Annotated in this window: 53 protein-coding genes and 1 pseudogene (1 of these 54 running past the window's edge); 39 read left to right on the top strand and 15 right to left on the bottom strand. The window is 57.3% G+C overall.

Annotated features, from left to right (window positions below; all coding sequences use genetic code 11):
• Positions 1–65: 65 nt before the first annotated feature.
• The 10 genes from hflX to B472_RS00730 all read left to right on the top strand — a co-directional run bounded on the left by hflX (position 66) and on the right by B472_RS00730 (position 9,536).
• Entirely contained in the window at positions 66–1,238 is a 1,173-nt protein-coding gene (gene hflX / locus B472_RS00775) for a GTPase HflX (protein WP_019427914.1), read from the top strand.
• Between the two features lie 56 nt (positions 1,239–1,294).
• On the top strand, positions 1,295–2,671 hold the full coding sequence (hflK, locus tag B472_RS00770) for an FtsH protease activity modulator HflK (protein ID WP_026039721.1): 1,377 nt from the start codon (positions 1,295–1,297) through the stop codon (positions 2,669–2,671).
• Between the two features lie 11 nt (positions 2,672–2,682).
• Complete coding sequence (hflC, locus tag B472_RS00765; protein ID WP_026039720.1) at positions 2,683–3,582, top strand: protease modulator HflC; 900 nt, start codon at positions 2,683–2,685, stop codon at positions 3,580–3,582.
• Between the two features lie 3 nt (positions 3,583–3,585).
• Entirely contained in the window at positions 3,586–3,771 is a 186-nt protein-coding gene (locus B472_RS00760) for a DUF2065 family protein (protein WP_019427911.1), read from the top strand.
• A 134-nt stretch (positions 3,772–3,905) separates the two neighbouring features.
• The gene (locus B472_RS00755; protein ID WP_019427910.1) at positions 3,906–5,066 is read left to right on the top strand and encodes an ATP phosphoribosyltransferase regulatory subunit; all 1,161 of its coding nucleotides are present in this window, start codon (positions 3,906–3,908) and stop codon (positions 5,064–5,066) included.
• A 17-nt stretch (positions 5,067–5,083) separates the two neighbouring features.
• On the top strand, positions 5,084–6,412 hold the full coding sequence (locus tag B472_RS00750) for an adenylosuccinate synthase (RefSeq protein WP_019427909.1): 1,329 nt from the start codon (positions 5,084–5,086) through the stop codon (positions 6,410–6,412).
• 55 nt (positions 6,413–6,467) lie between these two features.
• A complete protein-coding gene (locus B472_RS00745) occupies positions 6,468–6,992 on the top strand; it encodes a phosphoribosyltransferase (protein ID WP_019427908.1) in 525 nt (174 codons plus the stop codon).
• Positions 6,993–7,064: 72 nt separating this feature from the next.
• Positions 7,065–8,339, top strand: coding sequence for a PLP-dependent transferase (locus tag B472_RS00740; RefSeq protein ID WP_019427907.1), 1,275 nt, complete (start codon positions 7,065–7,067; stop codon positions 8,337–8,339).
• Between the two features lie 126 nt (positions 8,340–8,465).
• Positions 8,466–9,323, top strand: coding sequence for a DUF2189 domain-containing protein (locus B472_RS00735; RefSeq protein WP_019427906.1), 858 nt, complete (start codon positions 8,466–8,468; stop codon positions 9,321–9,323).
• Between the two features lie 15 nt (positions 9,324–9,338).
• Positions 9,339–9,536 (top strand): hypothetical protein, encoded by a 198-nt coding sequence (locus B472_RS00730; protein WP_019427905.1) that lies wholly within the window; start codon positions 9,339–9,341, stop codon positions 9,534–9,536.
• A gap of 25 nt (positions 9,537–9,561) precedes the next feature.
• Here B472_RS00730 and mnmH read toward each other — a convergent pair whose 3' ends face one another.
• Both mnmH and B472_RS00720 read right to left on the bottom strand, forming a co-directional pair.
• Complete coding sequence (mnmH, locus tag B472_RS00725) at positions 9,562–10,620, bottom strand: tRNA 2-selenouridine(34) synthase MnmH (protein WP_019427904.1); 1,059 nt, start codon at positions 10,618–10,620, stop codon at positions 9,562–9,564.
• Complete coding sequence (locus tag B472_RS00720) at positions 10,617–11,276, bottom strand: arylesterase (RefSeq protein ID WP_019427903.1); 660 nt, start codon at positions 11,274–11,276, stop codon at positions 10,617–10,619. Before B472_RS00720 ends, mnmH begins: the two co-directional genes overlap by 4 nt.
• Between B472_RS00720 and B472_RS00715 the strand changes: the two genes are divergently transcribed.
• The 3 genes from B472_RS00715 to B472_RS00705 are packed head-to-tail and all read left to right on the top strand — an operon-like array spanning position 11,275 to position 13,140.
• Complete coding sequence (locus B472_RS00715) at positions 11,275–11,967, top strand: ABC transporter ATP-binding protein (protein WP_019427902.1); 693 nt, start codon at positions 11,275–11,277, stop codon at positions 11,965–11,967. The two genes, B472_RS00720 and B472_RS00715, sit on opposite strands and share 2 nt — an antisense overlap.
• Before the next feature lie 51 nt (positions 11,968–12,018).
• Positions 12,019–12,753 (top strand): 23S rRNA (guanosine(2251)-2'-O)-methyltransferase RlmB, encoded by a 735-nt coding sequence (gene rlmB, locus B472_RS00710; protein ID WP_019427901.1) that lies wholly within the window; start codon positions 12,019–12,021, stop codon positions 12,751–12,753.
• A gap of 39 nt (positions 12,754–12,792) precedes the next feature.
• Positions 12,793–13,140 (top strand): hypothetical protein, encoded by a 348-nt coding sequence (locus B472_RS00705; protein ID WP_019427900.1) that lies wholly within the window; start codon positions 12,793–12,795, stop codon positions 13,138–13,140.
• A 16-nt stretch (positions 13,141–13,156) separates the two neighbouring features.
• On the opposite strand, the gene B472_RS00700 is transcribed toward B472_RS00705, so the two are convergent.
• The 3 genes from B472_RS00700 to fabI all read right to left on the bottom strand — a co-directional run bounded on the left by B472_RS00700 (position 13,157) and on the right by fabI (position 15,277).
• Complete coding sequence (locus tag B472_RS00700; RefSeq protein WP_019427899.1) at positions 13,157–13,759, bottom strand: chromate transporter; 603 nt, start codon at positions 13,757–13,759, stop codon at positions 13,157–13,159.
• Entirely contained in the window at positions 13,756–14,349 is a 594-nt protein-coding gene (locus B472_RS00695; RefSeq protein WP_040506042.1) for a chromate transporter, read from the bottom strand. Before B472_RS00695 ends, B472_RS00700 begins: the two co-directional genes overlap by 4 nt.
• Before the next feature lie 109 nt (positions 14,350–14,458).
• Positions 14,459–15,277 carry an enoyl-ACP reductase FabI gene (gene fabI, locus B472_RS00690; RefSeq protein ID WP_019427897.1) on the bottom strand — a complete coding sequence of 273 codons (819 nt, stop codon included), beginning with the start codon at positions 15,275–15,277 and terminating at the stop codon, positions 14,459–14,461.
• 37 nt (positions 15,278–15,314) lie between these two features.
• Here fabI and B472_RS00685 point away from each other — a divergent pair, with 37 nt between their 5' ends.
• The 12 genes from B472_RS00685 to B472_RS00630 all read left to right on the top strand — a co-directional run bounded on the left by B472_RS00685 (position 15,315) and on the right by B472_RS00630 (position 31,340).
• Complete coding sequence (locus B472_RS00685) at positions 15,315–17,216, top strand: extracellular solute-binding protein (protein ID WP_019427896.1); 1,902 nt, start codon at positions 15,315–15,317, stop codon at positions 17,214–17,216.
• 3 nt (positions 17,217–17,219) lie between these two features.
• Positions 17,220–18,257, top strand: coding sequence for a microcin C ABC transporter permease YejB (locus tag B472_RS00680; protein WP_019427895.1), 1,038 nt, complete (start codon positions 17,220–17,222; stop codon positions 18,255–18,257).
• The gene (locus B472_RS00675; RefSeq protein ID WP_019427894.1) at positions 18,254–19,309 is read left to right on the top strand and encodes an ABC transporter permease; all 1,056 of its coding nucleotides are present in this window, start codon (positions 18,254–18,256) and stop codon (positions 19,307–19,309) included. Before B472_RS00680 ends, B472_RS00675 begins: the two co-directional genes overlap by 4 nt.
• Positions 19,306–20,913, top strand: coding sequence for an ABC transporter ATP-binding protein (locus B472_RS00670; protein ID WP_019427893.1), 1,608 nt, complete (start codon positions 19,306–19,308; stop codon positions 20,911–20,913). The genes B472_RS00675 and B472_RS00670 overlap by 4 nt, the downstream gene beginning before the upstream one ends.
• Positions 20,914–21,067: 154 nt before the next feature.
• On the top strand, positions 21,068–21,631 hold the full coding sequence (gene rimP, locus B472_RS00665; protein ID WP_019427892.1) for a ribosome maturation factor RimP: 564 nt from the start codon (positions 21,068–21,070) through the stop codon (positions 21,629–21,631).
• A gap of 72 nt (positions 21,632–21,703) precedes the next feature.
• Positions 21,704–23,188, top strand: a complete 1,485-nt coding sequence (nusA, locus tag B472_RS00660) for a transcription termination factor NusA (RefSeq protein WP_019427891.1) — start codon at positions 21,704–21,706, stop codon at positions 23,186–23,188.
• A 26-nt stretch (positions 23,189–23,214) separates the two neighbouring features.
• Positions 23,215–26,178 carry a translation initiation factor IF-2 gene (infB, locus tag B472_RS00655; RefSeq protein WP_019427890.1) on the top strand — a complete coding sequence of 988 codons (2,964 nt, stop codon included), beginning with the start codon at positions 23,215–23,217 and terminating at the stop codon, positions 26,176–26,178.
• Positions 26,179–26,553 (top strand): 30S ribosome-binding factor RbfA, encoded by a 375-nt coding sequence (rbfA, locus tag B472_RS00650; RefSeq protein ID WP_019427889.1) that lies wholly within the window; start codon positions 26,179–26,181, stop codon positions 26,551–26,553.
• Between the two features lie 2 nt (positions 26,554–26,555).
• A complete protein-coding gene (gene truB / locus B472_RS00645; protein ID WP_019427888.1) occupies positions 26,556–27,536 on the top strand; it encodes a tRNA pseudouridine(55) synthase TruB in 981 nt (326 codons plus the stop codon).
• A 13-nt stretch (positions 27,537–27,549) separates the two neighbouring features.
• A complete protein-coding gene (typA, locus tag B472_RS00640) occupies positions 27,550–29,367 on the top strand; it encodes a translational GTPase TypA (protein ID WP_019427887.1) in 1,818 nt (605 codons plus the stop codon).
• Between the two features lie 31 nt (positions 29,368–29,398).
• Positions 29,399–30,265 (top strand): DMT family transporter, encoded by an 867-nt coding sequence (locus B472_RS00635; RefSeq protein WP_238147352.1) that lies wholly within the window; start codon positions 29,399–29,401, stop codon positions 30,263–30,265.
• On the top strand, positions 30,258–31,340 hold the full coding sequence (locus B472_RS00630; RefSeq protein ID WP_019427885.1) for an enoyl-CoA hydratase/isomerase family protein: 1,083 nt from the start codon (positions 30,258–30,260) through the stop codon (positions 31,338–31,340). Before B472_RS00635 ends, B472_RS00630 begins: the two co-directional genes overlap by 8 nt.
• Before the next feature lie 25 nt (positions 31,341–31,365).
• On the opposite strand, the gene smpB is transcribed toward B472_RS00630, so the two are convergent.
• Complete coding sequence (smpB, locus tag B472_RS00625; protein WP_019427884.1) at positions 31,366–31,860, bottom strand: SsrA-binding protein SmpB; 495 nt, start codon at positions 31,858–31,860, stop codon at positions 31,366–31,368.
• Positions 31,861–31,954: 94 nt separating this feature from the next.
• Here smpB and B472_RS00620 point away from each other — a divergent pair, with 94 nt between their 5' ends.
• From B472_RS00620 to guaA, 8 genes are all read left to right on the top strand, one after another.
• Positions 31,955–32,395 carry a type II toxin-antitoxin system RatA family toxin gene (locus B472_RS00620; protein WP_019427883.1) on the top strand — a complete coding sequence of 147 codons (441 nt, stop codon included), beginning with the start codon at positions 31,955–31,957 and terminating at the stop codon, positions 32,393–32,395.
• The gene (locus B472_RS00615) at positions 32,388–32,756 is read left to right on the top strand and encodes an RnfH family protein (protein ID WP_019427882.1); all 369 of its coding nucleotides are present in this window, start codon (positions 32,388–32,390) and stop codon (positions 32,754–32,756) included. The genes B472_RS00620 and B472_RS00615 overlap by 8 nt, the downstream gene beginning before the upstream one ends.
• Before the next feature lie 8 nt (positions 32,757–32,764).
• The gene (locus tag B472_RS00610) at positions 32,765–33,673 is read left to right on the top strand and encodes a class I SAM-dependent methyltransferase (protein WP_019427881.1); all 909 of its coding nucleotides are present in this window, start codon (positions 32,765–32,767) and stop codon (positions 33,671–33,673) included.
• 147 nt (positions 33,674–33,820) lie between these two features.
• A complete protein-coding gene (guaB, locus tag B472_RS00605; protein WP_019427880.1) occupies positions 33,821–35,290 on the top strand; it encodes an IMP dehydrogenase in 1,470 nt (489 codons plus the stop codon).
• A 63-nt stretch (positions 35,291–35,353) separates the two neighbouring features.
• Positions 35,354–36,757 carry a hypothetical protein gene (locus B472_RS00600; protein ID WP_019427879.1) on the top strand — a complete coding sequence of 468 codons (1,404 nt, stop codon included), beginning with the start codon at positions 35,354–35,356 and terminating at the stop codon, positions 36,755–36,757.
• A 272-nt stretch (positions 36,758–37,029) separates the two neighbouring features.
• A complete protein-coding gene (locus B472_RS00595) occupies positions 37,030–37,320 on the top strand; it encodes a nucleotidyltransferase family protein (RefSeq protein ID WP_019427878.1) in 291 nt (96 codons plus the stop codon).
• A complete protein-coding gene (locus B472_RS00590) occupies positions 37,317–37,664 on the top strand; it encodes a DUF86 domain-containing protein (protein ID WP_019427877.1) in 348 nt (115 codons plus the stop codon). The genes B472_RS00595 and B472_RS00590 overlap by 4 nt, the downstream gene beginning before the upstream one ends.
• A 13-nt stretch (positions 37,665–37,677) precedes the next feature.
• A complete protein-coding gene (guaA, locus tag B472_RS00585) occupies positions 37,678–39,291 on the top strand; it encodes a glutamine-hydrolyzing GMP synthase (RefSeq protein ID WP_019427876.1) in 1,614 nt (537 codons plus the stop codon).
• A gap of 37 nt (positions 39,292–39,328) precedes the next feature.
• Here the strand turns inward: guaA and B472_RS00580 are convergent, their stop codons facing one another.
• A complete protein-coding gene (locus B472_RS00580; protein ID WP_019427875.1) occupies positions 39,329–41,062 on the bottom strand; it encodes a tannase/feruloyl esterase family alpha/beta hydrolase in 1,734 nt (577 codons plus the stop codon).
• A 174-nt stretch (positions 41,063–41,236) separates the two neighbouring features.
• Here B472_RS00580 and B472_RS00575 point away from each other — a divergent pair, with 174 nt between their 5' ends.
• The 4 genes and pseudogenes from B472_RS00575 (at position 41,237) to B472_RS00560 (ending at position 47,286) form a co-directional block, all read left to right on the top strand.
• A complete protein-coding gene (locus tag B472_RS00575; RefSeq protein ID WP_116798540.1) occupies positions 41,237–42,382 on the top strand; it encodes a PQQ-dependent sugar dehydrogenase in 1,146 nt (381 codons plus the stop codon).
• Positions 42,383–42,473: 91 nt separating this feature from the next.
• Positions 42,474–43,835, top strand: coding sequence for a tRNA adenosine(34) deaminase TadA (gene tadA / locus B472_RS00570; RefSeq protein ID WP_026039715.1), 1,362 nt, complete (start codon positions 42,474–42,476; stop codon positions 43,833–43,835).
• A 13-nt stretch (positions 43,836–43,848) separates the two neighbouring features.
• On the top strand, positions 43,849–44,760 hold the full coding sequence (locus B472_RS00565; protein ID WP_019427872.1) for an LD-carboxypeptidase: 912 nt from the start codon (positions 43,849–43,851) through the stop codon (positions 44,758–44,760).
• A 39-nt stretch (positions 44,761–44,799) separates the two neighbouring features.
• Positions 44,800–47,286 (top strand): annotated as a pseudogene (locus B472_RS00560) (penicillin acylase family protein).
• Positions 47,287–47,408: 122 nt separating this feature from the next.
• Here the strand turns inward: B472_RS00560 and B472_RS00555 are convergent.
• The 5 genes from B472_RS00555 to mltG are packed head-to-tail and all read right to left on the bottom strand — an operon-like array spanning position 47,409 to position 51,666.
• Positions 47,409–48,122, bottom strand: coding sequence for an ankyrin repeat domain-containing protein (locus tag B472_RS00555; protein WP_019427869.1), 714 nt, complete (start codon positions 48,120–48,122; stop codon positions 47,409–47,411).
• 9 nt (positions 48,123–48,131) lie between these two features.
• The gene (locus tag B472_RS00550) at positions 48,132–48,935 is read right to left on the bottom strand and encodes a TatD family hydrolase (RefSeq protein ID WP_019427868.1); all 804 of its coding nucleotides are present in this window, start codon (positions 48,933–48,935) and stop codon (positions 48,132–48,134) included.
• A gap of 3 nt (positions 48,936–48,938) precedes the next feature.
• A complete protein-coding gene (locus tag B472_RS00545) occupies positions 48,939–49,955 on the bottom strand; it encodes a DNA polymerase (RefSeq protein ID WP_026039714.1) in 1,017 nt (338 codons plus the stop codon).
• The gene (gene tmk, locus B472_RS00540; RefSeq protein ID WP_019427866.1) at positions 49,952–50,593 is read right to left on the bottom strand and encodes a dTMP kinase; all 642 of its coding nucleotides are present in this window, start codon (positions 50,591–50,593) and stop codon (positions 49,952–49,954) included. Before tmk ends, B472_RS00545 begins: the two co-directional genes overlap by 4 nt.
• A 59-nt stretch (positions 50,594–50,652) precedes the next feature.
• Positions 50,653–51,666 carry an endolytic transglycosylase MltG gene (gene mltG, locus B472_RS00535; RefSeq protein WP_019427865.1) on the bottom strand — a complete coding sequence of 338 codons (1,014 nt, stop codon included), beginning with the start codon at positions 51,664–51,666 and terminating at the stop codon, positions 50,653–50,655.
• A 61-nt stretch (positions 51,667–51,727) separates the two neighbouring features.
• On the opposite strand from mltG, the gene B472_RS00530 reads away from it, so the two are divergent.
• Positions 51,728–52,681, top strand: coding sequence for a folate-binding protein YgfZ (locus B472_RS00530; protein WP_019427864.1), 954 nt, complete (start codon positions 51,728–51,730; stop codon positions 52,679–52,681).
• A gap of 106 nt (positions 52,682–52,787) precedes the next feature.
• Here B472_RS00530 and B472_RS00525 read toward each other — a convergent pair whose 3' ends face one another.
• Both B472_RS00525 and B472_RS00520 read right to left on the bottom strand, forming a co-directional pair.
• The gene (locus tag B472_RS00525) at positions 52,788–53,645 is read right to left on the bottom strand and encodes a YbgC/FadM family acyl-CoA thioesterase (RefSeq protein WP_019427863.1); all 858 of its coding nucleotides are present in this window, start codon (positions 53,643–53,645) and stop codon (positions 52,788–52,790) included.
• A 4-nt stretch (positions 53,646–53,649) separates the two neighbouring features.
• The gene (locus B472_RS00520; protein ID WP_019427862.1) at positions 53,650–54,612 is read right to left on the bottom strand and encodes an alpha/beta hydrolase; all 963 of its coding nucleotides are present in this window, start codon (positions 54,610–54,612) and stop codon (positions 53,650–53,652) included.
• A gap of 183 nt (positions 54,613–54,795) precedes the next feature.
• On the opposite strand from B472_RS00520, the gene B472_RS00515 reads away from it, so the two are divergent.
• Positions 54,796–55,932: an iron-containing alcohol dehydrogenase gene (locus tag B472_RS00515; RefSeq protein WP_019427861.1), complete on the top strand. Its 1,137-nt coding sequence runs from the start codon at positions 54,796–54,798 to the stop codon at positions 55,930–55,932.
• Positions 55,933–55,959: 27 nt separating this feature from the next.
• Here the strand turns inward: B472_RS00515 and B472_RS00510 are convergent, their stop codons facing one another.
• On the bottom strand, positions 55,960–56,823 hold the 3' portion of the coding sequence (locus B472_RS00510; RefSeq protein WP_026039711.1) for a rhodanese-related sulfurtransferase. Its footprint extends 90 nt past the window's final position; only the last 864 of its 954 coding nucleotides appear in the window; the start codon falls outside the window, past its right edge; its stop codon occupies positions 55,960–55,962.

Here is a 56,823-nt window from a genome sequence, read left to right as displayed (position 1 = left end):
CATGCCCCTTGTGGTTTGGTGGTTCCTCTGGCCACCAAAGGCTGCTGAATTTGTCTGAAATGTCCATGAAAAAAACAGCACCGACGCTTTTGATCGGTGTTGATTTTGGCTTGCCTCACTTTGATGCCGATTTGGTTGAATTGGGTTTGCTCGCTAAAACAGCCGGGCTGCACCCCGTTGCACGTTTGACTTGCAAACGAAAAGCCCCAGATGCGGCCCTTTTTGTCGGCACTGGCAAAGCGGATGAAATCAAAGCCTTGGCTTTGCTGCATGGGGCGGTCGAGGTCCTTTTTGACCAAGCCCTCAGTCCTGCGCAGCAACGCAACCTAGAACGACACATCGGTTTGCCGGTCAATGACCGTACTTTGTTGATTCTGGAAATTTTCGGGCAGCGGGCCCGCAGCCATGAAGGCAAGTTGCAAGTTGAATTGGCCCGTCAGCAGTACCTGAGTACACGTTTGGTCCGGCGTTGGTCTCACTTGGAACGCCAAAGCGGCGGCATTGGCATGCGCGGAGGTCCTGGTGAGACTCAGATCGAACTGGACAAGCGGATGATTCAAGACTCGATCAAACGCATCAAGGAGCGCTTGATCAAGGTCAAACGCCAACGCCATACGCAGCGCCGGCAACGTGATCGGCGGGATACCTTCAATATTTCCTTGGTGGGCTATACCAACGCCGGTAAATCCACGCTGTTCAATGCTTTGGTCAAAGCCAGGGCTTATGCCGCCGACCAACTCTTTGCAACGCTGGACACCACCACTCGGCAGCTTTATTTGGGTGAAGCAGGGCGCTCGGTTTCCTTGTCAGACACGGTGGGCTTCATCCGTGATTTACCGCATGGCTTGGTGGAGGCTTTTCAAGCGACTTTGCAAGAAGCGACCGATGCCGACCTCTTGATTCATGTGGTGGATGCCTCAAACTCAGATTTTCCCGAGCAAATGGCCGAAGTTCAAAAAGTTCTGTTGGAGATTGGCTCAGATCAAGTGCCTCAATTGTTGGTATTCAATAAAATTGACGCATTGGACGGCTCCAACTACCCCCTACATATGCAAGACCAGTACGAGTTGGACGGTAATCCTGTTCCTCGTGTGTTTTTAAGTGCGCAAAGTGGTTTGGGCTTGTCCGTCTTAAGGACAGTGCTGTCAGACATCGTCAAAACTGCTCTGCCCGTCGTGCTCGTACCAGAAACTGATCCCCGTGACATTGACCGGGAATATGAAGGTGACATGCCTTGAGAGGCCTTCATTTTCGGCACAATACCGTTTCGTCAAATTGACAAAGACTGACCACCATGAATTTTCACCTTCCCCCCCTTCGATGGTCCTTGCTGCCTGCAAAGATTCGAGGCATGTTCAATCTGAACGATCCGCGTTGGGGCCGTGACGACGACAAGTCATCCAACGATTCGGGCGCCAAACCCAACAACGATGTGCCACCTCCGGGCCCCAAGCCTGACGCATGGCAGCAGCCACCCGGGCGCAATCCTCAGCAGCAAGGCGGCCCACCTGATTTGGATGAGTTGTGGCGCGATTTCAATCGCAAGCTGGGCCAGATTTTTGGCGGTAAAGGCGGCCCGCAGCGTCCTCCAGGCCCAAGCGGTTCGGGCGGAGGTTCAGGCGGACCTGAAATTCCGGCCTTCATCAAAAATTTGGGCATTGGGGTGATTTTGGGTGGGGCCTTGTTGGTTTGGTTGGCCACGGGCTTTTTCATTGTGCAAGAAGGTCAGCAGGCTGTGATCACACAGTTTGGCAAGTACCACTCCACCGTCAGCGCGGGTTTCAATTGGCGCATGCCTTACCCGGTTCAGCGTCACGAGTTGGTTTTCGTGACCCAAATCCGGTCGGTTGACATTGGTCGTGACAACATCATCAAGGCCACTGGCCTGCGAGAGTCGGCCATGCTCACCGAAGACGAGAACATTGTCGAAATCAAGTTTGCCGTTCAATACCGCTTGAACGATGCGCGCGCCTACCTCTTCGAAAGCCGTGACCCAACCCAAGCGGTTATCCAGTCCGCAGAAACCGCTGTGCGTGAGGTGGTTGGCAAGATGAGAATGGACTCGGCTTTGGCTGAGGAACGTGACCAGATCGCCCCCCGCGTGCGGGAAAAGATGCAGACCATTCTGGACCTGTACAAGGTCGGCATTGAAGTGGTGGGCATCAATCTGCAACAAGGTGGTGTTCGTCCACCCGAGCAAGTTCAGTCTGCATTTGACGATGTCTTGAAAGCCGGCCAAGAGCGGGAACGCGCCAAAAATGAAGCGCAGGCGTATGCCAATGATGTTGTGCCTCGCGCCGTGGGCGCGGCCTCTCGCTTGAAAGAAGAGGCTGACGCTTACCGCGAACGCATCGTGGCCCAAGCAGAGGGTGATGCGCAGCGTTTTAAAACCATCTTGCCTGAGTACCAAAAATCGCCACAAGTCATGCGCGATCGCATGTACACAGACACCATGCAGCAGATCTACAGCAACGTGACCAAAGTTTTGGTGGACAGCAAGCAGGGCTCCAACCTGTTGTATCTGCCGCTTGACAAAATCATGCAGCAGGTGTCTCAGGTGACGCCCCCGGTCATGGACATTGCGCCTGCGTCTGGCGTCAATTCCAACGCTGTTTCAGCCGAAACTCGCTCCAGGGATACACAACGTTCGCGCGACCGCGATCCACGATAAGGACTAAGAAAATGAATCGCATCGGATTGTGGATTTCCAGCGCTCTTGTTTTGTTTGCGCTCTTGAGTTCAACGCTTTTCGTGGTGGATCAACGCCAATTTGGCGTTGTTTACGCCTTGGGTCAGATCAAAGAAGTGATCACTGAGCCGGGTTTGCACTTCAAATTGCCTCCGCCTCTGCAAAATGTGAACTACATTGACAAGCGTTTGCTCACCCTGGACAGCCCTGACAATGAACCCATGCTCACCGCTGAAAAGCAACGCGTGGTCATCGACTGGTATGTCCGTTGGCGCATCACCGACCCCCAAGCCTACATTCGAAACGTGGGTTTGGATGAAAAGTCGGGTACCAGCCAACTCAACCGTGTGGTTCGTAACGCTTTCCAAGAACAAATCAACAAACGCACGGTCAAAGATTTGCTGTCTCTCAAGCGTGAAGAGCTGATGGACGACGTCAAGGAAGATGTTTTGGCGGTTGTCCGAGGTGCCAAGCCTTGGGGCGTTGATGTGGTGGACGTTCGAATCACGCGTGCAGACTACGTCGACACTATCACTGAATCGGTTTATCGTCGGATGGAAGCAGAGCGAAAGCGTGTCGCCAATGAGTTGCGCTCTACGGGTGCTGCTGAGGGTGAAAAAATTCGTGCGGATGCAGACCGGCAGCGTGAAGTCACGGTGGCCAATGCTTACCGTGATGCTCAAAAGATCAAAGGTGAGGGAGATGCCATGGCTGCTCGTTTGTACGCCGAATCTTTTGGGCGCGACCCGCAATTTGCGCAGTTTTACCGAAGCTTGGAAGCTTACAAATCCAGCTTCAACAGCAAAGGCGATGTCATGGTTCTGGACCCCGGCAGTTCAGAGTTCTTCAAAGGCATGCGGGGCACACCTTCCAGCGCACCTTCGCGAAAGTAAAACTTGTTGGGCTCACTCCTTTTGGCTTTGGGCTTGATGCTCATTCTGGAAGGTCTGATGCCCATGGTTCTACCGCGCCTTTGGAAAAGCCTTTTTGAGCAAATGCTCAAGATGGAGGATGGGCAGATCCGTTTCTTTGGCATGCTGATGGTGTTGGCGGGCATCTCTGTTATTTGGTTTCTGGCTTGAGTTCCTGAAGCGCATGCTTCGGCGCTCAATTTTGTTCTTTGTGTCAATTCAGAGCCATTTGACCGACGCTTGTCCGAAAAACACGCCTTCAACCCGGTAAAATCTCGGTTTTAACCGTCTCCCCCCATCCCCTCATGTCTGCTTGGGTCCTCCCGGATCACGTTGCCGATGTCTTGCCCTCTGAGGCTCGCCACATCGAAGAACTCCGCCGCGAACTGCTGGATACCGCCCGTGGCTATGGCTACGAGTTGGTCATTCCCCCGCTGCTGGAGCATTTGGAATCCCTGCTGACAGGCACGGGTGAAGCTTTGGATTTGCAAACCTTCAAATTGGTCGATCAACTTTCCGGTCGAACGCTGGGTTTGCGCGCGGACACCACACCTCAGGTGGCGCGAATTGACGCTCATTTGCTGGGCCGTTCATCCCTCACACGCCTTTGCTATTGCGGACCTGTTTTGCACACTCGCCCGGCACGGCCGCACGCGACCCGTGAGCCTTTACAAATGGGTGCAGAGATCTACGGTCATGCGGGCCCCGAGGCTGATCTGGAAATCCTTCAGTTGGCATTGGACTGCTTGTCTGCAGGCCTTGCGGGAAGTTTGCAAGTCGATTTGGCCGATGCCCGCATCGTCAATCGTTTGTTGCAAGATGAGATGTTGAGCGAAGACCTCCGTCACGACATCCATGCCGCCTTGGCGCGCAAGGATGCTTCAGCTTTAAAGGCCTTGTGCAAAAGCATGTCCAGGCCGTCTCGCGAGGGCTTGCTTGCGCTGGTCGACTTGTACGGTGATTTGAACGTGCTCGATCTTGCGTCTGAACGCTTGCCGGCCTACCCTGAAATCACCCAGGCTTTGGTTCAATTGCGTTGGTTGGCGGCGCAAATTTCAGACGTTGCCGTCAGCTTTGATCTCGGTGATTCGCGTGGTTACGCTTACTACAGCGGCATGCGTTTTGCCATTTATGCCCAAGGCGCATCCGATGCTCTGGCCCGAGGCGGTCGTTATGACGGCGTAGGGGCCGTTTTCGGCCACCGCATTGACCGTGATCGTCCGGCAGTGGGTTTCAGTTTGGATCTGAAAGAATTGGTCGCCGCTGTCAAGCCACTGCCTTTGCGTGCAGCCATTCGGGCCCCGTGGGGTCCAACCGCTTCTTTGCGCGCCGCGATCGCCTCATTGCGCAGCCGCGGCGAAACAGTGGTTTGTGTTTTGCCTGGGCACGAAAGCGAAATCGACGAATTCCATTGCGACCGCGAACTGGTTGAAGCGGCAGGGCAATGGGTGGTACAGGCTCTTTGAGAAAGAACATTTCAAGCATGAACATGAAGCAAGGCCGTAATGTGGTCGTCGTGGGCACCCAATGGGGCGACGAGGGCAAAGGCAAACTGGTCGACTGGTTGACCGAAAGCGCCCAGGGCGTGGTGCGTTTCCAGGGTGGACATAACGCGGGACATACCTTGGTCATCAATGGCGTGAAAACCGCTTTGCACCTGATCCCCAGCGGCATCATGCGCGCAGGCGTCAAGTGCTACATCGGCAACGGCGTGGTCTTGTCGGTGCCCAAGTTGCTCGAAGAAATTGCGGGCCTTGAAAAGGCTGGTGTTGAGGTTCGTTCGCGCTTGCGTGTGAGTGAAGCCTGCCCATTGATCTTGCCTTACCACGTCGCCCTCGATGTGGGCCGCGAAGCCGCCAAAGAGAAAGCCGGCACGGCCAAAATTGGCACCACTGGCCGAGGCATAGGGCCCGCCTACGAAGACAAAGTCGCTCGTCGTGCATTGCGTGTGCAAGATCTCAAGTACCCTGAGCGCTTCGCCACCAAGTTGCGTGAGAACTTGGCTTTGCACAATGAAATTTTGGTCAATATTTTGGGCGCTTCGGCGGTTGACTTTGACACCACGTACAACGAAGCCATGGCCTACGCCAAGGACTTGTTGCCCATGGTGGCCGATGTTTCACGCGAACTCAATGAGGCTCACAAGGCGGGTGCCAATTTGCTTTTCGAAGGCGCTCAGGGCACTTTGCTGGATGTGGACCACGGCACTTACCCCTTTGTGACCTCCAGCAACTGTGTCGCTGGCAATGCCGCTGCCGGAGCGGGTGTGGGCCCCGGGATGCTGCATTACATTTTGGGCATCACCAAGGCTTACTGCACCCGCGTGGGGGGCGGCCCGTTCCCGACAGAGCTTGACTGGGAAACCCCTGGCACGCCCGGTTACCACATGTCCACCATTGGCGCTGAAAAAGGCGTCACCACGGGTCGTTCACGCCGCTGCGGTTGGTTCGATGCAGCCTTGCTCAAGCGCAGTGCGCAGGTCAATGGCTTGTCTGGCTTGTGCATCACCAAGCTGGATGTGCTCGATGGTCTGAAAGAACTGCTGCTGTGCACAGGCTATGAGCTGGATGGCGAGACCCTTGACATCTTGCCCATGGGCGCAGACGAAATCGCCCGTTGCAAACCCATTTACGAAGTCATTCCCGGTTGGACAGAAACCACGGTGGGTGTGACCGAGATGGACAAATTGCCGGCGACAGCCCGTTATTACCTGGATCGGATTGCCGAGGTGACCGGTGTGCCTGTGCACGTGGTGTCCACGAGCCCGGACCGAGACCACACCATCTTGTTGCACAACCCCTTCGCGGTCTGACCCTTGTGTTCGACAGCCACCCGATTTCAACCCCCTGTTTTTTTGGAGTGAACCCATGTTGACCGAAGACGGCAAACACCTGTACGTGAGTTACGACGAGTACCACAATTTGATCGAAAAGCTGGCGATCCGCATCCACCAGTCGGGCTGGCAGTTTGACACCATTTTGTGTCTGGCACGCGGAGGCATGCGCCCAGGTGACATCCTGTCGCGCATTTTTGACAAGCCTTTGGCCATCATGTCCACCAGCTCTTACCGCGCCGATGCGGGCACGGTTCAAGGTCACTTGGACATTGCGCGCTTTATCACCACGCCCAAAGGCGAAATCGCTGGCAAAGTGCTGTTGGTTGACGACTTGGCCGACACTGGCCACACCCTGCGCGCCGTGGTTGACCAGCTGAAAAACAATTACAAACCCGTGACGGAGTTGCGCACTGCGGTCATCTGGACCAAAGGTGTGTCCACCTTCAAGCCTGATTACTCGATCGAGGATTTGCCAACCAATCCATGGATTCATCAGCCATTTGAGCCTTACGACGCCATGCGACCAGAAAAACTGTTGGAAAAGTGGCGCGTTTGATCCGCCTCGGACTTACCCGCATTTGCCTTGTTTCAGCCTCCTTCGGGAGGCTGTTTGCATTAGGATCTCTGCATGCAATATGAATCCTCTCAAAACGCTTTCGGCCACATCACAACGGGCTTGATCCACCACCCCTACGTTCCACCCGGTGGCTTTGAGGCACCGCAACCGGGTGTCTTCAAAGCGTCAACCGTTTACTTTCCCACGGTGGCCGCCATGCGGCAACGCGAGTGGAAGGACAAATCGGCCTACACCTACGGTTTGCATGGCACGCCCACCACTTACTTGCTGGAAGAGCGCTTGTGCGCTTTAGAGGGGGGGCTGCAATGCGTTTTGGTGCCCAGTGGGCTCGCTGCGTTGGCTTTGGTGGCTTTGTCTGTTTTGAACACCGGTGATGAGGTGCTCATTCCCGACAATGCTTACGGCCCCAACAAGGCGTTGGCTGAAGGTGAGTTGCGCCACTTTGGCATTTCACACCGCTTTTACGACCCGATGGACCCGGCCGATCTGTCGCGTCAAATCACACCGCAAACACGCCTGGTCTGGCTCGAAGCGCCAGGCTCAGTGAGCATGGAGTTTCCAGACTTGCCCGAGTTGGTTCGCCGTTGCCGCTCGCAAGGCCTTCTGTGCGCGTTGGACAACACTTGGGGTGCTGGCTTGGCCTTCAAGCCGTTTGATCTGTTGAATGATGCCCAGATGGACCCCTCAGGCGCAGGCGGTCAAGGCAGTTTGTCGGTGGACATCAGCGCCCATGCGCTGACCAAATACCCCAGCGGTGGTGGTGATGTGCTCATGGGCAGCGTGATCACACGGGATGCCGCATTGCATTTGAAAATCAAACTTTGCCACATGCGGCTGGGTTTGGGTGTGGCGGCCAACGATGCCGAAACTGTTTTGCGCTCACTGCCCAGCATGAACTTGCGCTACCAGGCCCACGACCAAACTGCGCGTGCTTTGGCCGCGTGGTGGCAAGCCCAGCCGCAATGTGCGCAACTGTTGCATCCGGCTTTTGAAGGGGCCCCTGGCCACCCACATTGGCAGACCTTGTGCGAGCGCATTCCCGGCAGTGGTTTGGCAGCTGGCCTGTTCAGCGTCATGATCGATCCACGCTTTAACCAAGCCCAAGTTGACGCATTTTGTGACGGTCTGAAGCTTTTTAAAATTGGCTACAGCTGGGGTGGGCCCGTGAGCTTGGTGGTGCCCTACGACATCGCGTCGATGCGGCAAAAATGGCCCAAGCATTTGAAACAGGGCACGCTGGTGCGTTTTTCCACGGGTCTTGAATCTGCGCATGACCTGATTCTTGACCTGCATCAAGCCTCACAAGCGCATTTGCTCGTGCGCTGATCACGCAGGCCACGGAATAAATGCTTATTTGACGCAAAGCCCACGGATTGGGCTCTGGGATGACTGTTCAAAGGCGGCTTCTGGCGTTACCCTGAACGCTTGATTTTTGGAGGCGCTTTTTTAGCCATGACCGCTTCAGACAAGTCCTTTGGCCATGATCCTGACCTGCCCACCATGGCCACGCCTTATGTGCCGCCGCCGCCCGTTGGGCCGCGATCGCACATGCGTTCCTTGGGGTTTTCTGACCCTTTTCGCTGGCTGGCCCGCGGCCTAAAGGACATGCGTCAGCACCCGGGTATTGCGCTGTTTTACGGGCTGAGTTTCTGGGGCATGGCGCAGGTGTTGGCCTGGGTCTTCAAGCACAAGCCCGAGTACACCCTGACCTGGGTCTCCGGCTGTTTGCTCTTGGGGCCTTTTTTGGCCATGGGCCTGTACGAGGTCAGCCGCAAGCTCGAGCGCGGTGAACGGCCTGAGTTGGCTTCGTCAATCCTGTGTTGGCACCCACACCTCCGAAGCATGTCCATGCTGGTGTTGGTGTTGATGGTGCTGGAGTTGCTGTGGGGCAGGGCGTCCTTGGTGGCATTTGCGGTGTTCTTCAACACCGGCATGCCCTCCACGACAGGGGTGATCGAAGCGGTGTTCAACCCACAAAACATCGAATTTCTGGTGGTGTATTTGTCGGTCGGTGGGATTTTTGCCGCATCGGTCTATGGCTTGTCTGTGGTGTCTATCCCCATGATTTTGGACCGTGACACCGATGCCATCACGGCCGTTCTGACCAGCTTGCGGGTGGTTTTTTCGAGCCCAGCTGTGATGTTGCTGTGGGGCTTGCTTCTCACGGTGATGGTGCTGTCGGCCCTGTGGCCTTGGGCGCTGGGCATCGTTGTCGTGGGTCCTTGGCTGGGTCATGCCAGCTGGCATGCTTATCGGGGCAGTGTCGAGTGGGAAGAATGCGCCGAAGAAGCTGTTACATTGGGCAGCTAAATCAAAGGAGCCATCTTGGCCACACCCAACTACGGATTCGAAAAGCGCCAGAAAGAATTGGCCAAGAAACGCAAAAAAGAAGACAAGCTCAAAGCCAAGTCAGATCGTAAATCGGGCCTGTTGGCCGAAGACGGTTCTGAAATCGAGGGTTCTGAAATGGATGCTGAAACTGCAGCGCCCGGTGCGGCTGAACCCACAAGCCCTGCGTCTTGAGTTGTCCTGCACCAACACATGGCGCTCAGGACACCTGCACCAGTTTTTGGGCCACATTCAGCATGTCCGCCATGCTGTGGCTGAGCGGTGTGATCAGAGGCGCTTTGGCATAGTGCACAAAATTGTTGCCCGTCGAAGTTTCATAGCCCGGATCGTAATGGCCTGAAAGCAACTCGGTCACCACCTCACGCATTTCCCCCCGTTCGATCTGTTCTTGCCAGGCTTGCACCACGGCTTTGCCGCGCAAGGCAGTGAGTCGTTCAAGGCGGTCAGAAAACAGAATGCGGTCTTGCGTGAAAAATTCATAGTCTTCCAGCAGCAAATTCACCCGGTTTTCCACCGACAGCTCTATGCGCAGACAAGGACTTGCACGCATCGCCACCATGAGCTCAGCGGGCACGGTCAAATTGCCCACCTTCTTGCTTTCCGCCTCCACAAACACGGGGCGGTCGTCGCTGAAGCCGCGCAAAGCATCCCAAATTTGGGTGTCGAACGCCTTTTGAGTGGGTTGAGGTGTACCGGGAATCAACCCCAGCACCGAACTGCGGTGGCGTGCAATCGCTTCAAGGTCCAGCACCTGCGCCCCCTGCTGTGCCAACGCTTGCAGCAAGCGCGTTTTGCCCGAACCTGTGGGGCCGCACAGCACCTGGAACTGCAGGCGTTTGGCTTGGCGAGGCGTGTCTTCCATCACTTCTTTGCGAAAAGCCTTGTAGCCGCCCTCAATCAGGTGCACCTTGAAACCAATCTGACCCAGAATCAGCGCCAGCGAGTTGCTCCGTTTGCCGCCGCGCCAACAATACACCAGTGGCTGCCAGCTGCGAGGCTTGTCCATCACTTGCGTTTCGATGTGTCGGGCAATGTTTTTGGCGACCAGTGCGGCGCCCACTTTTTGCGCCTCGAAGGGGTTGACCTGTTTGTACAGGGTGCCGACCTTGATCCGCTCTTCGTTGTTGAGCGACGGCCAGCTCAAGGCACCGGGCAGGCAGTCTTCGGCGTGTTCGCCCTCGGAGCGTGCGTCCAAAATCGCATCAAATCGGTTCAGTTGGGCCATGGCGTCCAAGGCCGAAATCAGGTGAACGCTCATTTCAATAGTTTCTTCAAAGTAGGCCACACATTGGCCAGCATGCGCGGCTGCGCGGCTTCATTGGGGTGGATGCGGTCGGGCTGGAACCACTTGAGCGGTTCCGGGTCATCGCCCACGCCTTTCAAAAAGAAAGGCACCAGCGCCGCCTTTTGGCTTTTGGCCACTTGTGCGAAAGCTGCTTCAAACTGGCGGGCCATTTCGGGGCCGTAATTGGGTGGCATTTGCATGCCGAGCAGAAGAACCTGCGCTCCAGCACTTTGGGATTGCTTCGTCATTTCCAGCAAGTTGCCTTGCGTCATGGCCATGGGCAAACCGCGCAGTGCGTCGTTGCCGCCCAGCTCAATCACCACATGGCTGGGTTGGTGCTTTTTGAGCAATGCGGGCAGGCGAGAGCGGCCACCCGATGTGGTGTCGCCACTGATGCTGGCGTTGATGACTTCCGTGCCCGGTTTATCCTGCGCCAATTTCTGTTGCAGCAAAGCCACCCAGCCCGAGCCTCTGGTCAGGCCGTACTCGGCGCTCAACGAATCACCCAGCACCAAAATACGCTGGACAGGGACGGGGGAGGTGGCTTGGACAGATGCGGCAAAGCCCCAGCCGACGAGGGCCAGCAGGGTAAAGGTAAAGTGTCGTCGTCTCAACAAAGGTGTGTGCATGCCTGAATCCATCATTGCCGTGCGTGGCGTCTCTAAAAGTGTGCAGGATGCCAGCGGTCAGCTGGACATTTTGCGCGATATCCATTTTTCATTGAACGCCGGGGAAACAGCAGCCATTGTCGGTGCTTCGGGTTCGGGCAAAAGTACGCTGCTGGCGATTCTGGCCGGCCTGGACACACCCAGCAGTGGTCAAGTTGTGTTGTCTGGGCAGTCGCTTTTTGATCTGTCCGAAGACGAACGCGCCGCCCTGCGTGCACAACATGTAGGTTTTGTGTTTCAGAGTTTTCAGCTGATGCCCAACCTCACGGCGCTTGAAAACGTGATGCTGCCCTTGGAGCTGGCCGATCGACCCGATGCCCGCAGCACGGCCACGGCCATGCTGCAGCGTGTGGGTTTGGGCGAGCGCCTCAAACACCTGCCCAAAGTCTTGTCGGGTGGGGAGCAGCAGCGGGTCGCTTTGGCCCGCGCCTTTGTGGTGCAGCCTGACCTGCTGCTCGCCGATGAGCCTACCGGCAGCCTGGACCACGCCACCGGCGAAGCCATCATGGATTTGATGTTCGCGCTCAACCGAGAGCAAGGCACCACCTTGGTTCTGGTGACGCACGACCGCCAGTTGGCTGCCAAGTGCGAGCGCAGCTTGGTCATTCAAGCGGGGCGTTTGAGCGAGGCGCCTCACACGCAGGGCGAATAAAGCCGGAGGGTTCATTGACCAGTCGGTGTGGGGAAGAACGATAATCAGAGCATGTCAACCCACAAAGTGCTTTTCGGCTTTCACGCCGTTGGCGTTCGCCTCAAGATCGCCCCCCAATCCGTTGTTGAAATCCATTTCGAGGTCACTCGCCGTGATGCCCGCATGCGTCAGTTCATCGACAAGGCCCGGGACTCGGGGATGCGCATGATCGAATCCGATGGCGAGCGCTTGTCTAAGTTGGCCGGCGGTCATGGCCATCAGGGCGTTGTGGCTTTGGTCAACCCTATTCCCCAAAACCATTCACTCGATGACCTGCTTGACAGCGTTGAAGGGCCGCCTTTGCTCTTGGTCTTGGATGGCGTGACCGATCCGCACAACCTAGGCGCTTGCCTGCGTGTGGCCGATGGTGCGGGCGCACACGCGGTGATTGCCCCCAAAGACCATGCTGCCGGCATCAATGCCACTGTGGCCAAAGTCGCCAGCGGTGCAGCCGAAACCATGCCTTACTTCATGGTGACCAATCTGGCACGCACTTTGGGCGAGCTCAAAGAGCGCAGCATCTGGGTGATTGGCACCAGCGATGATGCGCCACGCAACATTTACCAAGCTGACCTGAAAGTGCCCACAGCGTTGGTACTGGGCGCCGAGGGCGATGGCATGCGCCAGCTGACCCGTAAGAACTGTGATGAGTTGGTCAGCATCCCGATGCGCGGGGCTGTTGAAAGCCTGAACGTGTCCGTGGCCAGTGGTGTTTGCCTTTACGAAGCATTGCGCCAGCGCAGCTGAGTTTCCCTGCTGACTTTCACTCACCCAAATCAATCCCACATGTTTCAAAAATCCATCGTCTCCGTGTGTCTGCTTGCAAGTTTGTCTGTCTTGCTGTCGGCTTGTACGCAGGAGCAGCAAAACAAAATCAGCCGCGGCATTCAAAACTGGACGGGGACAAACGGCGTGATGGAGGTTTATGCGGGTGACAAACTGGTTCGCCGCTTCATTCAAGTGGACAAAGTCAGTACGGCCTTGGGAACCGATGACAAACAGCCACGCGCCTACCGTTATGGCTATGGCGTCTTGGATGAGAACCTGAACATGGCCGTTGACCCTGGCGAGAAGAAGGTCTATTTTGAGGTGAGTGACTATTCGAACACGGTGTTTTTCGAGAGTCCACGCTGATTCAAGCAACAAGTCTTCAGATCCAACCCAACGCCCCGATCACGGCACCTGCAGCGATCAACCACAGCAGGTGAATCCGGGTCCGCCATACCAAGAGCATCGAGGCCAAGGTCAACAGCCAAAGTGGCCAGTCTTTATGGGGGGCGTTGTGGCTGGCTGTCAATAACCAACCGGTCGAAACCAACAAGGCAATCACCACCGGGGCCATGCCCAATTTGAAAGCCTTGATGCCGCGTTTTTCACGGTGACGATGCGCCCAACGCGTGGTGGTGTAAGTCAAAACGGAGGAAGGCAGCATGATGCCCAAAAGGCTGAGAAAAACCCCCAAGCTCGACAAAGCGATGCTCATCCAACCACCACCCAGACCGGCCCCTGCATTCAGCCCCACGTTCCAACCGATCACGGCCACAAAGAGAACATTGGGCCCTGGCGAGGCTTGTGCCAATGCAATGGAAGAGCTGAACTGCTGCTCGGTCAACCACTCGTTGTGGTCCACCAAAAACCGGTGCATGTCAGGCGCAGTGATGATGGCCCCGCCCACAGCCAAAAGGGAAAGTGACAAAAAGTGATTGAAAAATGCCACCCAATCACCGATGGTCAATTGCAAACTGAGGCTCATTTTGGGGCCTCGCGGTCAGCCAGTCTTGAGAGTTGCAGATAGGCCCATGCACAGGCCAGTGAGCCAATGCCCAGCAAAACCCAAAGCAATGGCCAGCGCAATAGACTCACACATATAAAAGTGCTCAGCATCACGCCGAAACACACCAGCATGCCCATGGGGTTGAGCTTTAAGGCGCCGATCAACTTGATGCCTGTGGCGGCAATCAGTCCGGCCGCTACCGCGCCCATTCCCCGCAAGGCGCCCTGTGCCCAAGCAGCATCAGACACACCGCCGAACACCGATGCCAGCATCAAGACGACAGCCAAAGGCGCCAGCAGCAAGCCCGCTAAAGATGCCAAGGCCCCACCCAAGCCGAAGTGACGGCCACCGATGATCAGGCAAAAATTGACCACATTGGGGCCCGGCATGATTTGAGCCACCGCCCAATCTTCGACAAACTGGGCCTGCGTCATCCAGCGTTTTTTTTCCACCAGTTCGCGTTGAACGACGGCCAATACCCCCCCAAAACCTTGCAGCGCCAGCACGGTGAAAGACAGAAACAAGTCTGTTTTGGACCGTGGCGCGTTGAGCGGGGCAATGTCTGTCATGAAGCCATTATGCAAACCATCCAAGATTCAAGCTGTCACCCGCAAGGCAGGTGGCGTTCGGGCCTGAAGGACATGGGGTGCGCCATCGCACATCTTTTCGTGGGTTTTTTCAGGCTGAAGTGACGGCGGGCTCGGCAATGCCGCCCACCACCTGGCTGAAGCCACCGTCCACATAAGTGATCTCAGCGGTCACGCCTGCGGCCAAGTCGCTCAGCATGAAGGCGGCCACATTGCCCACGTCCTCAATGGTCACGTTGCGGCGAATCGGGGATGCCTCGGCCACCACCGACAAAATCTTGCCAAAGCCCTTGATGCCGCTGGCCGCCAAAGTTTTGATGGGGCCCGCTGAAATGCAGTTGGCCCGCAAGCCGCGATTTTGGCTGCCCAGAGACTCGGCCAAATAACGCACCGAGGCTTCCAGACTTGCTTTGGCCAAACCCATGGTGTTGTAGTTGGGAACCGTGCGAATCGCGCCCAGGTACGATAGGGTCAGTACCGCTGACTTGTCGTTCAGGTAGGGCAGGGCCGCCTTGGCCATGGCCGGGAAACTGTAGGCGCTGATGTCGTGCGCAATCTTGAAACCCTCGCGCGACAAGCCGTCCAGAAAGTCACCGGCAATCGCTTCGCGGGGTGCGTAGCCAATGGCATGAACAAAACCGTCAAACTTGGGCCAAGTGGCCGACAGGTCGGTAAAGAGCTTTTCAATTTGTTCGTCGCTGCCCACATCGCAATCGAAAATCAGATTGGAATCAAAATCGGCAGCAAACTCGGTGATGCGGTCTTTGAAGCGTTCGCCCACATAACTGAAGGCCAACTCGGCTCCCTGGGCATGGCAGGCTTTGGCGATACCGTATGCGATCGAGCGGCTCGACAGCACGCCGGTGATCAGCAGCCTTTTTCCCGATAGAAATCCTGTTTTTGTGCTCATGCCTTCAACTCCTGAAAAATGTGGGCAGAATTGTCGCATGCGAAGCCCCTTGGCCTTTTTTTGGAAACACTGCTTACTGGCCCTTGGGTTTTGTGCCTCAGGCACAGTTTGGGCTGCCCATGCTTACGCGCAGTTTGGTGACATCCGTTACCCGTCTGGCTTTTCGCATTTTGCTTATGTGAACCCAGAAGCCCCCAAGGGGGGTGAGGTGGTCTTGGTGCCCCCTACGCGCCAGTCCAACTTCGATAAATACAACCCATTCACCTTGAAGGGCAGCGCTCCACCGTCCATGCTGGGCATGATGTTCGACACTTTGTTGGTGGGCAACATGGACGAGCCGACCACATCCTATGGCTTGCTGGCATCGGATGTTTCGGTGGCCAGCGACCGTTTGTCGGTCACCTTCCAAATCCATCCCCAAGCCCGTTTTCACAACGGTGACCCGGTGCTAGCGACCGATGTTCGCCATTCTTTTGAGCGCCTGACCAGCAAACAGGCTGCGCCCCAGTACCGCACTTATTTTGGGGAAGTTAAAAAAGCGACGGTTTTGTCAGAGCGCAGCATCCGATTTGATTTTGTGCGGCCCAACAGCGAACTGCCCTTGATCGTAGGCAGCCTGCCTGTTTTCAGTCACAAGTGGGGGCTGGAGGGCGGCGTGCTGAAGCCTCTGGACCAAATGGTCATGGACATTCCCATCGCCTCTGGCCCCTACCGCATTGGCCGTGTGCAGTTTGGCAAAGACATCAGCTATGAGCGAGATCCGGCTTATTGGGCACGCGACTTGAACGTTCGCAAAGGCCAATTCAACTTCGACCGCATCACCTACAAAATATACAAAGACAGTACGGCTCAGCTCGAAGCCTTTAAAGCGGGGGAATTCGATTACATGCAATCTTTCATCGCTCGGGAGTGGGCCAGGGCCTTCACAGGTCGCGCCTTCGATCGGGGCGATCTGATCAAGGCCGAATTGGCACACGGCAACGCGGGCGACTTTCAGGGTTTCTTGTTCAACACGCGAAGAGACAAGTTTCAGGATGTGCGGGTGCGACAAGCCATTGCGCTGGCCATGGATTTTGAGTGGTTGAATCGCCAGCTTTTCTACAACGCCTATAGCCGGGTACGCGGATTTTTTGTGGCCAGTGACTTTGAAGCCAAGGGCAGACCTGGGCCAGATGAATTGGCTTTGTTGATGCCATTGCGGTCCGTGTTGCCTGCGGCTGTGTTTGATCAAGATGTGCCCCAACCGCCACAAACCGCATTAGACCCGGCCTCGGGTCAGACTTTGCGTGACCATTTGCGGCAAGCGCGTGATTTGCTCAAAGATGCCGGGTGGACTTACAGGGATGGCGCATTGCGCAACGCCAAGGGGCAAGCATTCAAAATCGAGTTTCTGGACAGTTCAGGATCGATGGGACGCGTTGTCACGCCATTTGCAAAAAACCTCGAAAAATTGGGCATACAAGTCCAGTACAAGGTGATTGACTTTGCGCTTTTGCAAAAGCGTATGGACGTGTTCGACTTTGACATCATCAGCAACCGCACTGTGGGCAGCGAAGCACCCGGCACCGAATTGCTGGAACGCTACGGCAGCCGATCGGCTGACGTGGAAGGCTCTGGCAATGTGATCGGATTGAAAGATCAGGCCGTTGATGCCTTGCTGGACAAGGCCGTGAGTGCTACTTCTCGGCCGGAACTGGTGACCAGCCTGCGAGCGTTAGACCGGGTTCTGCGACATGGCCATTATGTGGTTCCTCACTGGTACGGTGGCGTGCACAGGGTGTCTTGGCGGTCCAAGGCCTTTGCGCGCCCAGCCGAATTGCCGCGTTTTTACCAACCTGAAAAACTGGTCACCACCGTGTGGTGGTCGCCCAACGCCAAGGCCATGTCTTCGACTGTTCCAACAGCGCCTGCTGCCAAAGTCTCCAACAAGGCCCCCTGACCCATGCTGGCCTATATTTTCAAACGATTGCTGCTGATGATTCCCACCTTGTTCGGGGTCTTGTTGATGACCTTTGTGGTGATCCAGTTTGTGCCCGGCGGACCGGTCGAGCAAATGGTGGCCCAACTTCAAGGCCGCGATACGGGCGGGGAGGGGGCAGCCGCCGCGGGCAGCGGCTACCGCGGTCGTCAAGGCGTGGACGCCGCCCGCATTGCCGAAATTAAAACGCTTTATGGGTTTGACAAACCACCCACGGAGCGCTTTTGGATGATGCTCCAGCAGTTTGCACAGTTCGATCTGGGCAAAAGTTTTTTTTACCCCAAAGACGTGTGGAGCTTGATCAAGGAAAAGCTGCCGGTGTCCATCAGCCTTGGCTTGTGGACTTTTTTTCTGAGCTATCTCGTGTCGGTGCCTTTGGGCATTGCCAAAGCAGTCAGGGCCGGCACGCGTTTTGACACGCTCACCAGTTTGTTGGTGCTGGTGGGTTATGCCATTCCGGGTTTTGTGCTGGGCGTCGCCCTGCTGGTGATCTTTGGTGGTCAACTGCAGTGGTTCCCGTTGCGCGGCCTGACCTCATCCAATTGGGAGCAGTTGAGCTGGGGGGCCAAAGTGGTTGACTATTTGTGGCACATCGCTTTGCCGGTCACGGCCAGTGTGGTGGGCTCTTTTGCCGTCATCACCATGCTGACCAAGAATGCGTTTTTGGAAGAAATCCGCAAGCAGTATGTGCTGACGGCACGCGCCAAAGGCTTGAGCGAAAACCGTGTGCTTTATCGCCATGTCATGCGCAATGCCTTGATTCCGCTGGTCACGGGTTTCCCCGCGGCCTTCATTGGCGCGTTTTTCACCGGTTCCTTGCTGATCGAAACCCTCTTTTCGCTCGATGGCCTGGGCTTGCTGAGCTACGAGGCGGTGATTCGGCGCGACTACCCGGTGGTCTTGGGCACTTTGTATTTGTTCACCCTGATCGGCTTGGTCACCAAGTTGATCAGTGACCTGTGTTACCTCTGGGTTGACCCGCGCGTCAAATTTGACAAATGAGCACGGCCCATACCACCGCCTTACCACGGCAAATGTCTCCCTCTGCGCGGGCATGGCAGCGCTTTCGGCGAAATCGCTTGGGTTTTGGCAGCTTGGTCATTTTTGTCACACTGTTCGTCATGAGCTTGGGAGCCGAGTTATTGTCCAATGACAAACCCTTGGTCGTGAGGTTTGAGGGGCAGTGGTATTTTCCTGTGGTGCAAACCTTGCCTGAAAAGGTTTTTGGGGGGGATTTTGAGACCCCTGCTGACTACCTCGATCCCTTCATACAGCAGCAGCTGCACAAGGGGAGCAACTGGGCAGTGCAGGCGCCAAACCATTACCACCACAGCACGCTCGATTACTTTGCCCCCTTGCCCAATCCGGCACCGCCCAGTGCGCACAACTTGCTCGGCACCGATGACCGAGGTCGTGATGTCCTGGCCCGGTTGATCTATGGATTCAGGGTCTCGGTGTTGTTTGCCTTGGCGCTGACCTTGTTTGGCGTTCTTCTGGGTGTCTTGACGGGCGCGGTACAAGGCTTTTTTGTCGGCAAGACCGATCTGGTTTTTCAGCGTTTCATAGAGGTCTGGAGCGCCATGCCGGAGTTGTATTTGCTGATCATTTTTTCGGCCGTGTTTGAGCCCAGTGTGGGATTGCTGCTTTTATTGCTCAGTCTTTTTGGTTGGATGGGCTTGTCCGACTATGTGCGGGCCGAGTTCTTGCGCAATCGGCAACTCGATTACGTCAAGTCAGCGCGGGCACTGGGCTTGGGACACTGGCAAATCATGTGGAGGCATGTGCTGCCCAACAGCATGACGCCGGTGGTCACCTTTTTGCCGTTTCGCATGAGTGGGGCTATTTTGGCCTTGACCTCGCTGGACTTTTTGGGCCTGGGCGTGCCACCGGGTACGCCCTCTTTGGGCGAGTTGCTGGCCCAAGGCAAAAACAACATCGATGCTTGGTGGATATCCCTCTCCACTTTTGTTGTGTTGGTGGTGACTTTGCTGCTGTTGACCTTCATGGGCGATGCCTTGCGTGACGCGCTGGATCCGCGAAAGGTGGACGCATGAGCACCCCCCATGCTTTGTTGGAACTCCAAGACCTGCGCATAGCCTTCGCGGGTCAAGCCGTGGTGCAGGGCGTGAACTTGAGCATCCAGGCTGGCGAGCGCGTGGCCTTGGTGGGCGAGTCAGGATCAGGCAAGTCGGTCACTGCGCTGTCGGTGCTGCGTTTGCTGGAGGCTGCTGAAATTTCTGGCCACGTGCTTTGGCAAGGCCAAGACTTGCTGGCGCAAACGCCTGCTCAGATGCAACGCATCCGTGGCGACGAGATTGCCATGATCTTCCAGGAGCCAATGACGGCCCTCAACCCCTTGATGACTGTGGGCGCGCAAATCTCGGAAGTGCTGCAACTCAAAAAACTCTTGACCCGGCGTGACGGCGATGCGCGGGCCGTGCATTTGTTGTCCGAAACCGGGATCGATGATCCCGCGCGCCGTTTTGGGGCTTACCCGCACCAGTTGTCGGGTGGCCAACGCCAACGCGCCATGATGGCCATGGCGCTCGCATCGGAGCCCAAACTGCTGCTGGCTGACGAACCCACCACCGCACTGGACGCCAGTTTGCGCCTGCAGATGCTGCAGCTTTTGGCCGATTTGCAGCAAAAAACCGGCATGGCCGTCCTGCTCATCACACATGATTTGGCCTTGGTGCGTCACTTTGCCGACCGTGTTGTCGTCATGGAAAAAGGGCACGTCGTGGAGCAGGGTGCATTGCAAGCGGTGTTCGCCAAGCCCCAGCACCCCTATACGCAACGCTTGCTGTCGAGCCACCCCAGTCGAGATGGCTTGGTCGATGTGTCGTCACCACCCAGGCCGCCCATCCTCCAAGTGCGGCAACTTCAGGTGCGCTACCCCATGGCGATGCCCGGATTCAAAGCTTGGTTGAAGAGGCACCATTTCACCGCTTTACAAGGCGCTGATTTCTCGATCGCGCCAGGCAGCACCTTGGGCGTCATGGGGGAGTCCGGCTCTGGCAAATCGAGCTTGGCACAAGCGGTGTTGGGATTGATCCCGTTTACGGGTGAGTTGTCGTTTTCAGGGCAAAGCTGGCAAGGCCGTCCTTTTTTGGACAAAGCTTTGCGCCGCCGGGTACAGGTGGTGTTTCAGGATCCCTATGGCAGCTTGTCCCCACGCATGACCGTCGGTGAAATCGTCTCCGAAGGTTTGCGCTTGCATCACCCGCAATGGACTCAGGCTCAAATGACGCAGCGGGTCCTCGATGCCTTGGCAGAGGTGGGTTTGGGCGGAGAGGCGTTTGGCGATGTGCTCAGCCGCTATCCACACGCTTTTTCGGGCGGACAGCGCCAACGCATCGCTTTGGCCCGCGCCTTGGTGGTGGAGCCCGAGCTTTTGGTGCTGGACGAGCCCACCAGTGCTTTGGATGTGACGGTTCAACAACAAATACTGGAGTTGCTACAAGCGTTGCAAAAAAAACGCGGTATGGCGTATTTGCTGATCACCCATGATGTCGATGTATTGCGTGCCATGGCCCATCAGGTGTTGGTTCTCAAATCTGGAATCGTTGTGGAGCAGGGGGCCGCTGACCAGGTTCTGGGTGATCCACAGCACGAATACACCCGGACTTTGGTGCAAGCATTTCCGAATTTGTCCTGAGCCAATCGGCGTCAAAAGGGGCATGATTTCCTTGAAAATCACACACTTACAGCGATTTATCAGATAGAATATTGTCTTCACGACCAAACGGGCGGGTTTTCACCGCCCGTTTTTTTTGGGTCTTTCTTTTTTAACGTTGACATCCTGAAGCTCTGTGGCATTGCAGCAAATTGTTCAAGAAACTGTGACTGGACTGGGTTATGACCTGGTCGAGATCGACCGCACAGCGGGCGGTTTATTGCGCATCACGATTGATTGGCCGTGGACTGTTGGGTCTGAACTTTTCATCAACGTTGAAGACTGCGAAAAAGTCAACCGCCAATTGCAGTTTGCTTTGGAAGTTGACGGAGTGACCTACAACCGCCTAGAGGTGTCCTCTCCTGGCATCGATCGCCCTTTGCGCAATGCGCAGGATTTTGAGCGTTTTGTAGGTGAGTTGATCGACATCACCCTCAAGGTTCCGATGGGTGACAAATCAGCGGGCATGGTCAACCCAACGCGCAAAAAATTTCGTGGCACGCTTGAGCGTGACGCCACCGGTCAAGGTTGGCAAATCGTCTGGAGCGATGCCCCTGCTGTCAAGCCCGGTCAAAAAGTCAGCAAAAAAAGAATTCCTGCGCCACTGAATGCGCTGGGTTTTGTATTGGATGAGTTGCGCGAAGCGCGCCTTGCCCCCGTGGTGGATTTCAAAGGACGCAAGTCCAAACAAGAAGCCTGACGGCCGGTCCATTTTCCAGATCAAGTATTTAGGGCCTGATTGTTTGGCCCGTTAGAACAGGAGAGTTAAGTCATGAACCGCGAAATGTTGATGTTGGTCGAAGCCATCTCACGTGAAAAGAACGTTGAGCGCGACGTGGTGTTTGGTGCCGTTGAAGCGGCGTTGGCCCAAGCCACCAAAAAATTGTTCACTGGCGAAGTTGATATTCGCGTCGCCGTTGACCGCGACAGCGGCAATTACGAGAGCTTTCGCCGCTGGCATGTGGTCCCCGATGAAGCGGGTTTGCAACTGCCTGAGCAAGAAATCCTGTTGTTTGAAGCCAAAGAGCAGATCCCCGACATCGAGGTGGACGAGTACATCGAAGAAACGATCGAGTCCGTGCCGATTGGTCGCATTGGCGCCATGGCTGCCAAGCAAGTGATTTTGCAAAAAATCCGTGATGCTGAACGCGAAATGCTGCTCAACGACTTCATGTCCCGTGGCGAAAAAATCTTTGTTGGCACCGTCAAGCGCATGGACAAAGGCGACATCATCTGCGAGTCGGGCCGCATCGAAGGCCGCTTGAGACGCAGCGAGATGATCCCCAAGGAAAATCTGCGCAGCGGTGACCGTGTGCGCGCCATGATCATGGAAGTGGACCTGACCCTGCGCGGCGCGCCAATTTTGCTGTCGCGCTCAGCGCCTGAGTTCATGATTGAACTTTTCCGCCAAGAAGTACCCGAGATTGAGCAAGGCTTGTTGGAAATCAAAACTTGCGCCCGTGACCCGGGTTCACGCGCCAAGATCGCGGTTTTGTCGCATGACAAACGCGTTGACCCCATCGGTACTTGCGTTGGCGTTCGTGGTACCCGCGTCAACGCCGTGACCAACGAATTGGCTGGTGAGCGGGTAGACATTGTGTTGTGGAGTGAAGACCCCGCCCAGTTCGTGATTGGCGCCCTGGCGCCTGCCAATGTGCAATCCATTGTGGTGGACGAAGAAAAACACGCCATGGACGTGGTGGTGGACGAGGAAAACCTCGCGATCGCCATTGGACGTGGTGGTCAAAACGTGCGTCTGGCTTCTGACCTCACAGGTTGGAAAATCAACATCATGGACGCGGCCGAGTCCGCCCAAAAGCAGGCTGAAGAGACCACGGGCATTCGCCAATTGTTCATGGAAAAGCTGGATGTCGACCAAGAAATTGCCGACATCTTGATCGGTGAGGGTTTTGCCAGCTTGGAAGAAGTGGCCTACGTGCCGATTCAAGAAATGCTGGAGATCGAAAGCTTCGACGAAGACACCATCAATGAACTGCGCACTCGCGCCAAAGATGCGCTGCTGACGCTCGAAATTGCGCGTGAAGAGAGCGTTGAAGACGTCTCCCAGGATCTGCGTGACCTGCCGGGCTTGACGCCTGAGTTGATTTCTAAGCTGGTGGAAGCGGGCATTCAAACCCGTGATGACCTGGCTGATTTGGCCACCGATGAGTTAACCGACATCACGGCTCAAACAGCTGAAGAGGCAACCGCCTTGATCATGAAAGCCCGCGAGCATTGGTTCGCTGGCCAGGCCTGAAGCCTGATGGAGTCTTGAACAAAATTATGTCCAGTACCACTGTTGCCGAGTTCGCCAATGAACTCAAAAAATCTGCCGACGTCCTGCTTGATCAATTGCGATCTGCTGGGGTCGCAAAAGCGTCTGACAGCGATGTTTTGACAGACGCTGACAAGCAAAAATTGCTCAGTTACCTGCAAGCGAGCCACGGCACCGTCACGGCCGACCGCAAAAAGATCACCTTGGTCAAGAAATCGACCAGCGAGATCAAACAAGCCGATGCCTCAGGCAAGGCACGCACGATTCAAGTCGAGGTGCGTAAAAAACGCACATTGCTCAAACGTGATGATGAACCGAGTGCTGCGGTCGATGAGCCGGTGGTGGACCATGCCGATTTGGCCCGTCGCGAAGAAGAAGCCCGCCACCAAGCCGAGCTGATCAGTCGCCAAGAGCAAGAGCTGGCTGAAATGCGCCGTCAACGTGAGGCACAAGAAGCCCAGCTGCGTTCTGAGATGGCAGCGCAAGAAGCCCAAGCGCAGGCAGAAGCCCAGGCTTTGGCTGAAGCGGCTGCCTTGTCTACCGATCTTGCAGCCGACAAACCAGCTTTGAGTCGTGCTGACCGCGAACAGTTGGCGCGTGCTGAAGCGGCCAGCATCAACGCGGCCTCTCAAGCCAAGTCGACGCCAGCGGTGTCTGCCGAAGACAAAGCGGCAAACAAAGCTGCCGAGGCGGTAGAAGCTGCCACAGCCAAAGTCAAAGCCGATCAGGCTGTGCGCGAAGCCGCAGTGCTCAAAGCTGCGGCGGATTCCAAAGCCAAAGCCGACGAGGAAACTGCACGCGCCCAAGACTTGGACCTGCGTCGCCGCAAAGCTTTGGCCGAAGCCGAAGCCATTCGCAGCATGATGAATGCGCCCAAAAAGGTGTTGGTTGCCAAAAAAGATGAGGCCAAAGCCGAGCCCAAGGCGGCCGTCAAAGGGACCTTGCACAAACCTGCAGGAACGCCTGCACCCGGTACCCGTGCTGCGGCGGCTCAAGCAGCCGCCCCGGCGGCACCTGGCGCCAACAAAGAAGTCAAATCCGCCAAGCTGTCTTCCAGCTGGGCTGGTGATCCTGCTAAAAAGAAAGCCATTCCCACCCGTGGTGACACCAGTGGTGGCGTGGGGCGCAACAATTGGCGCACAGGCCCCCGCGGCCGCCGTGGCAATGACCGCGACCGTGATGATGGCCAAAACCAGCAGGCCCCGACCGAAGTCCGCGTGATTGAAGTTCACGTACCCGAAACCATCACCGTCTCCGAGTTGGCTCACAAAATGGCCATCAAGGCGTCGGAGGTCATCAAACACCTGATGAAGCTGGGCCAAATGGCCACCATGAACCAGCCCTTGGACCAAGACACCGCCATGATCGTGGTGGAAGAAATGGGTCACAAAGCGGTGGTGGCGGCGCTGGATGATCCTGAAGCCTTCACCGACGATGAAGTGTTGGACCAACAAGCGGAATCATTGCCGCGTGCCCCAGTGGTCACCGTCATGGGCCACGTGGACCACGGCAAAACCTCGCTGCTGGACTACATCCGACGCGCCAAAGTGGCTTCGGGCGAAGCCGGTGGCATCACGCAGCACATTGGTGCTTATCACGTCGAAACGCCTCGCGGCATGATCTCTTTCCTGGACACCCCAGGTCACGAGGCCTTCACGGCCATGCGTGCCCGTGGCGCACAGGCCACCGATATCGTGATCCTCGTGGTGGCCGGTGACGACGGCGTGATGCCGCAAACCAAGGAAGCCATCAAACACGCCAAAGCTGCCGGCGTCCCCATCGTGGTCGCCATCAACAAGATGGACAAACCCGATTCGAACATCGAGCGCGTGCGTTCCGAGCTGATTTCTGAAGAAGTCGTGCCCGAAGAGTTCGGTGGCGAGTCGCCTTTTGTCTCCGTTTCAGCCAAGACCGGTATGGGCATCGACGACCTGTTGGAGCAAGTTCTCCTGCAGGCCGAAGTGCTGGAACTCAAGGCCCCGGTGCAAGCTGCCGCCAAGGGCCTGGTCATCGAAGCGCGTCTGGACAAGGGCCGTGGTCCTGTGGCCACCATCCTCGTTCAGTCGGGTACCTTGAACACGGGTGACGTGGTGCTTGCAGGTCAGACTTTTGGCCGCGTGCGCGCCATGCTGGACGAAAACGGTGCAGCCATCAAGTCGGCCGGTCCATCGATTCCAGTTGAAATTCAGGGTCTGACCGAAGTGCCGCAAGCCGGTGACGAATTCATGGTCATGGGCGATGAGCGCCGTGCCCGCGAAATCGCCACATACCGCGCAGGCAAATTCCGCAACACCAAGCTGGCCAAGCAACAAGCCGCCAAGCTCGAAAACATGTTCACCGACATGTCGGCCGGCGAAGTCAAGATGCTGCCCATCATCATCAAGGCCGACGTGCAGGGTTCGCAAGAAGCCTTGGGCGCGTCCTTGCTCAAGTTGTCCAACGAAGAAGTCAAAGTCCAGCTGGTTTACTCCGGTGTGGGTGGCATCAGCGAGTCGGACATCAACCTGGCGATTGCATCCAAGGCCATCGTGATCGGTTTCAACGTGCGTGCCGATGCCGGCGCTCGCAAGTTGGCCGAAGGCAATGGCGTTGATTTGCACTACTACAACATCATTTATGACGCTGTGGATGAGCTCAAGGCCGCGATGTCGGGCATGTTGGCGCCAGAACAACGCGAAGAAATCATGGGCATGGCCGAAATCCGGACCGTGTTCGTGGCGTCCAAAATCGGTACCGTTGCGGGTTGTATGGTCACTTCGGGTCAAGTCACCCGCAGTGCCAAGTTCCGTTTGTTGCGCGACAACGTGGTCATCTACACCGGTGAACTCGACTCCCTCAAACGCCTCAAAGACGACGTGCGCGAAGTCAAAGAAGGCTTCGAGTGTGGTATCAAACTCAAAAATTACAACGACATCAAAGAAGGCGATTACCTCGAATTCTTCGACGTCAAGGAAATTGCGAGAACGCTGTAAATGGTGCGTAGAAAGCAGTCCTCAGTGCCCAACCGCGGTTTCCGCGTGGCCGACCAGATCCAGCGGGATCTGGCCGAGTTGATTGCGCGCGAGCTGAAAGATCCGCGTGTGGGCATGGTGACCATCAACGCGATCGAGGTCACGCCCGATTACGCTCACGCCAAGGTTTACTTCAGCGTTTTGACGGGCAATCCCGAAGAAGCGACTGAAGGGCTGAATGCTGCTGCAGGGTTTCTGCGCAACGGCTTGTTCAAGCGTTTGCACATCCACACCGTGCCGACCTTGCATTTTTTGTTTGACCGCACCACCGAACGTGCATCCGACATGAATGCCTTGATCGCCAAGGCCGTGTCCTCTCGCGCCCAGGAGGACTGAGCATGAACACGCCACGCACCAGGGTGCAGCGGCGCCCTGTGCATGGGGTGTTGTTGCTCGACAAGCCGCTGGGTCTTTCCAGTAACCAAGCTTTGCAAAAAGCCAAGTGGTTGCTGCGGGCCGAAAAAGCCGGCCACACCGGCACGCTCGATCCTTTGGCAACAGGGGTTTTACCCTTGTGTTTTGGTGCAGCCACGAAATTCAGTCAACAGCATCTGGATGCTGACAAGACCTATGAAACCACGGTGCGACTGGGTTTAAAAACCAGCACCGGTGATGCCGAAGGCGATGTGATCTCTGTCCGAGAAGTGTCATGTTCAGCAGGTACGGTGGTCGAAGTGTTGGATCGCTTCATGGGACCGATCAGCCAAGTGCCTCCGATGCACAGTGCCTTGAAAAAGGACGGCAAAGCCTTGTACGAATATGCCCGAGAGGGCGAAACCGTTGAGCGCGCAGCGCGCAACGTGGAGATCCATGATCTGGACCTGCTGGACATGCAACTGCAAGGCGATGCGCCTTTTTTGCGCTTGCGTGTGCGTTGCAGCAAAGGCACTTACATCCGAACGCTGGGCGAAGACATCGCCGAAGCTTTGGGTTGTGGTGGCCACTTGAGCGCTTTGCGCCGCGTGGTCACGGGGCCATTTGCAGAAGCCCAATGTGTGTCATTGGCGCAACTGGAAGTCATGGATGAAGTGAGTCGTTTGGCCGCGTTGCAGCCGGTCGATGTCTTGCTGCCTGGTTTTACAGAGGTGCAGTTGGACAAAGACAGTACGGATCGTTTTTTGAATGGGGTGCGCAGAAAAGGCCCTTGGGTTGATTGTGATCAAGTCGTGGTGTATGGAGAGCATCCTCGTGCCTTGCTGGGAACAGCAGTTGTGCATGGCGGCGAATTGATTCCGGGTCGATTGTTGAGCCCGATGGAAATTCAACAGATTTTAGAAAGTTCACCTGCCACCGAGCCGTTGCTGGCCGAGCAGGTTTAAAGGAAGAGAAAGCATGACCAAGCAAATTCGCAACATCGCCATCATCGCCCACGTTGACCATGGCAAAACCACCATGGTGGACCAACTGCTTCGCCAGTCGGGCACCTTCGCTGACCACGAAAAAATCGTGGACACCGTGATGGACAACAACGCCATCGAACGCGAGCGCGGCATCACCATTCTGGCCAAGAACTGCGCCGTGAGCTGGGAAGGCACCCACATCAACATCGTCGACACGCCCGGTCACGCGGACTTCGGTGGCGAAGTGGAACGTGCTTTGTCCATGGTCGATGGCGTGGTGCTTTTGATCGATGCGCAAGAAGGCCCGATGCCTCAGACCCGCTTCGTGACCAAAAAAGCCCTGGCCTTGGGCCTCAAGCCCATCGTCGTGGTGAACAAGGTCGACAAGCCTGGCGCCAACCCCGACAAAGTGGTCAACGCCGCTTTTGATTTGTTCGACAAACTCGGTGCCAACGACGAACAGCTGGATTTCCCTGTCGTGTACGCCTCCGGCATCAACGGCTGGACATCGTTGGAAGAGGGAGCGCCTGGTGAGCAATGGGGCCCTGACATGTCGGCCCTTTTCAACACCGTGCTCAAGCACGTTCCTCCTCAACAAGGTGACCCCGCAGCGCCGTTGCAGTTGCAGATTTCTGCGCTCGACTTCTCCACGTTCGTGGGTCGCATCGGTGTGGGCCGCATCAGCCAAGGCACCATCAAACCTCAAATGGATGTGGTGGTCATGGAAGGCCTGGACGGCAAAGCCATCAAAGGCCGCATCAACCAAGTGCTCAAGTTCCAGGGTCTGGACCGGGTGCAAGTGACCGAAGCCGGTCCTGGCGACATCGTCTTGATCAACGGCATTGCCGACTTGAACATCGGCGTGACCGTGACCGATGTGGCCAACCCCGCACCGCTGCCCATGCTGAAGGTGGACGAACCCACTTTGACCATGAACTTCTGCGTGAACACCAGCCCCTTGGCGGGTCGTGAAGGCAAGTTCGTCACCAGCCGTCAAATTTGGGACCGCTTGCAAAAAGAACTGCAACACAACGTGGCGTTGCGCGTCAAAGAAACCGATGAAGAAGGTATCTTTGAAGTCATGGGACGTGGTGAATTGCACCTGACCATCTTGCTTGAAAACATGCGCCGCGAAGGCTACGAGATGGCGGTTTCCAAGCCGCGCGTCGTGTTCCGCGATGTGAATGGCGAGCGCCATGAGCCCATTGAGTTGGTCACCGCCGACATCGAAGAAACCCACCAAGGCGGCGTGATGCAAGCCTTGGGTGAGCGCAAGGGTGAGCTGGTCAATATGGAACCCGATGGCCGTGGTCGTGTGCGTTTGGAATACCGCATTCCAGCCCGTGGCCTGATCGGGTTCACCAATGAATTCCTGAACTTGACCCGTGGTTCCGGCCTGATTTCCAACATCTTCGACAGCTACGAGTTGCACAAGGGCGATATCGGCGGCCGCAAGAACGGGGTTTTGATCTCAATGGACGACGGTGAAATCTTCACATACGCCCTGGGCAAGTTGGACGACCGTGGCCGCATGTTCGTCAAGGCGAACGATCCAGTGTACGAAGGCATGATTGTGGGTATCCACAGCCGTGACAATGATCTGGTGGTCAACGCCACACGCACCAAGCAGCTGACCAACTTCCGCGTGTCCGGCAAGGAAGACGCGATCAAGATCACCCCCCCGATTGACCTGACCCTGGAATACGGCGTCGAGTTCATTGAGGACGACGAGTTGGTCGAAATCACGCCCAAGAGCGTGCGTCTGCGCAAGCGCTTCCTGAAGGAAAGCGACCGCAAGCGCAACAAGTGATGGGTGAACCACTGTGCGCATGACACACGGCATGGCAGTTTGGACCATGGTGGGTTGCACCGCCCTGTGGTCCATGGCCGGTGTGGTCACGCGGTACCTCGAAGAAGCCCGTAGCTTCGAAGTCACCTTCTGGCGCAGCTTCTTTACCGTGGTGTCCCTGTTGATCATCTTGCCGTTGTGGCAAGGCAGGGGCGTGTGGTCTCGGTTGCCCTGGCGCAACCGCTACTTTTGGCTTTCTGGCCTGTGCTGGAGCGTCATGTTCACCGCCTTCATGGTCGCCCTGACCTTGACGGCAGTGGCCAATGTTTTGGTGACGATGGCCGTGGGCCCATTGCTGACCGCGCTTTTCACCCGAGTTTTTTTGCGCCATCATTTGCCCTTGAGAACTTGGATCGCGATTTGGGTAGCGGGCCTTGGTATCAGTTGGATGTACGGCACACAGCTGAGTTTGGGTGACCCTAACTTTCTGATCGGCTCTTTGGTCGCCTTGTGCGTGCCTATTGCAGGTGCCGTTCAATGGACATTGGCTCAAAAGAGCCAAAACGAGGGACACAGCCTGGACTTGGTTCCATCGGTGATGTTAGGGGCCATCTTCTCCACTTTACTGACCTTGCCCTTGGCCATGCCTTTCCAGGCATCGGCCCATGATGTGGGTCTGCTGGCCATCCTTGGCCTGTTCCAATTGGCCATTCCTTGCGTACTCTCGGTCATTTGTGTGCGGGTGCTCAAAGCGCCCGAAGCCTCATTGCTGTGTTTGCTCGAGATTGTCTTTGGCATTGCATTGGCTTGGTGGGGTGCCAACGAAGCCCCGCAAATGAGCGTATTGTTGGGTGGGTCCCTGGTCTTGGGGGCTTTGCTCATGAACCAATGGTTAGGCTGGAAACAAAACAATGTCTGATGTCATCGTACAGATCGAAGGCCGCATTGGCTGCATCACCCTGAACCGCCCGAGGGCACTGAACGCCTTGTCATTGGAGATGGTGCGTCTTCTCACCGATGCCTTGATGGCTTGGAAAAACGAACCCCAAGTCTTGGCCGTTGCCGTGCGCGGTATGGGCAAAGAGGGTCCATTTGGCTCATTTTGTGCTGGTGGTGACATCCGATTTTTCCACCAAGCTGCAGTCGCAAGCGATGCGGCCTTGGCCGAATTTTTCACCGAAGAATACCGCCTCAATCACCTGATTCACACTTACAGCAAGCCCTACATCGCCTTCATGGATGGCATCGTCATGGGTGGCGGCATGGGCATCAGCCAAGGCGCCAGCGTGCGTGTGGTGACCGAACGCACCAAGATGGCCATGCCCGAAACCCACATTGGTTTGTTCCCGGATGTGGGGGGCGGTTATTTCCTGAGCCGTTGCCCGGGTCGTCTGGGCGAATACCTGGGCCTGACGGGGCAGATGCTGAGCGGCCCGCAAGCCGTGGCCGCCAAATTGGCCGACATCGCACTGCCCAGCGGCATGCTGGAGCCCATCTGGAACACCCTGACCACCAGCCCCTTTGAAAACGCCGAATCGGTGGAGCGTTGGGTGCTGGCCCAAGCGGGTGCCATGGCGCCTGAAAAGCTGACGCCGCAACCGCAAATGGATGACGTGTTTGGTTTGCCCAGCATTGCCGACATGTTGGCCAAACTGGAGTCGGCCACCGATGAATGGAGTCAAAAAACCGCACACGTCTTGCGCCACCGCTCGCCCTTGATGCTGCATGTGGTGCTGGAGCAAATTCGCCGCGCCCGTCAAATGAGCTTGGCCGATGACCTGCGCATGGAGCGTGACATGGTGCACCATTGTTTCCACCTGCGTGCTGTCAAAGACAGCGAAACGGTGGAAGGCATTCGGGCCTTGGCGGTCGACAAAGACCACAAGCCCCAGTGGAAACCTGACCGGGTTGAAGAGGTGGATCGGGCGGAAGCGGCCCGCTTCTTTGTCAGCCCATGGACGGCGGAACAACACCCGCTGCGCGATTTGAACTGAATGTCTGCCAGCTGATCGGGCTGGCTCAGCGGTCCCGGTGACGGCTTTTCATGGCGCGTTCCACTTCGCGCTTGCCCTCACGGTCCTTGATGGTGTCACGTTTGTCGTGCTCCGCTTTGCCCTTGGCCAAGGCAATATCGCATTTCACTTTGCCCGCTTTCCAGTGCAAATTGATCGGCACCAGGGTGTAGCCCTTTTGCTCGATTTTGCCGATCAGCCGCTTGATCTCTTCTTTGTTCAGCAGCAGTTTGCGTGTGCGTGCGGCTTCAGGATTGATGTGCGTTGATGCGGTTTTGAGCGGGTTGATCAAGCAGCCAATGATGAACAACTCGCCATTGCGAATGACCACATACCCGTCGGTGAGTTGCACCTTGCCTTCACGGATGGCCTTGACTTCCCAGCCTTCCAGCACCATCCCAGCCTCGTAGCGTTCTTCAAAAAAATAGTCGAAAGACGCTTTTTTGTTCTCGGCGATCTTGGCAAAAGCAGGGGCTGCGGGGGACTTTTTGGTGGTGGCCATGAGGAGCAGATAAGGACGGCACGGCCGTTCGCAAGGGAGTGCAGCTGGACGATCCCCAAAAGGATCACTCCTAAAACTACAATCGCTGCATTGTATGAAGAATATCCACAAGTCCGTTTTGATCTGGTACTCGCCAGAAGAAATGTTTCGCCTCGTGACCGATGTGGCGAGCTATCCTGAATTTTTGCCTTGGTGTGACCGTGCCAGCGTGCTCGAAACCGATGCCCAAGGCATGGTGGCCGAGGTGGGCATCAGCCTGGGCGGTATTCAGCAAACCTTCACCACCCGCAACACGCACGAAGAAGGGCGATCGGTCGGCATGAGTCTGCTCAAAGGGCCGTTCTCCAACCTGAGCGGCATGTGGCGATTCACTCCTGTGGGCGATGGGTCACAACGCGCCTGCAAAGTGGAGCTGGATCTGCAGTACGGTTTTTCCAGCAAAACCCTGGCAGCACTGGTCGGGCCGGTCTTTGACAAGATCGCGGCCAGTTTGGTCGATGCATTTGTCAAACGCGCTGAATCGGTTTATGGCTGATTCGAGGATTCAGATCACCTTGTGCTGGAGCCTGGAGCCTCGGCATGTGCACGAGCAAAGCTTGCGGGTGCCTGAAGGCTGCACCGTCAAGGTGGCGCTGGATCTGGCCGTGGCCCAATGGCTCTCAAGCCAGCCCTCAGCGGATGCCACCACGTTGTCTGCGTTGCAGTTTCAGCAAGCGGGCATATGGGGACAAAAAGTGCCTTGGACCCAACTTGTGCAAGCCGATGACCGCATTGAGCTGTACCGCCCCCTGAAAGTCGATCCCAAAGTGGCCAGGCGTCAACGATTCAAGCGTCAGGGTAAGGGGCGAACGGGCCTGTTTGCCAATCGCAAAAGCGGCTCTGCTGCCGGTTACTGAAAACCTGCATGCAAGCGCTTTTGAACACCATCGCCCAGATGCCCCTGCTCGAAGACGCCCAGCGTGTTTTTCATGGACGCGGTGGCATGTTTCCCGGCTGTGAACAATGGTCGCTGGATTGGTTTGCACCCGTTTGGGTGCTGACCAGCTTCAAGCCGGTGACCGATGAGGAGTTGGCCGCTTTCCAAAACGCGCTGAAGGCCCGCTGGCACACGCTGGCCCCAGGTCAGCCAATGAATTGGGTCTTCCAGAGCAGGGTGACCGGTGAAGCCGATACCCGACTCATGGCCGGCAGTGTGCCTGAGCCGCATGTGGTGACCGAGCAAGGTGCCCGTTACGTCGTGCATGTGATGCGTGGGCAGAACCACGGCTTGTTCCTGGACATGGCCCATGGCCGTGAATGGCTCAAGCGCCACGCCCAACACGAAAACATCCTCAACTTGTTTGCCTACACCTGTGCGTTTTCGGTGGTGGCCTTGCAGGGTGGTGCGGCGCAGGTGGTGAACTTGGACATGAGTCAGGGCGCTTTGGCCATCGGTCAACAAAACCATCGGCTCAATGACTTGCCGCCCAAAGCCCGTTTTTTGGGGCACGACATCTTCAAGACGTGGGGCAAGATCAACAAAATGGGCCCTTACGGGGTGATCGTGATCGACCCGCCCAGCTACCAAAAAGGCAGCTTCGTCGCCAGCAAGGACTACATCAAGCTGATCCGCCGCCTGCCGGATTTACTGGAACCACAAGGCCATGTGTTGCTTTGCCTGAACGCACCCGAGCTGGACACACCGTTTTTGCATGCCCAAGTGGCCGAGGCAGCACCCAGTTTGCGTTTTGTCGAGCGCCTGGCCAACCCAGCGGCTTTTGTCGACATAGACCCTGAAAAATCCCTCAAGGTGCTGCACTACCAAAACGCCTGAGCAGGCGAGCAACAGCCCAAATGAGAGGCAAGCGCTGGTTGGGGTCTTGGCAATTTTGGCTACATCTCAGGCCACCTCTCTTTGGCCGCCTCTCAGGGAAATCCCTTGGCCCACAGGGGTACAATCCGTTTTTTGGAGCCTCAGCTTATGCGCCTACTCGGTAAAGCCCTGACTTTTGACGACGTCCTCCTCGTCCCCGCCTACTCCCAAGTCCTGCCCAAGGACACATCCCTCGCCACCCAATTCACCCGCAACATCCGCCTGAACCTGCCCTTGGTGTCCGCCGCCATGGATACCGTGACCGAAGCCCGGCTGGCCATTGCCATCGCGCAAGAAGGCGGCATCGGCATCGTGCACAAAAACCTTACAGCGCAAGAGCAAGCCGCCCAGGTGGCCAAGGTCAAACGTTATGAGTCGGGCGTTTTGCGCGATCCGGTCGTGATCACGCCCACCACCACAGTGCGCCAGGTCATGGCCCTGTCCGAAGAACTCGGTGTGTCGGGGTTCCCGGTGTGCGACGGCGGCCAAGTGGTCGGCATCGTGACCGGCCGTGATCTGCGCTTTGAGACCCGCTACGACCAAAAGGTCAGCGAGATCATGACCCCGCGTGAGCGTTTGGTGACCGTGCCCGAAGGCACCACACCCGAGCAAGCCAAACACCTGCTCAACAAACACAAACTTGAACGCCTGCTGGTGGTGAACGAGGCCTTTGAACTCAAGGGCCTGATCACCGTCAAAGACATCACCAAACAACTCAACTTCCCCAACGCAGCCCGCGATGGTGCGGGCAAGCTGCGCGTGGGCGCTGCCGTGGGTGTGGGCGAGGGCACCGAGGAACGCGTCGAAGCCTTGGCCCGTGCTGGCGTGGACGCCATCGTGGTGGACACCGCGCACGGCCACAGCAAGGGCGTGCTTGACCGCGTGCGCTGGGTCAAGCAAAACTACCCCCACATCGAAGTCATTGGCGGCAACATCGCCACCGGCGCCGCCGCATTGGCGCTGGTCGAAGCCGGTGCCGATGCCGTCAAGGTCGGCATCGGCCCTGGCTCGATTTGCACCACCCGCATCGTGGCGGGCGTGGGCGTGCCGCAAATCATGGCGGTGGACAGTGTGGCCACAGCCCTCAAAGGCACTGGCGTGCCACTCATTGCCGACGGTGGTATTCGCTACAGCGGCGACATCGCCAAGGCGATTGCCGCAGGCGCGGGCACGGTGATGATGGGCGGCATGTTCGCGGGCACCGAAGAAGCGCCCGGCGAAATCGTGTTGTTCCAGGGCCGCAGCTACAAGAGCTACCGTGGCATGGGCTCGATCGGTGCCATGCAACAGGGCAGTGCAGACCGCTATTTCCAAGAGTCCAGCACCGGCAACCCCAACGCCGACAAACTGGTGCCCGAAGGCATCGAAGGTCGCGTGCCCTACAAAGGCTCGGTCGTGTCCATCATTTACCAAATGGCCGGCGGTTTGCGGGCCAGCATGGGTTACTGCGGCTGCGCCACCATTGAAGCCATGCACAACGACTCGCAGTTTGTGGAAATCACCGCTGCGGGCATCCGCGAAAGCCATGTGCACGATGTGCAGATCACCAAAGAAGCGCCTAACTACCGGGCGGATTGATGTTTACGGTTATTTAGAGAACTAAAATGGAATCCTATTTTCAAAATAGGGTTCTATTTCTACATGTTTGACCGTGCCCAAAGTCTGTCCGATCAGTCCAAGCGCAAAGCAAACCTCTTAGCCCAACAGGTCCTGTGGCTTGTCTTGGGTCTGCTGCTGAGCCTGAGTGGCTTTGCCGCCAACGCGCCCTCGCAGGCCAGCCAAGCTGAACTGAGCGCCTACAAAGACCTTCAGCAAATCAAGCTGGATGCACTGAAAGAGGCGCAGCAAAAAGAAGCTGAGATCTGGAAAGCCAAGGCAGAGGCCTTGGACAAGCGGATTGACGATCAATTGAGTCAAGTCTCACGCTCCGTTGATCAATTCGGAATCGTTGCAGGCGTGCTGGGCTTGCTGATCACGTTAGTTGTGGCATTGGCAGGGTTTTTTGCTTACAAAAACGCGAAATCGGATGCCATTAAAGCTGCACAAGGGCAAGCCGCATCCTTTGCTAAAAGTTGGTTTGAAAAGCACAGTACTGACTTACAAGAAAAAATTCAGGTGCTTGAAGATCTAGCCAAAGGGCATATCGATGCTGTCAAGGATTACGCCAGTCAAGAAGCCCAAGCCCTGTTCGCAATTCAACAGAAACTGGGCTATGACCACGCTTATATTTTTGCAGCGATAAAAAATTTTTATACAAATGAAAAACGCATTGCAGCAGCTCCCGGCGCGCTGCTTCCTCCAGACACTGCGGACCCTGAGTTTGAGACGTTGAGTTCAAAAGCACGTGAGGCGTTTGAAGCCAAGCGATATGCAGATGCCTGGGACTACTGGAACCTTGCCGACATTAAGTGCTTCCAGACAATAAATTATCGATATATAGAGATACGTATTGGGCTTTCGATCAGTCACAGGGCTTGTTACGGTAAAGGGTACGGGTTAAGCGCCAATGAATATATGGGTTACCCACCTTCGCTCGCGCCAATCTACGTGCATGAGCTTGCTGATTCTCACACGCAAGATGGAAAACTAAGAGAAGCAATCCGTTTCTACGAGCAAGCTGAACGAGTAGTAGGCCCTCATCAAATCAACTCGGGCGAATTCCCCTCCAAGGTGTTTTGGTCTGCAACAATCTCTGCTTGCGTTTTGCGCTTGCTCATTGCAAAGCGTATGGCTCATAGAGACGAAAATTTTCAGTATCACGATAACGATGTATTGGTGGCACTCGAAGATGGTGGCAAGTTAGGCTCATCGCCTTCGAACGGCATTGCCATTGCCATCAGAGCCTATGTCCATCAACTGCTTGGCCATTCATCTAAAGCAGAGCGTGATTTGCAAAAAGCATTTGATTTGACAGAAAACGGTGGGGCAGATGTGCGTGAATGCTTGGGCCATTTGCTCGGGCTTTACTCAATCCCACAGGACCAAGGCATGCGTGAACTGGTTGACCGTCTGTGGCGGGACTTCCAAGCGTCCAACCGGCACTAACATGTCTATCCCTCAATGACCTGAGCGGTGCGCCGGCCTTGGTGGCCTTGCATGGTGCCAGCAGCGCATGCCGATGCAGAGTCAGCCGAACAACCGTGTCCGTTTGCCCCCTTTCTCATCCACCTCACATCACCGATGCGGATCGTGATGGAGACAGCCGCGCTGAATTTGGGACGCAGCCTTGTTTTTTGCGACAATAGAGACTCAGGCCCATTGAAGGCCCTTTTTTCTTTGTATTGCAGACAAAAACCATCGTTCTATCCAATCTTGCCATGCTGCTCGACCAACTTCGCCAAATGAACACGCGCCTGAACAGCTTGGCTGCGCAGTGTGGTGCGTCTCGACTGCGTGTGTTCGGCTCTGTCGCCCGACGCGAAGAACAGCCTGACAGCGATGTCGATTTCTTGGTGGAGTTCCCCCGCGGTTACGACCTGATCACGCAGCGCATGGCTTTGGCGCAAGGTCTGGGTGATCTGTTGCATCGCAAAGTCGACCTGGTTCCAGAGCACGAACTGAGTCCCCACATCCGTGCCCAAGTGCTGGCTGAGGCCGTGCCCATATGAACAAATCGTGGCAGGCTTATGCCCACCACATTCTGGATGTGGCCGCGAAAATCGGGCGCATTCAGGCTCGGGGTGATTTGACGCAAGACGAAGTGCTGTACGACGCTGCGCTTCGCAATTTGCAAACGCTTTGCGAAGCCACGCAAATGCTTCCCGACAATCTGAAGCTGCAGTTTCCAACCATTCCTTGGCGTGAAATCAGTGGTTTCCGCAACATTCTGGTTCACAACTACCTGGGTGACATTGATGCACTCACTGTTGCGTCTGTGATCCATCGCCATCTGCCTCCATTGATTGACTGTGTGCAGGCCCTGCTCGCAGCCGATGTTTCTTCTGACTCCTAACGCGCTTCTTTGTATGTCCCACTCCAAAATCCTGATCCTCGACTTCGGCTCGCAAGTCACCCAGCTGATTGCCCGCCGTGTGCGCGAAGCGCATGTGTTTTGCGAGGTACACCCCTGTGATGTGAGCAGCGACTGGGTGCGTGAGTACGCTGCTGACGGCAACCTCAAGGGCATCATCTTGTCGGGCAGCCATGCCAGTGTGTACGAAGTGGACGACCGTGCGCCCGACGCCGTGTTCGAGCTGGGCCTTCCGGTGCTGGGCATCTGCTATGGCATGCAGACCATGGCCGAGCAACTGGGTGGCAAGGTGGAAGCCGGCACCACACGCGAATTTGGCTACGCCGAAGTCCGCGCCCATGGCCACACCGAACTGCTCCAAGGCATCGAAGACTTCGCCACGCCCGAAGGCCACGGCATGCTCAAGGTCTGGATGAGCCACGGCGACAAGGTCACGGCCATGCCCCCAGGCTTCAAGGTCATGGCTTCAACGCCCGCTTGCCCGATTGCGGGCATGGCCGATGAGGCGCGGCGCTTTTATGCGGTGCAGTTCCACCCCGAGGTCACGCACACCGTGCAAGGCCAGGCGCTGCTCAACCGATTTGTGCTCGACATCTGCAAGGCCCGCCCGGACTGGATCATGGGCAACTACATCGACGAGGCCGTGGCCAAGATCCGCGAGCAAGTGGGCGACGAAGAAGTCATCCTCGGCTTGTCGGGCGGTGTGGATTCGTCGGTCGCTGCCGCCTTGATCCACCGCGCCATTGGCGACAAACTGACTTGTGTGTTTGTGGACCATGGCCTGCTGCGCCTGAATGAGGGCGACATGGTGATGGACATGTTCGTGGGCAAGTTGCATGCGCATGTGATCCGCGTGGATGCCAGCGATTTGTTCCTGGGCAAGCTGGCCGGCGTGAGCGAACCCGAAGCCAAGCGCAAGATCATCGGCGGCTTGTTTGTGGACGTGTTCAAGGAACAAGCGGCCAAACTGAAGGCGGGAACAGGCGGGCACAAGGGCGCGACCTTCCTGGCGCAAGGCACGATTTACCCCGACGTGATCGAGTCGGGCGGTGCCAAGAGCAAAAAGGCGGTGACGATCAAGAGCCACCACAACGTGGGCGGCTTGCCCGAGCAACTGGGCCTGAAGCTGCTCGAGCCCCTGCGCGAACTGTTCAAGGACGAAGTGCGCGAACTGGGTGTGGCTTTGGGCCTGCCGCGTGAGATGGTGTACCGCCACCCCTTCCCAGGTCCGGGCCTGGGCGTGCGGATTCTGGGTGAAGTCAAAAAAGAATATGCCGACCTGTTGCGCCGCGCCGACGCGATTTTCATCGAAGAACTACGCAACTTCACCGACGAAACTGGCAAAACCTGGTACGACCTGACCAGCCAGGCCTTCACGGTTTTCCTGCCTGTGAAAAGCGTGGGCGTGATGGGCGACGGCCGCACCTATGACTATGTGGTGGCCTTGCGTGCCGTGCAAACCAGCGACTTCATGACCGCCGACTGGGCCGAGTTGCCTTATGCGCTGCTCAAGAAAGTGTCGGGGCGCATCATCAATGAGGTGCGAGGCATCAACCGTGTCACCTACGACGTGAGTTCAAAACCCCCGGCGACCATCGAGTGGGAGTGACCCGCCGTCGGTCAGCAGCGCCAGCGGGTCAGTGGGGTCAGCGGGTGCAGGCGTAACTGGCCGCCAACTCCTGGTCACCCGACTGGTAGCGGGCCACCAGCGGGAAGGGGCACATTGGGCGTGTGCGCGTGTTTGGCCAGGTGCTGGGCACATCGGCATTGGCACCACCGGGGTTGCCCGGCCCCCGTGAGGCGGCCACGATCCGGTCGGGCGCACGACCGTATTCAACCCAGTCGACCAGCGCACTCAGGGCATCGAACTGGTCCGTGGCGGGTCCGCCGCGTGAATGGCCCATGCCCGGCACCGGAAAGAATCGGGCGAACGTGTTGGCCTGGCCGCCATGGTGGGCGTCCAGCGCCCTGAACCAGGCCGCGGTGTCGTCAATCGAGAAAATCGGGTCGCTGGTGCCGTGCACCACCAAAATCTTGCCGCCTCGCTCTCGCAGGGCATCCATGCGTGTGGCGTTGGGGGGCGACATGAAAGACATCGCGCTTTCGGTGTACAGCTTGTCGGTGGCGAAAATCTTGGGGGCCTCTTGTTCGATATCAAATTTGAGCGCATAGGCTGCGGTGCGCGATGGCTCTTTGGCCATGGCCAGATCGGGTGAAGGGGGCGTCGAGAAAATGAAGCTCACCGATACGGGGTTGCGCGCGGTGCGCACCGAGTTGCGGAATTTCCATTCACCCCAGCCCGGGTGTGCGATACCGGGGTCAAAAGGAAAACCTGCGTAAAACAGTTCGCCGTTGGCACGCTTGACCGGTGCATACACCGCGGCCACCACGGCCTTCTGGGCCGTCGTGAGGCAAGTGCCATCGCGCGTGCCTGCACAGGTGGGCACATCCCGCACGATGTCGAAGGCCGTGCGACAAGCCTCGGTATCCTGTACCAAGCCATCCACCGCGCCGTCCAGCGCATCGCAACGCGCCAAGATGGCGTTGGCAATCAGCCGCCGCTCGGGCATTGGAAGTGCCGATTCATAGTCGGGTAAGCCGTTGACCACACGGGTGGTGGCGACCGAGTCCCAGCGTTTGACATGGGACAGATTGGCCACAGAAGCGCGGGGCAAGTAAATGCCGGGCGCATTGGCCAGGATGCCGTCGTACTCTGCAGCAAAACGGGAAGCGGCCACCAGGGCATGACGACCGCCGTTGGACGTGCCGCCGATGTAGGAGCGATCAGGCCCCTTGCCGTAAGCGGCGCGTATCAGCGCCTTGGCCATGGGGGTCAGCGAGCCAACCGCCTGGTAGCCGTAATCGAGTCGCGCTTGGGGATCGCGGCCAAACAGCGGGTTTTGCGCGCCTGTGTGTCCGGCATCGGAGCTGATGACCGCGAAACCTTGCTGCAAGCCGTTGCGCAGCATGCCGCCACTGCCCAGGGATGCACCGCCGTCCGCAGTGACCACATTGCCATCCGTGCCGCCATTGCCTTGATAGAGAAAGCGCCCACTCCAGTCGCGTGGCAAGCGCATTTCAAAGCCGATGGCATAGCTTTGGCCGTCGACGGGACTGGTGCGCCGGTTCATCTGACCGGTGACTTGGCAGTGTTCGGCCACGGGCTGACCCCCATTGTTGAGCGTCCCAGCCGCCACGACACGCGCAGCCGTCACGGTGGTATTGGGAAAGTTGAAGCTGCCCAGTGCGTTGCAATCGATCAGCGCAGCGCCCTTGGCGGGCGCCAGCTGGGGCGGTGGATTCTTGCTTCCGAGTGAACTGCAGCCAGCCAGTGCCATGCAAGCCACGGCGGTCCATGCACTCAGTTTGAAGTGGGTCATTTTTGTCTCCTGTTGTCAGGGCATTTATAGCACCCACAGCTTTTTCATCTGGGCCTGCTGCGTTGCCGGGGGGCAGGGCGATTCGGCCACAGCCGGGCGACAATCGGTTCAAATCGTCAATGTCTGGATGGCTGGGAGTCGTTCAGCTACTGGGGATCACCGGGGGCAATACCCATGAAAGTTCAGCTTTTTAGAGCCATTCACATCCTGCTTTTGTCCGCAGCAGGCTTGGTGCCCGCTGGGGCACAAGAGCGGTCGGCTGTGTTCAACTCCGACAAACACGCCTTCCGTGTCGCGACCTTGTTGACCGGGCTGGAGAACCCCTGGTCCATGGCTTTTTTGCCAGACGGCCGGATGTTGGTCACTGAACGCGCCGGCCGCATGCGGCTGGTGGGCGCAGATTTCAAACTGCTGCCCCAACCCGTGCTAGGTTTGCCCGAGGTCACGGCGCAAGGGCAGGGCGGCTTGTTCGATGTGGTCCTGCACCCGCAATACGCGCAAAACGGCTGGGTTTATTGGGCCTACAACGCGCCTGGGCCTGGCGGCTGGGGCACGACCCTGGCACGCGGCAAGTTGCAAGGCCAGCGCATGACCGACGTGCAAGTGCTTTTCAGCATGCAGCCCAAAACCCGGTCCAGCCAACATTTTGGCGGGCGCATCGTCTTCGACAAGGCCGGAATGCTGTACCTGACCCTGGGTGACCGGGGTGACAAAGACCGCGCACAAAAACTGAATGACCATGCGGGCTCGGTGATCCGATTGCACGACGATGGCCGCGTGCCGGCCGACAACCCCTTTGCCAGGCAGCCCGGGGCTTTCCCTGAGAAATGGACCCTGGGCAACCGCAACATGCAAGGCGCGGCTTTGCACCCCCAAACCGGCGAGTTGTGGACGCACGAGCACGGCCCGCAGGGCGGTGATGAGCTCAATGTGATGCGTCCAGGTCTGAATTACGGATGGCCGGTGATCACCTACGGCGTCAACTACGGCCTGGGCACCCGCATTGGCGAGGGGCCAAGCAAACCCGGCATGGTGCAGCCCTTGCACGTTTGGGTGCCATCGATTGCGCCCTCGGGCATGGCTTTTGTCAGCGGTACACAATTTCCAAACTGGCAGGGCGACTTGCTGGTGGGCGCCTTGCGTGGCCAGATGCTGGTGCGCCTGTCGCTCGATGGCGAGAAAGTGCAGCGGGAAGAGCGCTTGCTGCAAGGCCGGGTGGGCCGCATCCGCGATGTGCGCATGGGGCCGGACGGTTTCATTTACTTGCTGAGCGACAGCGCCGACGGAGCCTTGATGCGGCTGGAGCCCGCTAGGCCCTGACAAGTCAATTGCTTTCCCCACCATTTGGTACCCTCTTAGCATCATGAATCTGCCCAAGCAACGCCTCCATAACGACCTTGATCGCCCACTGATGACCGATGAGCAAGGCATGCGCTTGGCCTTAGCACAGGCGCAACTGGCGGCCCTTTCAGGCGAAGTGCCCGTGGGCGCAGTGGTCGTCAAGGACGGACAGGTCATCGCCACAGGCCGCAACGCGCCGATCGCCCACCACGACCCCACGGCGCATGCGGAGGTGGTGGCTCTGCGCGAAGCTGCGCGCATGCTGGGCAACTACCGGCTCGATGGCTGCACCTTGTATGTGACGCTGGAGCCCTGCGCCATGTGCAGCGGCGCCATGTTGCACGCCAGGGTGGACAGAGTGGTTTTCGGCGCGTCCGATCCGCGAACCGGTGTGGCGGGTTCGGTGCTGAATCTGTTTGACCACGCGCAGTTGAACCACCAGACGCAAGTCTCCGGTGGCGTGCTGGCCGAGGAATGCGGCCAGTTGCTCAAAGACTTTTTCAAAACCCGGCGCGTGAATCCCGACCCCGTGCGCGAAGACGCGCTGCGTACGCCCGATGCAGCGTTTGCCGATTTGCCCGATTACCCTTGGCAAGCTCACTATGTCCACCATTTGCCCAGCATCGCCGGACTGCGCATGCATTACCTGGACGAAGGCCCAAAGGACGCCGCGTTGACCTGGTTGTGCCTTCATGGCAATCCGGCCTGGAGTTACCTTTACCGCAAGATGATCCCGGTCTGGCTGGCTGCGGGGCACCGCGTGGTGGCGCCCGATCTGATGGGTTTTGGCAAGAGCGACAAGCCCAAGAAGGATGATTTCCATCAATTTGACACCCACCGCCAGTCGCTACTGGAGTTGATCGAGCAACTGGATTTGCAGCGCGTGGTGCTGGTGGTGCAGGACTGGGGCGGCATTCTCGGCCTGACCTTGCCCATGGCCGCGCCCAAACGTTATCAAGGCCTGCTGGTCATGAACACCACCTTGGCCACGGGCGAGCAGCCATTGAGCGCCGGTTTTCTGGCTTGGCGTGACTGGTGCCAAAGCCAGCCGCAGTTCGATGTGGGCAAGTTGTTCAAACGCGGCAACCCGGACATGACGCCTGCTGAGACAGCCGCCTACAACGCCCCGTTTCCGGACAAAGGTTTTCGTGCCGCGCTCAGAGCTTTTCCGCCCATGGTGCCGGAGTTGGCTGATTCACCCGGCGCAGCCATCTCACGAGAAGCCGAGGCTTTTTGGCGCACCGTCTGGCAAGGCCAAACGTTCATGGCCATTGGCCAGCAAGACCCGGTTTTGGGGGAGCCCGTGATGCGCCAGTTGCAAAGCCAGATCAAGGGTTGCCCAGAGCCCATGTTGTTGCCCCATGCGGGCCACTTTGTGCAGGAGCAGGGCAGGGCGATCGCGCAGGCGGCTGTGCGACACTTCAAGCCCTGAAAGACCACAGCCCATGGCCCACATTTATATTTTTTCCCCTTCCAGCGCCGTGCGTGACAAAGCCGCTTTTCGCCGTGGCCTCAAGCGTTTGAAAGCTCAAGGCCACGAGGTGGAGGTTGACGAATCGGCCTTGGACACCCACATGCGTTTTGCAGGTGACGATGCCACGCGCATCGCTGCCATCAACCGCGCTGCGGCCAGTGCTGCCAACGTGGCCCTCATCTCGCGCGGCGGCTATGGCCTCACGCGCATCCTGCCGACCTTGCCCTACAAACAGATTGCCAAAGCCATTGACGGCGGCATGCAGTTTGTGGGTCTGAGTGATTTCACGGCCTTCAACCTCGCGGTGTATGCCAAAACGGGTCGCATCAGTTGGCAAGGTCCGGCCTTGGGTGAAGACTTTGGCACGGCGCAAGCGCCCGACGACATCATGCAGGCTTGCTTTGACGACTTGCTTTTGGCGCAGGGGGAGGGGACAGGCTGGCAGTTGCCCAAGACCGAGGCTGAACGCCGCGTGTGGGTGAAGGACGCAACGCTATGGGGTGGCAATTTAACGGTGCTGACTTCCTTGTTGGGCACGCCGTATTTCCCGCAGGTCAAAGGTGGTGTTCTTTTCCTCGAAGACGTGGGAGAGCACCCTTACCGCGTGGAGCGCATGTTGACGCAGCTCCTGCATGCAGGTGTCTTGTCCCAACAAAAGGCGGTGCTGATGGGGCAGTTCAGCAAGTACAAGCTGGTTCCAGGACACGACAAAGGCTTCAAGATGACCACGGTGGTCGACAGGCTGCGCACCCAAATCAAAGCGCCTGTCCTGACGGGCTTGCCGTTTGGCCATGTCGAAACCAAGGTCCTGCTGCCCGTTGGGGCCAAGGTAGACCTTGTCACGCAAGGGCGTGACGCACTCATGGTTTGGGGTCACATTTAACACTTTCATTCAGCGACGAAGATCGCGGGGAGACAGCGCATGAAATGGCTCGGACGTTTGACGGTGTTGGCCATTGTGGCTTTGTTGCTCGCTGGTGGCGTGTTGTCGGTGCAGATGCTTCGCAGCATGCCTCAGCTGGATGGCACTTTGCGGCTAACCGTTTTGTCAGCGCCAGTGCAGATTGGACGTGATGCTTCCGATGTCACCCACATTCAGGCCAGCAACCCCTTTGACGCTTGGCGAACGATGGGTTTTTTGCATGCCCAAGAGCGGGGTTGGCAATTGGAATTCAACCGCCGCGTCATGCGGGGTGAGTTGTCTGAAATATTGGGACCGGCCACCCTGGACACCGACAAATTGATGCGCACCTTGGCCATCATTCCGATGGCTCAGCAACAATTGAAAGCCATGTCCCCTCTGGCGCAAGCGGCTTTACAGGCTTACAGCGATGGCATTCAGGCGGCTTGGAAAACAGGCGCTGTGCGGCCTTCACCTGAATTCATGATCTTGGGCACATCCCCGGGAGGTCAACAAGGTCAATCGTGGCAAGCCGAAGACAGCGTTGGATGGGCGCTCATGATGGCCCTGGATTTGGGGGGCAACTGGGGCAATGAATTTGCCCGGCTGAGCGCTTCGCAAGTCCTGACCCACCAGCAACTTTGGCAACTGATGCCGCCATACCCCGGCGAAAAGCCGGCCACTGCGGTCGATTTACCGGCCCTCTATGCCCAATGGGGTGTTCATGCATCGGCTGACGCCAACGCCAAAGTTGCCTTTCAATCGCCCAAAGCGCAGACAGCTTTGGCGCAATGGTCTCAAGACTGGGTGCGTGATGTGGGCACTTTGGACGGCAAAGGCAGCAACAACTGGGTGGTCGCAGGAAGCCACACACAAAGCGGTCAGCCTCTGCTTGCCAATGACCCCCATTTGGCGCTGAGTGCCCCTGCCATTTGGTATTTCGCACGCCTTCAATCGCCTGCAGTGGTTTGGCAAGGTCAATCTCTCCCAGCTTTGGATGTGATGGGCGCCACTTTGCCGGGTCTTCCTTTCGTCGTATTGGGCAGAACTCTGGGTGTGGCTTGGGGCTTCACCAACACTGGACCGGATGTGCAAGACCTCTATTTGGAGCAATTGGATGCGGCTCGTCCAGGTCAATACCGAACGCCAACGGGATGGGCAGCCTTTGAAACCCGTACCGAAACCATTCGCGTCAAAGGGCAGGGGGATGAAGTCCTGACCGTGCGCAATACCCGGCATGGACCCGTCATCAGCGATGTGCAATCGCAGTACAAAGGCGTGCTCAACGCGTCTGCATATGCGGTGAGCCTCAAGTGGTCGGCGCTCACCCCCGACAACCACACCATCGATGCGGGCATGCAGGCCAACTGGGCCCAAAACGTGGTTCAGCTTCAAAAGGCCTTTGAGGGCCACCATGCCCCCATGCAAAGTGTCGTGATGGCCGACACACAAGGGGAGGTGGCTTTCAAGGCCATTGGGAAAGTCCCTGTTCGTTCGGCGAGCAACGACATTTTGGGTGTGGCGCCAGCCCCAGGATGGCTGGCTCAATATGACTGGCAAGGCTGGATTCCCTATTCAGAAACCCCCAGTTTGAATACGGCGTAAATCAGCGCCAAGGGCTGGCATGCGACCGCGAACCAGAATATCCTGCCCCAAGATTACCCTCACTTTTTAGGCGCCGATTGGACGACACCAGAGCGTTTCAACCGCATTGAGCAGTTGCTTTCAGCGACCCCCATGCACAATTTGCAAAGCATGCAGCAGGTACAAAACGATCTACTTTCATTGGGCGCAAAGTCGCTTTTGCCGGCTGCGTTGCAGGCGCAGCCCACACACCCATTGGGCGATCAGGCCATGAAGCTGCTGGCTTCGTTTGATGGGCAGATGCGCACCCAAAGCGCAGCAGCACTGATTTTGAATGTTTGGGCCGACGAAATGACACGCGCTGTTTTGTCATCCCGTTTGGGTGCTGAGCGGTTTCAAGGTTTGTATGGCAAGCGCCACTTTAGGCTTTCTTTGGAAGGTATTTTGGCCCGTGATGACAAGTTTTGGTGCGGTAGTTCTGGCTGCGCCCCCTGGGTTTCAGCCGCCATGGACCGCAGTTTGAACCGAATTTCCTCGAAGCTGGGGTCTGACCCCAATCAATGGCGTTGGGGTGCTTGGCACCCGGCCATCAGCAGTCACAAACCATTTGGCAAAGTTCCTGGCCTGAGCGCGCTGTTCGATGTTCGTGTTGAAAGCCCGGGCGATCTCTTTACGGTCAATGTGGGGCAGTACTGGGCCAATGACAAGAAAGAACCTTTTGCCAATCGCCATGCCGCATCGATGCGTTCGATCTATGATTTGAGCTCAGGGGGTCAAGGTTTGTTCATTTACCAAACAGGTCAAAGTGGTCATGTCTTCTCAACACGCAGCCGTGACATGGCCAAGCAATGGGCTCGGGGTGAATACCGAAATTTATCCGTGTCTCAGCCGGTTCCTGTCCACTCAATGCGACTGACACCCTGAAATCTATCCATAGGCCCATCCATGGTTCAACCTGTACCATGTTTACTTTACATAATGCACATCGTCAGCAATTTAATGGGAAGTTGGAAACCCTAAAAAGGCTAAATCTGACTGAAGGAAAATCAGCGCGCTGCAGGCTGAACAGCGGGCGCATGCACAACGGGTTGGTTTCGCTTTTGACGCTCAGCCAAACGCGATAAACCTGTTTCAATCAGTTCTCGGGCATTGGCGCGTTGTCCACGAACCGCGAAATCCAAGGCCGTCATGCCTTGTTGATTTTTAAGCGTCAAATCGGCGCCAGCCTGGATCAAGGCTTTGACGGCCTCTGGGCTACCGTACATGGCCGCCATCATCAAGGGCGTTGTGCCATTGGGCGACTCGGCATCGATATAGGCGCTTTCATCGAGCAAAAACTCAATCACGGGCACATGTCCACCTGTGGCGGCGTAATGCAAAGGCGTCCAACCGGGTTTGTTCACATCCGCATCGTTGTTCACCAGCTTTTTGACCAATGGAAGAAAACCCTTGAGCGCGGCAAGCATCAAAGGACTTTCATCGTGGGCGTTGCGTACTTCAGTCCGTGTTTGGGGCCAACTGGCCAGAAGCTCGGCGACTTTGAGCGAGGGCTCGCGAACGGCCACCATCAAAGCAGGCACACCTTCAGGATTGACCGTGTTGGGATCAAAACCTCTTTGCAAAAGCGTTTGAACCGTCCTGACGTTGTCGACCTGAACCGCTTTGAAAAAATCTTCGTAAGAACCCGCTTGGGCATTCAGGCCACAACAAAAAAGTCCAATTAAAACAACATTAAAAGCAATTTTATTGATGTAATGCATGAGGTTAAATCAATGGGTTTTGTTGAACAAGGTCAGGAAATTTCGGGTGGTCAGATGGCCAATTTCCTCGGCCGAACGGCCCCTTAAATTCGCCAAGAGCTTGGCCACATGGGGCACATAAGAAGGGTTGTTTGTTTTTCCCCGGAAAGGCACCGGCGCCAAATAGGGGCTGTCCGTCTCGATCAACAAGCGATCATCAGGCACAAACTGGGCCACTTCGCGCAAATCAGCGGCCGTTTTGAAAGTCAAGATGCCCGAAAACGAGATGTAAAAACCCAGATCCAGAGCGGCGCGAGCCACTTGTTGGCTTTCCGTGAAACAGTGAAATACACCGCCTGCGCACCCTCCTCCACCCGTTTCACCCTCCTCTTTCAAGATGGCGATCGTGTCGTCTGAAGCCTGTCGGGTGTGGATGACCAAGGGCAAGGCGGTTCGTCTTGCAGCCCGAATATGGGTTCGAAAACGCTCCCGCTGCCATTCCATATCCGCCACAGTACGACCGCCTTTGCGCTCCTCCATCTGGTAGTAATCCAGTCCGGTCTCGCCAATGGCCACCACTTTGGGAAGGGCCGCGCCGTCCAGCAAATCCTGCAAACTGGGCTCACGCACACCTTCATTGTCCGGATGGACGCCCACAGTGGCCCACATGTTTTCGTTGGCCAAGGCCAAGTCGTGAACTTCGCCAAATTTTTCCATCGTGGTGCAGATCACAAGCGCACGCGTCACCGCGGCATCGCGCATGGCTTGCTGGATGGCGTCCAGATCGGCCATCAGTTCAGGAAAATTCAAGTGGCAATGGGAATCGGTGTACATGGCTCAGCCCTTGGACATCAGGGTTTGTTGGGCATCGGCGGTCAGGGCTTCCAGCATCAGACCCGCGTTGAAAGGGTGCTCCGCTGTGCGGGCAGACTGCATCATGCGCTTGAACCAATCGGTCAACACCATGACAGAGGCTGCGCAAGGTGGTAATTGCGCTGTTTCAAAAAATCGCGGCTCAGCGCCCGACTGGCGCAGAACGAGATCGTGACAAAGTTTTTGCAGCGCATCGATTGCCTGCGCTGGGCTCAAGTCGGCCAGATATCGTGCATCACCTCGGCGCATGGCTTTGGGCAAATCGGCCCACCAATCCGGCGACAAACCGGATTCGGCTTGGCGCAGCACATCGGCAGGTCGGCCGCCAGCGCTGCGCAGCCAGTCTTGTGCAAGCGCACCGGGGACGCCCTGCTGTGTCAACCAAACCAGCGCCTCGTCGGGTTCGGGCCATTTCATGGTGTGGGCCAAACAACGGCTGCGGATGGTGGGCAGCAGCATGTGGCTGGCCTCGGTGGCCAGCACAAATCGCACATCACCGGGTGGCTCTTCCAGGGTTTTGAGCAAGGCATTGGCCGTGATGGTGTTCATCCGCTCGGCCGGAAACACCAAAACGGCCTTGCCGCGCCCACGTGCATTGGTGCGCTGGGAAAACTCCACCGCATCGCGCATCGCGTCCACGCGAATCTCTTTGCTGGGTTTGCGGGTTTTTTTGTCGATCTCGTCTTGGGCTTTTTCCGACAAAGGCCAGCCGAGCTCGATCATGACCGTCTCGGGCATCAAAACTTCTAAATCGGCATGCGTACGCACCGCAATGGCATGACAACTCGGGCAGTCACCGCAAGCGCCCTTAGGGGTAGGCTTTTCACACAACCACGCCGTTGCCAAAGCCAGAGCCAACTCGTATTGGCCCAGACCAGACGGTCCTTGTAGCAACCAAGCGTGGCCGCGTTGGGACAGTAAATCGCTGGCCTGCCGAGTGATCCAAGGGGCGTACAACGAAGCGTTCTTCTCGGCGCTCATGCAGCAGTCCGCTTCAGCCATTCGCTCACGGTGCGAGAAACATCTGCGCCCACAGCCTCCATGCTCTGCGCGGCATCAATGCGTGCAAAACGGCTGGGCATTTCTGCTTGGCGGCGGGCGTAAGCGTCTCGAACCGCGGCAAAAAAATCGGCGGGTTGAGATTCAAATTTGTCAGGGACACGGGCCGAGGCGAGGCGTTCGGCGGCGATGACCGGGTCCAAATCAAACCAAATCGTCAGTTCAGGTTGCCTCAACGTGTGGTTCGGCAAGGCCTGAACCATGCCCTCCAATTGGGTCAGCACCTGCCAATCAAACCCCCGACCACCCCCTTGGTAAGCAAAGGTGGCATCGGTAAAACGGTCTGACAAGACCACTTCACCGCGGGCCAATGCAGGCTCAATCACTTGCACCAAATGCTCGCGGCGGGCCGCAAACATCAACAGGGCTTCGGTCAGGGGGTCCATGGGCTCATGCAAAACCAACTCGCGCAGCTTTTCTGACAGGGGTGTGCCCCCAGGCTCACGTGTCAACACCACCGCCCTGGCCGCTTGGCGGAACAAATCGGCCACACGGGCAATGTGGGTGGATTTGCCCGCGCCGTCGATGCCCTCAAAACTGATGAATGTGCCGGTGCTCATAGGGGGTGTGAATTCAATCCTTGATTGTCGCCGATGCCGCCGTCAAGGCTGAAGGTCTGTCATCGGCCCCGTTGGTATCGGTTGACAGCCCGGTTGTGCTCGTCCAGCGTGGTGCTGAAATGGCTGGTGCCATCACCTTTGGCCACAAAATAAAGGGCTTGGGTTTGAGCGGGCTGAACAGCGGCCATCAAAGATGCCTTGCCTGGCATCGCAATCGGGGTGGGGGGCAGTCCCGCACGCGTATAGGTGTTCCATGGGTTGTCTGTCGTCAGGTGGACCCGGCGCAAATTGCCGTCAAAGGCTTCGCCGAGTCCGTAGATGACCGTCGGGTCGGTTTGCAGGCGCATGCCGATGCGCAAGCGGTTGTTGAAAACCCCAGATATCTCAGGCCGATCTTGCGCTTTGCCGGTTTCTTTTTCGACGATGCTGGCCAAAATCAAGACTTCATCGGGCGACCTGAGCGCTGCACTGGGGTGACGTGACTGCCAAGCTTGTTGAACCTGCTTGTCCATGGCGTTCATCGCCCGCTTCAACACGGTCAGATCGCTGGTCCCTTTGGCGTATGAATAGGTGTCAGGATAAAAGCGCCCCTCAGGGGTCACGCCGGGACGTCCTAATTGCCCCATCAAGGCCTCGTCACTCAGATTTCGGCTGTCGGGCTTGAGGTGTTCAGACTTTGCAAGGGCTTGGCGCACTTGTCGCCAATTCCAGCCCTCCACCAAGGTCACGCTGCGCAGGCTTTCTTCGCCCCGTACCAGCATGTTGAGCAAGCGCTTGGGCGAGGTGCCCGGTGGAATTTCATAGCTGCCAGCACGCATGAGGCGCGACTGCCCTGACAAACGAAACCAAGCGAACAACAGTGTTGCCGAAGTCTGCGCGCCGGCATCTTGTACCGCTTGGGCAATGCCTTGGGCTGATGTGCCTGGCTCGATCGACAAGTCCAAAGTGGCTTGGCGCGTATCGATGGGGGCATGAAGCCAAGCATTCACAGCAATCACAGCCGCCATGCCCAAGACCATCAGGCTGATCCACCAACGCATCCAGCCTTTGATCACAGCAGAGTCCTTGTTCATGTGTTGAAAACTTGCTGGCGATGATAATTCAGACTGCATCACCTCATTACCCGGTCTACCCATGAACTTGCCTGTCATATCCAGTATCGACCTGTCGGCCCTACAAGGCGTCAGTTCGCTGCCCACTTTGGGCGTTATCCAAGCCCAGGGAGAGGACGCGTCGAACTTTCTGCACAACCAACTGAGCAACGACGTGCTGCTTTTGCCCGTTGGCCAGTCGCGCTTGGCGGCTTTTTGCTCTGCAAAAGGGCGGATGCAAGCCAGCTTCATCGTCATGAAGGTCGCACCTGACACCGTCTTGCTGGTCTTGAGCCAGGATTTACTGGCCCAGACGCTCAAGCGCCTGTCCATGTTTGTGCTGCGGGCCAAAGTCAAAATGAGCGATGCCACCAGCCTGTGGCAGCTGCGCGGTTTGCTTGGCAACAATGCCATGACTGAGGCGGGCGGTGCCGCGCCCTGGCAGACCAGGGTCCAAGATGGGGCGCATACGGTGGCGCTGTATCCCGCAGTGCTGAGCGACGCCCCAATTCCCCGGGCTTTGTGGATCGCCCCGGCGGGCCACACGCTCCCTGCTGGTGCCGATCTGCCTACCGAGGTTTGGCAATGGGCCGAAGTGATGAGCGGCGTGACCTTGGTCAGCCAAGCCGTGTTTGAAGCTTTTGTGCCTCAAATGCTCAATTACGAATCGGTGGGCGGCGTCAATTTCAAAAAAGGCTGCTACCCCGGCCAGGAGGTCGTCGCACGCAGCCAATTTCGCGGCACACTCAAACGGCGTTTGGCGCTGGTTCATAGCCCTGTGCTTTTGACGGCTGGGCAAGAGGTATTCACCCCCGAAGACCCTGAGCAAGCCTGCGCCACCGTGGTGTTGAGCGTTGCTCGGCCGAATGGACAAGGCTTTGACGCGCTGGTCAGTGGCACACTGGAAAGCATGCAAACAGGTTGGCACGTGGACAAAACCGACGGACAAGCGCTGGACTTTCTGCCGCTTCCCTACCCCTTGCTGGCCGACATCTGAGCGCTTTTCAAGCGTCCGACGCTGGACAGGCCCCCTTTTTGGGAGGGTCGCAGCGCGAAGAAAAAACTGTGTTGACCAGTGCCAAAGCGCAGCCCAAGCGCTGGTCTTAAAGCATGAGCACCATCTCGACGTGGGCAATGCCTGCCTCTTCAAAAACCGCGCCATGCGGCACAAAGCCTGATCGTTTGTAAAAAGCTTCTGCGCTGCACTGGGCATGCAAGATCACTTGGGTGTCGCCGCGGTGCCGAGCGGCGTCAATCAGAGCGTGCAAAACGCGCTGGCCCAAGGCGCTGCCGCGCATCTGCTTTTTGACCGCCATGCGCCCAATTCTGGCCACACCGGGCGCGTGCTGAATCAAGCGGCCTGTCGCCAGGCACATCCCCATGCGGTTCAATGCCACGGCGTGCAAGGCGGTGGCGTCCGCCTCATCCCACTCCAATTCTGCGGGGACCTTCTGCTCATGCACAAATACCTCGGTCCGCAGCGGGCTGGCCTGTTTCTGGAAGTCATGCCATGACCCCACATGAAGCTGCGCCATGTCTTCACCTCGCTCGAACCCTGCCAGCATGTCGCGCAAGGGGGGCGGGATAGGCTGGCTCTTTTTGGCCACCGGATCGGCGTACACATACACCAGCTCACTGGTGATCAGCAATTCTTCACCTCGAAAAATGGCACCGGCAAAGGTCATTGACGAGTTGCCGATGCGGTCGCAGCGCATACAGACTTGAAGGAAATCGTCCATCTCGGCACTGGCGTGGTACTCGAGGCTGGCCTTTTTGACAAACAAGTCTCCACCCAGTTGGTGCATGGTTTCAGCATAAGGCATGGCCAACTGGCGCCAGTAATCGGTCACAGCGGTGTCAAAGTACATCAGGTAATGACCGTTGAAGACGATCTTTTGCATGTCCACTTCGACCCAACGCACGCGCATGCGGTGAGAAAAACGGAAGTCTTGGCGTTTCATGGGTTCAACTTTCAAAAGCGTGTTGCAGAGCCCGGCCCGCATCGGCGTGCGCTTGCAGTGCGTCGGGAATGGCGCGTCCCATGGTGATAAAGCCATGGACAACGCCTTTGTAAATGTCCAGATCCACGGGCACACCGGCCATGCGCAGCGTGTCGGCATATTGCACACCCTCGTCCACCAAGGGATCGCATTCAGCAAGACCTATCCATGCGGGGGCCAGACCTGAGTGATCGGGTGCATTCATGGGGGCAAAGCGCCAATCGTCCCGGTCAGCATCGGCAATGTAATGGCCAAAAAACCAATCGACTGTTTGCTTATCGAGCATGAAGCCAGCAGCAAAAGTGTGGTGCGATGCCGTGCTTTGCCTGGCCACGGTACCGGGATAAAACAGCAGCTGCAAGCACAGCGACATGCCCGCATCGCGGGCCATCAAAGCGCACACGGCAGCCAATGTGCCGCCCGCACTGTCGCCGCCCACAGCCAAGCGCGAGGTGTCTAAACCTCGCGTTTGACCCTGCAGATGCAACCAATTCAAGGCGTCCCAGCTGTCGTTGACAGCCGTCGGAAAACGGTATTCGGGCGCCAGTCGGTAATCGAGCGACACCACCGCGCAGTGTCCTTGGCGTGACAATTGACGGCATAAAACGTCGTGGGTGGTGAGGCTGCCCACGGTGAATCCACCGCCGTGGAGGTACAACAGTGTGGGCAAAGCTTGGGGACTTTGTGGCGCATACAAACGGACGGACATCGCATAACCATCTCGAGCAGCTATGTGAAAGTCTTCTACGCGGTCCACTTTCGGCGCGGGCTGCAGGTCAAGCATGGGGCCGCCCATGTCGTAAAACTCACGCGCCTGTTCCGGCGTCATCGCTGCCATCGGGGGGCGACCTGCTCGGTGCACCCGCTCAATCAGACTGCGGGTGGCGTCGTTCAGCAAGGCTTGCGGGTTGGCGTGGTGACTGCTCATGGGATCAGGGTCAGTGGCGAGGGTGGACTCCAGCAGCGCTGGTCATCAGGGTCAAAGCAAACAAGGGTGACAGTTCCGGTAGGACCCCCATCGATTCCTGCTTCAAAATGGAGCTTGATCCTACAACGCCTTGGCCCGGTGTTCTGTCATATCTGAACCAGGCCCTCTGATTGGAGTTTTCACATGTCTTTCATCAACTACGTCACCCAAATCCAGATCGACTTTGGTGCGGTCAAACTGCTTCAGACCGAGTGTGAGCGCGTGGGCATCCACAAACCCCTGATCGTCACCGACGCGGGCGTCAAAGCGGCTGGCGTTTTGCAAAAGGCCCTCGATGCCCTGCCGGGCTTGCCGGTCACTGTTTTTGATCAGACGCCATCCAACCCCAACGAGGCTGCCGTTCGCGCTGCTGCGGCCCTGTACAAACAACACGGCTGCGACGGCCTGATCGCCGTGGGCGGTGGTTCGGCGATTGACTGCGCCAAGGGCGTGGCCATTGCCGTGAGCCACGAAGGTCCCCTCAAAACCTACGCCACCATCGAGGGCGGCTCGCTCAAGATCACCGACCGAGTCGCCCCCATCATCGCGGTGCCGACCACCAGTGGCACCGGCAGCGAAGTCGCCCGGGGCGCGATATTGATCCTGGACGACGGCCGAAAAGTGGGCTTTCATTCTTGGTTCATCGTGCCCAAAGCCGCCATTTGCGACCCAGAGCTCACCTTGGGCCTGCCGCCCATCCTGACGGCTGCGACCGGCATGGACGCGGTCGCGCACTGCATGGAAACCTTCATGGCAGCCTCATTCAACCCACCTGCTGATGGCATTGCGCTCGATGGTCTGGCCCGTGGGTGGGCGCACATCGAACGGGCAACAGCGCAGGGCCAGGACCGTGAAGCACGCCTGAACATGATGAGCGCCAGCATGCAAGGCGCCATGGCGTTCCAGAAAGGTTTGGGCTGCGTGCATTCGCTCAGTCACAGCTTGGGCGGCGTCAACCCGCGACTGCACCACGGCACTTTGAACGCCATGTTTTTGCCGGCGGTGGTGCTGTTCAACGCAGCAGCCGAGTCGGTGCAAAAAGAAAACCGCCTGAACCGAATGGCCCACGCCATGGGTCTTCAAAGCGGCTCGGACATTCCTGACGCCATCAAGGACATGTGTGCCCGCCTAGGGTTGCCAACAGGTTTGGGCGCCATGGGTGTGACCGAAGGCCAGTTTGACGCCGTCATCACCGGAGCGCTGGCCGACCATTGCCACAAAACCAATCCACGCATCGCCACGGCCGATGAATACAGGGACATGCTGCAGACAAGCTTGTGATACCGCTGCAGTCACTCCCCTGCAGTCTCACCCTGTCAGATGGTCGGGCATCTTGGCGCCCACATGGATCTCGCCGCGGGCCTCGGCCAGCTCGACTTGGCGCTGGCGTTCGGCCAGTTTTTCTTTCTGCTCAGGCGTGCGCTGGTCGTGACAGTGGGCACAGCTCACGCCCAAGACATAGTGTGGCGACAGCTTGTCTTGCGCGCTCAAGGGCCAGCGGCATGAGCGGCACAGCTCATGGCTGCCCAAGCCCAAGCCATGAACCACACTCACACGCTCGTCAAACACAAAACACTCCCCCTGCCAGAGACTTTGCTCAGGTGGAATTTCTTCCAGGTATTTGAGGATGCCGCCTTCGAGGTGGTAAACCTCGTCAAAGCCGCGCATTTTCATGAGCGCGGTCGACTTCTCGCAGCGGATGCCGCCGGTGCAGAACATGGCGACTTTGGGTTTATGGGCGGTGGCTGTTTTCAGGTTTTCCTGCTGCTCTAGCCAGGCGGGCAACTGAACAAAGTTCTTGAGCTTGGGGTTCACGGCACCCTTGAAGGTACCAATCGCCACTTCGTAATCGTTGCGCGTGTCGATGACCACCACCTCCGGGTCGGCCAGCAAGGCGTTCCAATCGGCGGGTTTCACGTACTGGCCCACCGTTTTGTTGGGGTCCAACTCGGGCACGCGCAAAGTCACGATTTCTTTTTTGAGCTTGACCTTCATGCGGGTGAACGGCGGCTTGGGGCTCCAGGACGCTTTGTGGGCCAGGCTGGTCAAGCGTGGATCGGCGCGCAAAAAAGAGAGCACCGCGTTAACGCCGACTTCAGGTCCGGCAATCGTGCCATTGATGCCTTCAGGGGCCAAGAGCAAAGTGCCTTTGACATCGTTCGCTTCGCAGCA

It is taken from the genome of Limnohabitans sp. Rim28, assembly GCF_000293865.2.
In the GTDB taxonomy this organism is placed as follows: domain Bacteria; phylum Pseudomonadota; class Gammaproteobacteria; order Burkholderiales; family Burkholderiaceae_C; genus Limnohabitans_A.
Note: the sequence above shows the minus strand (reverse complement) of the source record. Positions and strands in the feature narration are given on the sequence as shown.

What these genes read in the sequence shown, in the direction of transcription:
- hflX (WP_019427914.1), top strand. Translation starts at nt 66, where the DNA reads ATGAAAAAAACAGCACCGACGCTTTTGATCGGTGTTGATTTTGGCTTG.
- hflK (WP_026039721.1), top strand. Translation starts at nt 1,295, where the DNA reads ATGAATTTTCACCTTCCCCCCCTTCGATGGTCCTTGCTGCCTGCAAAG.
- hflC (WP_026039720.1), top strand. Translation starts at nt 2,683, where the DNA reads ATGAATCGCATCGGATTGTGGATTTCCAGCGCTCTTGTTTTGTTTGCG.
- B472_RS00755 (WP_019427910.1), top strand. Translation starts at nt 3,906, where the DNA reads ATGTCTGCTTGGGTCCTCCCGGATCACGTTGCCGATGTCTTGCCCTCT.
- B472_RS00750 (WP_019427909.1), top strand. Translation starts at nt 5,084, where the DNA reads ATGAACATGAAGCAAGGCCGTAATGTGGTCGTCGTGGGCACCCAATGG.
- B472_RS00745 (WP_019427908.1), top strand. Translation starts at nt 6,468, where the DNA reads ATGTTGACCGAAGACGGCAAACACCTGTACGTGAGTTACGACGAGTAC.
- B472_RS00740 (WP_019427907.1), top strand. Translation starts at nt 7,065, where the DNA reads ATGCAATATGAATCCTCTCAAAACGCTTTCGGCCACATCACAACGGGC.
- B472_RS00735 (WP_019427906.1), top strand. Translation starts at nt 8,466, where the DNA reads ATGACCGCTTCAGACAAGTCCTTTGGCCATGATCCTGACCTGCCCACC.
- mnmH (WP_019427904.1), bottom strand. Translation starts at nt 10,620, where the DNA reads ATGAGCGTTCACCTGATTTCGGCCTTGGACGCCATGGCCCAACTGAAC.
- B472_RS00715 (WP_019427902.1), top strand. Translation starts at nt 11,275, where the DNA reads ATGCCTGAATCCATCATTGCCGTGCGTGGCGTCTCTAAAAGTGTGCAG.
- B472_RS00720 (WP_019427903.1), bottom strand. Translation starts at nt 11,276, where the DNA reads ATGCACACACCTTTGTTGAGACGACGACACTTTACCTTTACCCTGCTG.
- rlmB (WP_019427901.1), top strand. Translation starts at nt 12,019, where the DNA reads ATGTCAACCCACAAAGTGCTTTTCGGCTTTCACGCCGTTGGCGTTCGC.
- B472_RS00705 (WP_019427900.1), top strand. Translation starts at nt 12,793, where the DNA reads ATGTTTCAAAAATCCATCGTCTCCGTGTGTCTGCTTGCAAGTTTGTCT.
- B472_RS00700 (WP_019427899.1), bottom strand. Translation starts at nt 13,759, where the DNA reads ATGAGCCTCAGTTTGCAATTGACCATCGGTGATTGGGTGGCATTTTTC.
- B472_RS00695 (WP_040506042.1), bottom strand. Translation starts at nt 14,349, where the DNA reads ATGACAGACATTGCCCCGCTCAACGCGCCACGGTCCAAAACAGACTTG.
- fabI (WP_019427897.1), bottom strand. Translation starts at nt 15,277, where the DNA reads ATGAGCACAAAAACAGGATTTCTATCGGGAAAAAGGCTGCTGATCACC.
- B472_RS00685 (WP_019427896.1), top strand. Translation starts at nt 15,315, where the DNA reads ATGCGAAGCCCCTTGGCCTTTTTTTGGAAACACTGCTTACTGGCCCTT.
- B472_RS00680 (WP_019427895.1), top strand. Translation starts at nt 17,220, where the DNA reads ATGCTGGCCTATATTTTCAAACGATTGCTGCTGATGATTCCCACCTTG.
- B472_RS00675 (WP_019427894.1), top strand. Translation starts at nt 18,254, where the DNA reads ATGAGCACGGCCCATACCACCGCCTTACCACGGCAAATGTCTCCCTCT.
- B472_RS00670 (WP_019427893.1), top strand. Translation starts at nt 19,306, where the DNA reads ATGAGCACCCCCCATGCTTTGTTGGAACTCCAAGACCTGCGCATAGCC.
- nusA (WP_019427891.1), top strand. Translation starts at nt 21,704, where the DNA reads ATGAACCGCGAAATGTTGATGTTGGTCGAAGCCATCTCACGTGAAAAG.
- infB (WP_019427890.1), top strand. Translation starts at nt 23,215, where the DNA reads ATGTCCAGTACCACTGTTGCCGAGTTCGCCAATGAACTCAAAAAATCT.
- rbfA (WP_019427889.1), top strand. Translation starts at nt 26,179, where the DNA reads ATGGTGCGTAGAAAGCAGTCCTCAGTGCCCAACCGCGGTTTCCGCGTG.
- truB (WP_019427888.1), top strand. Translation starts at nt 26,556, where the DNA reads ATGAACACGCCACGCACCAGGGTGCAGCGGCGCCCTGTGCATGGGGTG.
- typA (WP_019427887.1), top strand. Translation starts at nt 27,550, where the DNA reads ATGACCAAGCAAATTCGCAACATCGCCATCATCGCCCACGTTGACCAT.
- B472_RS00635 (WP_238147352.1), top strand. Translation starts at nt 29,399, where the DNA reads ATGGCAGTTTGGACCATGGTGGGTTGCACCGCCCTGTGGTCCATGGCC.
- B472_RS00630 (WP_019427885.1), top strand. Translation starts at nt 30,258, where the DNA reads ATGTCTGATGTCATCGTACAGATCGAAGGCCGCATTGGCTGCATCACC.
- smpB (WP_019427884.1), bottom strand. Translation starts at nt 31,860, where the DNA reads ATGGCCACCACCAAAAAGTCCCCCGCAGCCCCTGCTTTTGCCAAGATC.
- B472_RS00620 (WP_019427883.1), top strand. Translation starts at nt 31,955, where the DNA reads ATGAAGAATATCCACAAGTCCGTTTTGATCTGGTACTCGCCAGAAGAA.
- B472_RS00615 (WP_019427882.1), top strand. Translation starts at nt 32,388, where the DNA reads ATGGCTGATTCGAGGATTCAGATCACCTTGTGCTGGAGCCTGGAGCCT.
- B472_RS00610 (WP_019427881.1), top strand. Translation starts at nt 32,765, where the DNA reads ATGCAAGCGCTTTTGAACACCATCGCCCAGATGCCCCTGCTCGAAGAC.
- guaB (WP_019427880.1), top strand. Translation starts at nt 33,821, where the DNA reads ATGCGCCTACTCGGTAAAGCCCTGACTTTTGACGACGTCCTCCTCGTC.
- B472_RS00600 (WP_019427879.1), top strand. Translation starts at nt 35,354, where the DNA reads ATGTTTGACCGTGCCCAAAGTCTGTCCGATCAGTCCAAGCGCAAAGCA.
- B472_RS00595 (WP_019427878.1), top strand. Translation starts at nt 37,030, where the DNA reads ATGCTGCTCGACCAACTTCGCCAAATGAACACGCGCCTGAACAGCTTG.
- B472_RS00590 (WP_019427877.1), top strand. Translation starts at nt 37,317, where the DNA reads ATGAACAAATCGTGGCAGGCTTATGCCCACCACATTCTGGATGTGGCC.
- guaA (WP_019427876.1), top strand. Translation starts at nt 37,678, where the DNA reads ATGTCCCACTCCAAAATCCTGATCCTCGACTTCGGCTCGCAAGTCACC.
- B472_RS00580 (WP_019427875.1), bottom strand. Translation starts at nt 41,062, where the DNA reads ATGACCCACTTCAAACTGAGTGCATGGACCGCCGTGGCTTGCATGGCA.
- B472_RS00575 (WP_116798540.1), top strand. Translation starts at nt 41,237, where the DNA reads ATGAAAGTTCAGCTTTTTAGAGCCATTCACATCCTGCTTTTGTCCGCA.
- tadA (WP_026039715.1), top strand. Translation starts at nt 42,474, where the DNA reads ATGACCGATGAGCAAGGCATGCGCTTGGCCTTAGCACAGGCGCAACTG.
- B472_RS00565 (WP_019427872.1), top strand. Translation starts at nt 43,849, where the DNA reads ATGGCCCACATTTATATTTTTTCCCCTTCCAGCGCCGTGCGTGACAAA.
- B472_RS00555 (WP_019427869.1), bottom strand. Translation starts at nt 48,122, where the DNA reads ATGCATTACATCAATAAAATTGCTTTTAATGTTGTTTTAATTGGACTT.
- B472_RS00550 (WP_019427868.1), bottom strand. Translation starts at nt 48,935, where the DNA reads ATGTACACCGATTCCCATTGCCACTTGAATTTTCCTGAACTGATGGCC.
- B472_RS00545 (WP_026039714.1), bottom strand. Translation starts at nt 49,955, where the DNA reads ATGAGCGCCGAGAAGAACGCTTCGTTGTACGCCCCTTGGATCACTCGG.
- tmk (WP_019427866.1), bottom strand. Translation starts at nt 50,593, where the DNA reads ATGAGCACCGGCACATTCATCAGTTTTGAGGGCATCGACGGCGCGGGC.
- mltG (WP_019427865.1), bottom strand. Translation starts at nt 51,666, where the DNA reads ATGAACAAGGACTCTGCTGTGATCAAAGGCTGGATGCGTTGGTGGATC.
- B472_RS00530 (WP_019427864.1), top strand. Translation starts at nt 51,728, where the DNA reads ATGAACTTGCCTGTCATATCCAGTATCGACCTGTCGGCCCTACAAGGC.
- B472_RS00525 (WP_019427863.1), bottom strand. Translation starts at nt 53,645, where the DNA reads ATGAAACGCCAAGACTTCCGTTTTTCTCACCGCATGCGCGTGCGTTGG.
- B472_RS00520 (WP_019427862.1), bottom strand. Translation starts at nt 54,612, where the DNA reads ATGAGCAGTCACCACGCCAACCCGCAAGCCTTGCTGAACGACGCCACC.
- B472_RS00515 (WP_019427861.1), top strand. Translation starts at nt 54,796, where the DNA reads ATGTCTTTCATCAACTACGTCACCCAAATCCAGATCGACTTTGGTGCG.